The following is a 54,983-nucleotide window of genomic DNA, read 5'->3' on the forward strand; positions in this document are numbered from 1 at the left end:
TTCTTCACCGCGGCCGCGATGAACTTCGCCCGCCTGGACGCCTGGCTCACCAACACCCCGCTCGCCCCGACCCGCACCTCACCCTTCGCAGCACTCCGCCCCGCCGGATAGCTCCAGCGGGGCGGATTTACCAACAGGGTCCGGAATCCGGTGCGGGGCTCCTCGCGTGTACGGTCTTCGAGGTGAGCCCGTAGAGCGGGGCGGGGGAAGGAAAGCGACATGGCGAAGAGGGAAGGCTGGCTCGGCCGGCTCGGGAACAGGCTCAACCGGATGGAGGCGCGGCTCAACGAGCGGCGCGCCGAGGTCGAGGCCGAGGCCAGCGGCGACCTGCCGGGCTGCGGCGGGCCGGGGCGGGCGCCCGCGGGCCGCGCGGCGTCCGCCGGGGCCGCGGTGTCCGGCGCGTCCTCCGCATCCGGCACGGCGACGGCCGTTGCCGCGCCGCCCGTTGCCGTACCGGTGGCCCCCGCGCCCCACCTCGCCGCACCGGCCGCGCCCACGCGCCCCGACCCGGCGAGCGTCGTCCCCTGGGGGATGCGCGTCGCCGCCGAGGCCAGCTGGCGCCTGCTGCTGCTCGCCGGGATGCTGTGGGTGCTGATGAAGGTGATCAGTGAAGTCCGGCTGGTCGTGCTCGCCTTCGCCGCCGCCATGCTCGTCACCGCGATGCTCCAGCCCTTCGTCGTGCGGCTGCGCCGGCTGGGCCTGCCGCGCGGTCTGGCCACGGCCGTCACGGCGATCCTCGGCTTCGTGGTCATCGGCCTCGTCGGCTGGTTCGTGGTCTGGCAGGTCATGGAGAACCTCGATGACCTCTCCGACCGCGTCCGCGACGGCATCAACGAGCTCAAGCTCTGGGCGCTGGACAGTCCGTTCCACGTGACCGAGAAGCAGATCAACGACATCGCGAAGAACCTCAGCGAGACCATCGGCACCAACACCGAGCAGATCACCTCCGCCGGACTGCAGGGCGTGACGGTGCTCGTCGAGGTCCTGACGGGCATTCTGCTCGCGATGTTCTCCACGCTCTTCCTGCTCTACGACGGCAAGCGCATCTGGACCTGGGCGCTGGGCCTGGTCCCGGCCGCCGCCCGGGCCGGAGTCGCCGGTGCCGGTCCGCGCGCCTGGCGCACCCTGACCGCGTACGTGCGCGGCACGGTCATCGTCGCGCTCATCGACGCCATCTTCATCGGCCTCGGCATCTACTTCCTGGACGTGCCGATGGCGGTGCCGCTGGCCGTCTTCATCTTCCTGTTCGCCTTCATCCCGCTGGTCGGCGCGGTGGTCTCGGGAGCCCTCGCCGTGGTCGTGGCGCTCGTGACGCAGGGCGTGTTCACCGCCCTGATGGTGCTGCTGGTGGTGCTGGCGGTGCAGCAGATCGAGGGCCACGTGCTCCAGCCCTTCATCCTGGGCCGGGCGGTACGGGTGCACCCGCTCGCGGTGGTGCTGTCCGTGGCCGCCGGCGGCATGATCGCGGGCATCGGCGGAGCGGTGGTCGCCGTACCGCTGGTGGCCGTCACCAACACGGTGGTGGGTTACCTGAAGGCGTACTCGCGCGACCAGCACCATCTCGGGGCGGGCATGATCGGCCCGGCCCCGCACGGCTCGACGGCCCTGGGCGCGGTACCGGACCGCGAGAACACCACGCCATAGCCCGCCCGGGCCCGGGCGGGTGGAGGAACCCACGGAACCTGACATTCCGTCGATCAAGGCTGCGATGATCGAACGCATGCGCGCTCTGATGGCGGCGCTCGGAAACAGGAACCACGGGGGGACAGTCGTGATCACCGATCCGGAGCTCGGCGAGGAGTGGAAGACCGAGGCCATGGAACAGGCGTCGGCGCCGTCGGGGAGCGCGCGGGAGCCGACGGCGGGTGGTCCCGGCCCGCGCCCGTGGAAGTGGGCGCTGGGCGGCGCCGTGGTGGCATCGGCGGTGTGGGCCGGCGGGCTGTACGCCGTCGGGGGCCCGCCGGGCGCCCCGGAGATCTCCTACCGGGCCAGCGTCGAGGTCTCGGCCTTCACCTTCGGGGAGCGGCACGGCAGGCCCGCCACTGACGCCGACGCGGTGAAGGCGGCGATGGCCGAGGACCTGCGCGAGCTGATCGCAGCACTCAGGAAGTAGGGGCGGACGTGATCGGGGAGCCCGAGCTCGACGGGGAGCAGTGGCCGGCGGCGGACCGGGACGGGGCCCCGCAGGATGTCGTGGTGCGCGAGCCCTTACGGAGCCGGGCGCGGCCGTGGCAATGGGTGGCGGCAGCGGTGGTCGTCACCTCCGCACTGTGGGCGGGCGGGTTCTACGCCTTCGGGGACCGGCCGGCCGCACCGGAGATCCGCTACCGGGTCACGGAGAACCTGTGCGATCAGTTCACGGCCCCGGCGCTGGACGAGGAGCTGGGCGGCCTCACGAAGACCGAGCCGCGGGCGGGCGGCCGGCATCCGGCGCTGGACTGGGCGTCGTGCCACCGCGAGAACGACAGGGCGGTCTCCCTCGGGACCGTGCACACCTCGGCCACGGTCGAACTGCACAAGAAGACCGATCCGGCGGTCGAGTTCGCACTCGACGTTCCGGGCAACCGGGTGTTCTTCGCCGGTGGCGACGGTCGGTGGGAGCCCTTGCCCGGCATCGGCGAACAGGCCATGGTCACCAACCCGGTGACCGATGACAGCCTGCGGCTGCGGGTCCGTGACGGCGGCGCGGTGTTCACTGTCGACGTGATGATCTACCGGGTGACCGGCGGTGACGACCCCGACCCCACGCTGGCACCGCTGCCGCATCCCGGCCGGGAGGCGCTGCTGGCGGCGGCGGTCGAGGACACGCGGGCGCTGATGGCCGCGCTGCGCAGGAGCTGACAGTACGAGGGCCCCGCGACCGGGAACGGTCACAGGGCCCTCGTGGCGTACGGGGTGCCGTTACTCGGCGGCGAGGGCGGCCTCGGCGTCGAGGGTGACGGCGACGGCCTGGATCACGGAGGCGATCTTGAAGGCCTCCTGGATCGTCTCGCGGTCGACGCCCGCCTTGCGCAGGACCTGCTCGTGCGAGTCCAGGCACTGGCCGCAGCCGTTGATCGCGGAGACCGCGAGCGACCACAGCTCGAAGTCGACCTTCTCCACGCCGGGGTTGCCGATGACGTTCATCCGCAGGCCCGCGCGCAGGGTGCCGTACTCCGGGTCGGAGAGCAGGTGCCGGGTGCGGTAGAAGACGTTGTTCATCGCCATGATCGCGGCGGCGGACTTGGCGGCGGTGTACGCCTCCGGCGAGAGGTTCGCCTTCGCCTCGGGCTCCAGCTCACGCAGGACGAGCGGCGAACGGGCGGCGATCGCGCAGGACAGGACGGTGCCCCACAGCTGCTGCTGCGGGAGGTCGCTGTTGCCGATGACCGAACCGAGGTTCAGCTTCAGGTCCTTGGCGAAGTCCGGTATGGCCGACTTCAGGGAGTCGAGGGACATGCCTCACTCACCGGCCAGCAGCGCGCCGGCGTCGATGGTGCTGTCGCCCTTGTTCCAGTTGCACGGGCACAGCTCGTCGGTCTGCAGGGCGTCGAGGACCCGCAGGACCTCCTTGGGGTTACGGCCCACGGAACCGGCGGTCACCATCGAGAACTGGATCTCGTTGTTCTGGTCCACGATGAAGACGGCGCGCATCGGCAGGCCGTCCTCGCCCAGGATGCCCAGCTCGGTCGACAGCTCGCGCTTGATGTCGGACATCATCGGGAAGGGCAGGTCGCGCAGGTCGGCGTGGTCCTTGCGCCAGGCGTGGTGCACGTACTCGGAGTCGAGCGAGAAGCCGAGGACCTGCGCGTCACGGTCGGCGAACTCCTCGTTCAGCTTGCCGAAGGCGGCGATCTCGGTCGGGCACACGAAGGTGAAGTCCAGCGGCCAGGCGAAGATGACCTTCCACTTGCCCTCGTAGGTCTTGTGGTCGATCTGCGCGAACTCAGCTCCGGCCTCGAGCGAGACACAGGCGGTCAGGTCGAAGGCGGGGAACTTGTCACCAACAGTGAGCACGCGCTCTCCTTATACAGTGGAAAATAGCCCTTTTGGGGGTTTTCCGATGGGGTTGGACTGATCTCACATGCTGACACACCTGCATTGATTACAGAAATAGCTAGTCTTGTGTCGGGTGATCGGAGGTACCTATCAGTGGCTGTCAGTAGTAGGGGAACGAAGCAACCGACGCTCGCGCAACTGCGCGCCTTCGCGGCGGTCGCAGAGCACCTGCACTTCCGCGACGCCGCCGCGGCCATCGGCATGAGCCAGCCGGCGCTCTCCGGGGCCGTCTCCGCGCTGGAGGAGGCCCTCGGCGTGCAGCTGCTGGAGCGCACTACCCGCAAGGTGCTGCTCTCCCCGGCGGGCGAGCGGATCGCGGCGCGGGCCCAGGTGGTGCTGGACGCCATGGGCGGGCTGCTGGAGGAGGCCGAGGCCGTACGGGCCCCCTTCACCGGGGTGCTGCGGCTCGGGGTGATCCCCACGGTGGCGCCGTACCTGCTGCCGACCGTGCTCGGGCTGTTCCACCGGCGCTATCCGCGGATGGACCTCCAGGTGCACGAGGAGCAGACCGCCTCCCTGCTGGAGGGGCTGGGCGGCGGGCGCCTGGACCTGCTCCTGCTGGCGGTGCCGCTGGGCGTCCCCGGGGTCACCGAACTACCCGTCTTCGACGAGGACTTCGTCCTGCTCGCGCCCCGCGAGCACGCGCTGGCCGGACGCCGCGACATCCCGCTGGAGGAACTGCGGGGGCTGCAGCTTTTGCTGCTGGACGAAGGGCACTGCCTGCGCGACCAGGCCCTCGACATCTGCCGGGAAGCGGGACGGACGACCGGAGCGGACGTCACCACGACCGCCGCCGGGCTGTCCACGCTCGTACAACTGGTCGCCGGGGGACTGGGAGTGACGCTGTTGCCGCGGTCCGCGCTGCGGCTGGAGACCGCCCGCAACGAGTACCTGTCCACCGGCTACTTCGCCGAGCCCGCACCTTCCCGGCGGATCGCCCTGGCCATGCGCACCGGGACCGCCCGGCAGGAGGAGTTCGGGGCGATCGCCGCCGCACTGCGCGAAGCCGTACGCCCGCTCCCGGTGTGGCCCACCGACTAGGGATGGGGGGCGCCGCCGGGAACGGGCGTACGGGGCCGGGGATCACACCGCGCGCGTCACTCCGTGCGCAGGCCGTCCGGGCGCATCAGCCGCAGCAGCGGTGGCAGGCTGAGCAGGGTCACGACGACCACCACGCCCGCGCCGGCCGCCGTCATCCCGAGCACCGACGCCCAGTCGATCCGGAGCGGCTGGGCGGCCATGCTCATCAGGACGGCGCCCAGCCCCACGCCCGCCCCGGCCGCCAGCACCAGGCCCAGCACGATCGGCACGGCCGTCTGCCACAGCACCGACAGGCTCAGGGTGGAGCGCTTGGTGCCGAAGGCGACCAGGGCGGAGAGCAACCGCTTGCGCTCGCGCAGTTGCTCCAGCTGGGAAACGAGCAGGCTTCCACCGATCAGGACCAGTACGGCGATGGCGCCGAAGAACAGCCCCGTGCGGATCGAGGAGTAGCCGGCGGCCTCCTTGGTGTCCCGCAGCCTCATCGCCGTGACGAACGGGTCCGCCTTGAAGACGGCGTTGCGCGCCAGGTCCAGGGTGTTCGGACCCGACTCGTCGACCTGGACGAAGATTCGCGCATCCGGAAAACTGCCGATCTCCTTCGGCGCCGCCGACGGGGTCACCAGCAGGCCGCTGCGCAGCTGCCCGGTGGGGTCCTCCCGGCTGGGAACCGTGCGGGCGTCCGCCGGGACCTTCCACTTCGCCGGACCGGGCCGGTCGGTCGTTCCGGACGCGGACGCGGAGCCGTACCCCCGGACGTCGCCGACGAACAGCTCGTCGCCGGGCTTCGCCGTGGCCCCGTAGACGTCGTCCCGGGAGGTGGAGCCGGTCACCACGAAGGCGTCGCCCTCCTTGCAGGAGCCGAGCGTCGCGACCTCGCCGAGCGCGTCGCAGGTGCCGATGGTCACCTGGACCGTCTCCTCGTCCGCGGGCACCTGGTGGGCGGCATGCGCGGAGGTCAGCGGGACGGCGCGGGTGACGCCCGGCACGGCGGCGATCCGCTGCGCGAGGTCGTCCATGGGCGTCTGCGCATCGCGGTTCACGATGACCGCGACGGCGGCCCTGCCGGGATCCTGGCCGGTCGACTTGGTGTACTCGCCCTCGACGCCCGCGAAGAGCATCTGGAGGGCGATGGCGCCCGCGACGGCCACGGCGATGCCGTTGACGAGCCGGGCGGCGGCGCCGCTGTTGACCTGGAGCCGGCGCACGGCCAGTTGCCAGGAGACCGGGCCGCCGGACATCTTCGCGACGAAGCGTTCCAGCAGCCAGGGGATCAGCACGGTGACCCCGATCAGCAGCAGCACCACGCCTCCGGCGACCTGCCACTGGTTGAACCTGCCGTGGTCGTTGCCGCGGCCGCCCATGGGCAGGAGCAGGCCGATTCCGACCAGCGGGAGCAGCAGCCGCCACCAGATACGACGCCGGGAGGGCTTGGTCGTACGGACGACGCCCAGCGGCTCGATGACCACACCGCGCAGCGCGAACAGGGTCACGGCCACCGCCGCCGCGGGCACCGCGAGGGCGACCAGCACGGCGAGCCAGGGCGCCGGGTCCAGGTCGGCGGGGAAGACACTGCGCTGCTGGAGGCTGAAGCTGCCCACCAGGGAGCGGCCGACGGCGAAGAAGCCGGCGCCCAGTACCAGTCCGATCAGAGAGCCGGCCAGCGCCTCGCCGGCCGCGATCCGGCGCACCATCCTGCCGTCGGCGCCGACCAGCCGCAGGGCGGCGAGCCGCCGGTCGCGCCGCTCCCCGCCGAAGCGGACGGCGGTGGCGATGAACACGGCGACGGGCATCAGCAGGGCGACGAACGTCAGGACGACCATCAGCATGAGCACGGGGTCGAGGCCCTCGCGGTCCGTGTCGTGGCCGAAGCCGGTGACGCGCTGGACGCGGTAGTCCTCGGGGCCGTTCTTCCGGAGGGTGTCGCTGCCCAGGTAGAAGAGCAGTTCGCCGGGGCCGACCAGCCCCGGGGCGCCGACGATCTCACTGACGCGCGCGTCGAGCCGCTCACGCAGCAGGGCGCCGTCGGAGGACTTCAGCAACTCGTCGAGGGCGGGGGAGAGGGCCATCTCGCCCGGGCCGGGGATCCGCTTCAGACCGGGCGGCAGCGGGGCGTCCGGGCCCTCGGCCCGGATCATGTTGCCCTCGATGTCCTTGTTCCGGTACGTCTGGCCGATGCGGGCGATCAGCAGGGTGTCGGGCCCGGGGGCGTCGGCTCGCTCGGAGTTCAACGTCGACCGTGCGTCGCCGCGCTCGTACCGCTGGGCGAGGGCGCCGGGGATCGCGGTGCTGATGAGCAACAGGGCGACGCCGAGACCGACGCCGACACCGGTGAGCAGGGTGCGGGTCCATCCCTCGCGGCCGCCGCCGAAGGCGAAGCGGGTGCCCATGCCGAGATCGCGGGCCCAGACCTGGAGCCGGCTCATACGATCCGCTCCATGTCGCGGGATTTGCCGTCGCGTACGACGATCTCCCGGTCGGAATAGGCGGCCACGCGCGTCTCGTGCGTGACGAGCACGACGGCCGCGTTCGCGGACCGGGCCGCCTCCGTGAGCAGCTGCATGACGAGTTCGCCGTTGAGGGAGTCGAGGGCTCCCGTGGGCTCGTCGGCGAAGATCACCCGGGGTGCGGTGACCAGGGCGCGGGCGACGGCCACGCGCTGCCCCTGGCCGCCGGATATCTCGCCGGGCCGCTTGGCCACGAGTTCCTCCACCTGGAGCTGTTCCATCCAGTGCAGGGCGGTGCGTTCGGCCTCCTTGCGCTTGACGCCGGTCAGGCGCAGGGGGAGGGCGACGTTCTCCACGCAGGTCAACTCCGGTACGAGCTGGCCGAACTGGAAGACGAAGCCGAACTCGGTGCGGCGCAGGGCGCTGCGCTCGGCATCGTTCAGGGAGGTGAGCTCGCGGCCGGCGTAGGTGATGGAGCCGGAGTCGGGAGGAACGATGCCCGCGAGGCAGTGCAGCAGCGTCGACTTGCCGGAGCCGGAGGGGCCCATGACGGCGACGACCTCGCCGGGGTGGATGGAGAACTCGGCGCCGTCGAGGGCCTTGGTGGTTCCGAACGCCTTGCGCAGGTCCGTCGCGGCGAGGAGGGTACCGGCCGGGGTCATCATCGGCGGACCTCCCGCGCGAGCTGGTCGAGGCGGGCCGCGGTGAGCTCCAGCCACCGCAGGTCCGCCTCCAGGTGGAAGAGGGCGTGGTCGCAGACGAGCTGGTCGGCGATGTCGCCCTTGCGCTTGCGCTGGGTGAGGATGCGCATGAGGCGCAGGTGCTCGGCGCGCTGGGTGTCCAGCAGCTCGTCGGCGCGGCGGCCGGTGAGCAGGGCGAGGACGACCTTGGTGTAGAGGGTCGAGTGGAGGTAGGGCTCGGGCTTCTCGGGCTGGGAGAGCCAGGCCCCGACGTCGGTGATCCCGGCATCGGTGATGGCGTACCGCTTGCGCTCGGGGCCGCCGCCGCTCTCCACGCCGTCGACCTCGACGAGGCCGTTCTTGAGGAGCCGGGACATGGTCGAGTAGACCTGCCCGTAGGCGAGGGGCCGATCGTGGCCGAACTTTTCGTCGAAGGTCCGCTTGAGGTCGTAACCATGGCGCGGGCCGGCCTCTAGGAGGCCCAGGAGCGTGTGACCGATGGACATGTCCGCGACTCTACACTGCGTGTATACGCTGAGTGTATAGATGGCGGGGCGGATGCCCTCCGGCGATTGCGGCATGAGTACGCCCCGGTGGGGCCGGGGCGGCGGCCCCACCGGGGCGTACGGGTCACTCCGTGGGCTTGGGGGGCCGTCCCCGGCGCGGGATGGGGCCGGGGGCCGAGGGGAGGCGGCCGGCCTCGGCGAGGGCCCGGCGGAGCAGGAACTCGATCTGCGCGTTGGCGCTGCGCAGTTCCTCGCCCGCCCAGCGGGCCAGCGCGTCGTACACCTGCGGGTCGAGCCGCAGCAGCACCTGCTTGCGCGCCTGCCGGCCCGCCGGTTTCTCCTCGCCGCCGGGGGTCACTGGTAGAGGGTTCCCGTGTTGACCACCGGCTGGGCCGCGCGGTCGCCGCAGAGGACGACCATCAGGTTCGAGACCATGGCCGCCTTGCGCTCCGGGTCCAGGTCCACGATGTCCTGCTCCGCCAGCCGGGTCAGTGCCAGCTCGACCATGCCCACCGCACCCTCCACGATCTGCGTCCGGGCCGCCACGACCGCGCCCGCCTGCTGGCGCTGGAGCATCGCGGAGGCGATCTCCGGAGCGTACGCGAGGTGCGTGAAGCGGGACTCGATGATGTGGACCCCGGCCGCCTCCACACGGGCGTGCAGTTCGACCGCCAGCTTCTCGGTGATCTCCTCGGCGTTGCCGCGCAGCGACAGCCCGCCCTCCTCGTGCGCGTCGTAGGGGTACTCGATGGCGATGTGCCGGACGGCCGCCTCGGTCTGGGTCTCGACGAACTCGGTGAAGTCCTCGACCTCGAAGGAGGCGCGCGCGGTGTCCTCGACCCGCCACACCACGACCGCCGCCAGCTCTATCGGGTTGCCGTAGGCGTCGTTGACCTTCAGGACGGCCGTCTCGTGGTTGCGCACCCGGGTGGAGATCTTCTCGCGGGAGGTCAGCGGGTTGACCCAGCGCAGGCCGTCGGCGCGGATGGTGCCCCGGTAGCGGCCGAAGAGCTGGACGACGCGGGCCTCGCCCGGCGCCACCGTGTTCAGCCCGCACATCGCGATCACGGAGACGAGGCTCAGCAGCACGCCGGCCGCGATCAGGAGCGCCTTGGCCAGGGTGGCCGTGGCCACCGAGCCGACCGCGATCACGCCCGCGCCCGCCAGTAGACCCACCAGGCCGAGCAGCAGTGCCGGGCCGCCGCCGACGCTGTGCGCGGTGAACTCCCTTACTCCGCTTGGGTTGGCGTTTTGGTTCGTCATGGTTTGCCCCGTTTCTCAGCTGACGGCCGGTCGGACCGCCTAGCAAAGTGATATCACTTTTTTGCGCTTCGGCAACCCTTCGGCTTAGGTGAGCGTCGGTTCCAGTGATGTGGGTGCTGATTCTCACGTCCGAAATGACCGGAATTAGTCACGGTTGGCCAACTTTTGACACAGCCTGCGGTGTTAGCTTTCTGAGCTGACGTCGGGGGGGCAATCGAGCGGAGCGGGAACGATGGGCCGAGCAGAAGTGCGTAAGGCGCAGCAGCGGCGCGGTGCGCGGCGTGCGCCGAGCGGACGGGCGAAGGGCGCCGAGGGAAGCGGAAGTACCGGCAAACGCACCGGCATACGCCGCTTCTTCACCTGGAAGAAGGTCTTGGGCACGTTCTTCGGGCTGGCCCTGCTCGGCATGGGCGCGCTGGTCGCCCTGTACTTCTACGTGGAAGAGCCGGACCCCAACAAGCAGGCCCTCCAGCAGAGCAACGTCTACAAGTACGCAGACGGCACGATCATGGCCAGCAAGGGCAAGGTCAACCGCGAGATCCTGCCGATCGACAAGATCCCGATGGACGTCCAGGAGGCGTTCATCGCGATCGAGAACAAGTCGTTCCGCAAGGACCAGGGTGTGGACTTCAAGGGTCTGGCCCGCGGTCTGTGGAACACGGCCACCGGCCGGGGCAAGGCCGGCGGCTCCACGATCACCCAGCAGTACGTCAAGAACTACTACTTGACCCAGGATCAGACGGCGACCCGCAAGCTCAAGGAGCTGGTGATCTCCCTCAAGGTCGACCAGCGCATGAAGAAGCCCGAGATCCTGGCGGGTTACCTCAACACGAGCTACTTCGGGCGCGGCGCCTACGGCATCCAGGCCGCGGCCCAGGCCTACTACGGCGTCGACGCCGGGCAGCTGACGCTGGAACAGGGCGCCTACCTCGCCACCCTCGTACAGGCGCCCAGCCAGTACGACTGGTCGACCGCCAGCGCCGAGACGCAGAAGCGGATCAAGATCCGCTACGACGCGACCCTCGTGAACATGGTCGACATGAAGAAGCTGGACGAGGCCAAGCGCCAGACGCTCAAGTTCCCGGAGCCGCAGCCGCCGCAGCCGCCGATGGGCATGGACGGCCAGAAGGGCTACCTGGTCCAGGCGGCCGAGGCCGAGCTCAACGCCCAGGGCGTCGAGCGGAAGCTGATCGACGCCGGCGGCTGGACGTTCACGCTGAACATCGACCCGAAGAAGCAGGCCGCGCTGGAGACGGCCGTCCAGGAAGAGCTGGAATCCAAGCTGGAGCGCACGAACGTCGAAAAGCGCCCCATCGACCAGCGCGTGCAGGCAGGCGCCACCTCCGTGGACCCGAAGACCGGCCACATCGTCGCCATGTACGGCGGTACGAGCCTGAAGGACCACTGGTCGAGCAACGCCCTGCGCAAGGACTACCAGCCGGGCTCCACCTTCAAGCCGGTCGTGCTGGCCTCCGCCCTGGAGAACGGGTCGAAGACCCAGGACGGCAAGCCGATCACGCCGAACGCGCTCTACGACGGCACCAGCAAGCGCGCGGTCGTCGGCAGCGACATCCCGTTCGCCCCGCAGAACCAGGAGGACCACAGCTACGGCACTCCGATGATGACGGTCCAGGAAGCCACCAACTTCTCGGTGAACTCCGTCTACGCGCAGATGATCGTGGACGTGGAACCGCCGAACGTGAAGAAGACGGCCCTGGCCCTCGGCATGAAGGACCGCGACGGCTGGCCCGAGGACAAGCCGGCCATGTCGCTCGGCACCATGAGTGCCAACACCGTGGAGATGGCGGCCGTCTACGCCACCCTCGACAACCACGGCAAGAAGGTCACGCCGACCATCATCAAGAAGGCCGAGCACAAGGACCGCGTGGTCGAGCCGGTCCAGCCCATCGGTGCCCAGGCCATCAGCCGCAAGACCGCCGACACCGTCACCAAGGTGCTCACGGGCGTCGTCAACGACGAGGGCGGCTCCGGCAACAAGGTCCGCAGCAGCGCCTACGAGGCCGCGGGCAAGACCGGTACCACCGAGTCCAACGTCTCCGGCTGGTTCTCCGGCTACACCCCGGAGCTGGTCACCGTCGTCGCGATCTTCGGTGAGGAGCCCGGCACCGCCAAGCAGGTCACCCTGACCGGCACGGCCGGCCTCGGCCGGCTCGGCGGCTCCAGCTTCCCCGCCACGATCTGGAAGGCGTACACCCTCGCCGCCCTCAAGGGCGCGGACACGGGCAAGTTCCAGCTGAGCGAGGCGGACATGGGCGCCGTCCAGACGCCGTCCCGCAGCGCCTCGCCGACGCCGTCGCCGAGCCCGTCCTCCAGCGCGCCGGCCGCCAGCAGCAGCCCGTCGCCGTCCCCGTCGACGTCCCCGTCGCCCACCGCCACCAAGTCGGGTACGACGCCGTCCCCGTCGACGTCCCCGTCGCCCACGGCGACCAAGAGCGGCGGTCCCAAGCCGCCGGACCCGCCGCTGATCCCCGAGCACTAGGGACACGGACAGACCGCCGCCCCGCAGCCTTCCTCGAAGGCTGCGGGGCGGCGGTCTTGTGCCGGTCGCGGTCGGTTTCGCGGTCAGCGGCGCTCGGGCGTCCCCGGCAGCGACAGCTCGAACCAGACGACCTTTCCGCTGCTGAGCCGTGTCGCGCCCCAGCGGCGGGCCATCCGGTTGACCAGGAACAGGCCGCGGCCCCCCTCGTCGGTGTCCCGCGCCCGGCGCTGGCGGGGCAGCTGGGGCGAGTCGTCGCCGACCTCGCAGCGCAGGACGTCCGTACGCAGCAGGCGCAGCGTCACGGGCCGCTCCGCGTACCGCACGGCATTGGTGACCACCTCGCTGACCAGCAGCTCCAGCGAGTCGCTCAGCTCCTCCAGGCCCCAGCGGGTCAGGGCGCGGCGGGCGAACCGGCGGGCCCGGCCCGGGGCGGTCTCCTCCGGGTCCAGGAACCAGTACGCGACGTCACTGGGCGCGATCCCGTCGAACCGGGCCGCCAGGAGCGCGATGTCGTCGTCCCGGTCGCCGGGGCCGAGCATGTCCAGGACGTCGTCGCAGAGCGCCTCCAGCGGCGGCGGATGGTCCAGGCCCGTCAGCTGGGCGGTCGTGGCCAGGCGCTCGCGGAGCTGCTCGATGCCGGTCCACACGTCCCGCAGACGCGACTCCACCAGGCCGTCGGTGTAGAGCAGCAGGGTGCCCCCGGCGGGCGCGTCCAGCTCCACGGCCTCGAAGTCCACGCCGCCGACCCCGATGGGGGCGCCGGGCGGTACGCGGAGCACCTCGGCGCGGCCGCCCAGGTGCAGCAGGACCGGCGGCGGGTGGCCCGCGTTGGCGATGGTGATTCGGTGCGCGACGGGATCGTAGACGGCGTACAGGCAGGTGGCCATGCGGTCGGAGCCCAGGCGCTGCGCCTGCTCGTCCAGGTGGTGCAGGACCTCGGCGGGCGGCAGGTCCAGCTGCGCGAGCGTCTGCGCGGTCGTGCGCAGCTGACCCATGATCGCGGCGGAGGTCATGGAGTGGCCCATGACGTCGCCGACGACGAGCGCGACCCGGCTGCCGGGCAGCGGTATGGCGTCGTACCAGTCGCCGCCGACCCGGGCCGTCTCGGCGGCGGGCAGGTAGCGGGAGGCCAGCCGGACCCCGGTGGGCTGCGGGAGGCTGTCGGGCAGCATGGTGCGCTGCAACTCGTCGGCGATGTACGCCTCACGGCCGTACAGGACCGCCTTGTCGATGCCGAGCGCGGTGTGGGTGGCCAGCTGGGCGGCGACCAGCAGGTCGTTCTGCTCGAAGGCGGGACGCTCGGGACTGCGCAGGAAGACGGCCGCGCCGATCACCCGGCGGCGGCCGCGCAGCGGAGCGAGGACGGCCCGGTTGCCGCGCGGCAGCGGGTGGTCGACGCCGAGCAGCTCGGGCAGCGCCGCCCGGGCGGCGGCGGAGGAGCCGAAGACGGGCCGTACGCCGCGCAGCACCTCGGCGAGCGCGCCGCCGGGCCGGATCTCGCACAGCTCGGCCGCGGGCAGGTCACCCTGCGGCCCGACCAGCGGCAACTGGCTGAAGTCGAGCTCGCCGGTGGCCCCCGCGGCCCCGGCGAGGTCCATCCCCGCGCCGATGGTGCTGCTGATGTCCGTCAGGTCGTCGATCGGCCGGAGCCGGTCGGTGCGCCGGAGCCTTAAAACGACCGGGCCGACGGGCCGCTCGTCGCCGACGGGCAGCGGGTCGCGCAGGTAGACGAGGATCGCGTCCGAGAAGGTCGGCACGGTGGCCCGGCACAGTCCCAGCACGATCTCGTCGAGGTCGATGCCGCGGGCGATCCGCCGGGTGGCGGCGCCGACGAACCGCAGCCGGTCCCCTTCGCGGCGCGCGGCGGTCGCCTCTCCGGAACCCCCGGCCGGTACGGCGCTCCCGCCACCCCCGTGGTGCCCGGCTCCGCCGTCACCGCTCGCGATCGTGCCGGCCGCGGGGCCGTTGCCGTCGTCGGTCATGTCCTCGCTCCCGCCGCGCGGGCGCGGGGCCTCGGCGGGAGCACCGAGCCCGGCCGCGCCGATCGACGCGTCGCTGCCGCTCGCACCGGGCCGGGGGCGGGCCGCGCCCTCGCCGGGCTCCGCCGCGGCCGGTACCTCGCCGGGGGCGGCCGCATTGCGGCGGGGCCGGGGGAGCCCGGCGCTGCCGCCCGCGCCCGCCGCGGAGCGGGCCGCGCGCGCGTCGGAGGCAGCCGCGGCGGCCGCGGCGCCCGGCTCGGCCGCCGGGCCGACACCGGCGCCCGCGGCATGCGTGCGTACGGCCTCGGCGGCGGCGATGGGCGCCTTGCCGTGGCCGGCCTCGTCCGTACCTCCGCCGGAGGCGACGGGCTGCGGGCCCTCCTGGGAGGTGGGGTACTCCGTCACGCGTGGATTTCCGTCCGTTTGCGCTCGATGTGCGCTGCACTCAACTCGGTCAGTCGCGGTATACCCGCTCAGCGGCCCGGGCACCATCGCCCCGAGGTTCCTCGCCCAAACTTCTCCCCCAACCCGCGGCCGGGAGGTGCCCCTGGCGGACCCTCGCCCCCTCGTCGCCTCTCGTCGTGCGTCGACCTCCGGTCAAGTCCCGCGTGCGGCACACCACTTGCAAAGCGGCGCATCCACCGCGCCGCCCCGCGCGCGTGACCTCGTGGAGGACGATCCTACGTTTGAACCCCGGGGGCGCATCAAGGGTCTCATGAGGTCATATGCGTCGGGGTGTGGTCCCAGTCCTCCGGCAGGGCCGGAATCCTCCAGGCCGGATCCGGCCTCCAGTCCTCCCAGTCGGCCGAGAACGGCGCTCCCCATTCCTTGATCACCTCGACCGCGGCGCGGCCCGCCTCCCGTACCCGGGCGGCCTGCTCACGGTCCATCAGACCGGACCGCTGCGCCTGCGCGAACTCGTCCGCGTCCAGCCACTTCCAACTGCGGTCCGGGTAGACGGCGATGTCCAGGAAGTGGTCCACGGAATCCACCCCGCCGGCCCATCGCGAGTGCGGCTCCTCCAGGTTCACGTACCAGTTCTTGAACTGCCAGCCGGGGCCCCAGAACAGCCACACCGACCACGGGTCCCCCGGCCTGGCCAGTTTCAGGACACCGGCGCCGAACCACCGCGACCGTACGGTGGTCCGCGCCGCCGTGTAGCGGGTGGCGAGCGGTTCCTCGTGGACGGGGGTGCCGTCGGCGAGCACCGGCTTGACGCATTCGGTGCCGGGGGCCATCCACACCGCCAGCAGCTCTTCGGTGTCCTGGACCACGGTCACCGGGCGGCAGATGTGGACCGGGCCCTTCAGCCCCGGGGCGTGGTCGCGGTAGCGCCACAGGACCTGCTCCCCGGGCGCCCAGCGCGGGCCCTGCGCGGGGCTGCCCGGCGCGCTCCGCGCCGGGCCGCTCCCGGGCTTGAAAGTACCTGTCATGCGCAGATCTTAGGGCGGGGGTCCCGGTGCCCGCTGCGGCGCAGGTCACCGGCGGGTTCGACGACGAGAAACGACCGAATCCGGCCCCCGCCCGGAGGTGCGGCCGGACGGTTCAGGGGTGCGTCATGCGCAGCACGTCCAGGGCCTCGTCGAGCTGCTCCAGGGTGAGGGCGCCGCGCTCCACGTAGCCGGCCTCCAGGACCACCTCCCTGATCGTCTTCCGCTCGGCGAGGGACCGCTTGGCGACCTTGGCGGCCTCCTCGTAGCCGATGTAGCGGTTGAGCGGGGTGACCACGGAGGGCGAGGACTCTGCGTATTCCCTGGCCCGCGCCTCGTTGGCGGTGATTCCGTCGATCGTGCGGTCGGCCAGCAGGCGGCTCGCGCTGCCGAGCAGCCGGATCGATTCGAGGAGGTTCCTGGCCATCACCGGGAGCATCACATTGAGCTCGAAGTTGCCGGCCGCGCCCGCCACGGCCACGGTGGCGTCGTTCCCCATGACCTGTGCGGCGACCATCAGGACGGCTTCCGGGACCACCGGATTGACCTTCCCGGGCATGATCGAGGAGCCCGGCTGGAGATCCGGGAGATTGATTTCGGCCAAACCGGTGCGCGGTCCGGAAGCCATCCAGCGCAGGTCGTTGGAGATTTTGGTGAGGGAGACGGCGACCGTGCGGAGCATTCCGGAGGTTTCCACGAGTGCGTCCCGCGCCCCCTGGGCCTCGAAGTGGTCGCGGGCCTCGGTCAGCGGCAGTCCGGTCGCCGTGGCCACCTCCGCGATCACCGCGGCGGAGAACCCGGGCGGGGTGTTGATGCCGGTGCCCACCGCGGTGCCGCCCAGCGGCAGCTCGGCCAGTCGTGGCAGGGCGGCCCGCAGCCGCTCGACGCCGTAGCGGACCTGGGCCGCGTAGCCGCCGAACTCCTGGCCGAGGGTGACCGGGGTGGCGTCCATCAGGTGGGTCCGGCCGGCCTTGACGACCTGCGCGAAGGCGGTGGCCTTGCGCTCCAGCGCGGCGGCCAGGTGCTCCAGGGCCGGAATCAGCTCGCCGGTGACGGCGGCGGTGGCGGCGATGTGGATGGACGACGGGAAGACGTCGTTGGAGCTCTGCGAGGCGTTCACGTGGTCGTTGGGGTGGACCTCCCGGCCCAGGCGCTCGGTGGCCAGGGTGGCGATCACCTCGTTGGTGTTCATGTTGGACGAGGTGCCGGAGCCGGTCTGGAAGACGTCCACGGGGAAGTGGTCGTCCCAGCGGCCGTCCGCGACCTCGGCGGCGGCGGACCGGATCGCTTCGGCGACGTCCTGGTCCACCACGCCGAGCTTCGCGTTCACCGCGGCGGCGGCGGCCTTGATCCGGGCGAGGGCCTCGATGTGGGCGCGCTCCAACCGCTGCCCGGAGACGGGGAAGTTCTCCACCGCGCGCTGGGTCTGGGCGCGCCATTTGGCGTGCCGGGGCACCCGTACGTCGCCCATGGAGTCGTGCTCGATCCGGAACGCATCGGCCTGCTGCTCGTCTGTCATTTTCCTGACCTCCTCGAAAAGTTGAGCGATTGTCTTGTTCGAAGTGTTCCCAACTCCCCTACCGGCCAGTAAATACCGGGGGTAACACCGACATCCGGGGAGGCCCTTCATGGCACGTGCCCGTACGAGACCCATGCTCAGATCTACCTTCGCCGCCGTCGCGGCGATCGCGGCCGCCCTGGGGGGTGTCACCGCCATCACCCCCATGGCCCAGGCGGCGACCGCCTCCGGGGCCGTGGCGCCCCTGTCGCCCGAGCTGGAGGCCGTCCGGGCCGCGGAGGCCACCGAGATCTACGGCGATCCGGCCGTGCGTCCGCTGAACGAGCGTAAAACAGGCCTGATCTCGCTGGGCGACAGCGAGATTTCGGGCGAAGGAGTCGGCAACTACGACCCCGCGACCAACACGCCGAACAACCAGTGCCACCGCTCGCCGGACTCGGCGATCCACCGCACCGGCATCCCGGCCGACCTGACCTTCAACGTCGCCTGCTCCGGCGGATACACCGGGAACATCCGGATCGGCGGCAGCAAGCAGTACGCCGACGAGCTGGTGCAGAGCGACAACCTGGCGGTCAAGGCGCGCAACACGAGGATCAAGATGGTCCTGCTGGTCGCCGGGGCCAACGACGACCTGCAGTTCGGCCCCGTCATGACCGACTGCGTCACCCGCTGGGTGCTCAGCCAGGGCACCTGCGAGCCCAAGTACGGGCCCGGCTGGCAGGCGCGCGTCGACGGCCTGAAGCCCAAGGTCGAGGCCACGGTCGCCGACCTGAAGACCATCATGCGCGAGGCCGGTTACGCCGACTCCGACTACAGGCTGGTCGTGATGGGCTACCCCAGCCCCATCGGGCCCGACTTCCACGACAACCCGAACTTCCCCGGCAAGCTGCCCGGCGGCTGCGCCGGCTACGACTCCGACGCCACCTGGGGCCGCAACCACGCGGTACCCACCTTCGAGAAGGGCATGCGCGCGGCGGCCCTCGCCTCCGGCGCGATCTACCTGGACAACTCGCGGCTCTTCCACGGCCACGAGGTCTGCATGGAGGACACCTGGGCCCGCGGCCTCTACCTGGACCTCGGGGACCACTTCCCGTGGGACGAGAACACCGCACGCCAGTCCTTCCACCCCAACTACCGGGGCCACGGCGCCTTCGCCTCCTGCCTCACCCAGCTCTACAACGCGGGCCTGCGCGAAGCCTCCTGCGCCGACCCCGCGAGCACCGGGACCCCTGTCCTGCAGGCCGGTGCCTGGGACGACCGGTTCAAGCCGCTGAAGAACGAAGCGACCGGCAACTGCCTCGACTCCTTCGGCGGTTCCAGTGCCAACGAGACCCGGATCGTCGGATGGGACTGCCACGGCGGCCGCAACCAGGGCTGGTGGTACGACAGCGCCCGTAAGTCCGTCCACATCGAACTGACCCAGGACCGCTGCCTCGACGCCCCCGGCGCCGACTACGGCTCCGGCACCGGCCTGGTCATCTGGAACTGCCACGGCGGCGCGAACCAGCAGTTCGTCCGCGACGGCGCGACCCTCCGCCCCGCCGCCGCCCCGGGCATGTGCCTGACGGTGGCCGCGGCGCACGAGCCGCTGCGCCTGCAGACCTGCAACGGCTCCGCGAACCAGCGCTTCGTATAACCGCCCCGCACCACGGAGCGCCGCACTACGAGACCCCGCACCACCAGACCCCCCACGCCCGGCCGGCGCACCCCGGCCGGGTGTTTCCGTACCGGTCACAGGGAGTGCAGGTACTCCCGCACCTCGCGGGGCCGGTTGGTGATCAGGGTGTCCACGCCGAGCCGCAGGCACAGCTCCACGTCCTCGGGCTCGTCGACCGTCCACACCCGCACCCGCAGCCCCTTGGCCCGCAGCCGGGCCACCAGCCCCGGATCCTTGCGCACCAGGTCGATGCCCGGCCCGGCGTGCCCCGCGAACGGCGGCCGGACCGGCCGCAGCCGCCGCTCGATCAGGTAGACGGCGGGCAGCCCGGGCGCGAGCCGGTTCAGCCTGGTCAGGGCGTTGCGGGAGAAGCTCATCACCTCGACCAGGCCGGCCGAGCCGTCGGCCAGCCCGTGGTCCTTCAGGACCCGTACGAGCTCGGCCTCCAGCCGGCCGCCGGCGCGGGTGGGGTGCTTGGTCTCGACGGCCAGCCCGACGGGCCGGTCGGCGGCCAGCGCCTCCTTGAGCAGGTCCTCGAAGAGCAGCACGGGTGCCCCCCGGTGCTGCTCGCCCCTCCAGCCGCCGAAGTCGAGCGCGGACAGCTCCTCGTAGGTCATCGCGGAGACCACCCCGCGCCCGTCCGAGGTCCGCTCCACCCGCCGGTCGTGCACGCAGACCAGCTGGTGGTCGGCAGTGAGCCGCACATCGCATTCGAGCGCGTCGGCCCCGTCGGCGATGGCCTGCCGGTAGGCGGCGAGGGTGTGCTCGGGGTGCTCGTGGGAGGCCCCGCGATGCGCGATGACGCGCACGTCGCGGGCGGTGAGGGGCTGCATCTGCGTCATGCCCCAGACGTTATCCGGATGCGCGGGACGCCCCGTTACCGCATCCTGCCCGGATGGCCGAACAGCAGATGTACGCGGTCCTGCACTGCGAGCCGTGCGAGGAGTGCGTCCAGGAGGACTGGCAGTTCATCGAGGGCGGCGAGCTGCGCTGGAGGGGGTACGAGCACTGTCCGCGGTACGAGGTCTACGCCTGCGACGACGGCCGGGGCGTACCGCCGCCGTGGGTGCGGGAGCGCATCGTGGCCTCGGACGGCACCGTCCACCTGCCGGTCGGCGGGCCCGACGGGGTGCCCGTCGCGCTCCTGCGCCGGGTGTACGGGCTCACCATCGCCGAGGTGGTGGCCGCCCGTACCGCGGGGTGGTGGGCCACCCCCGTCGAGGCCCGGTACCTGCTGTCTCCGACGTCGTGACTACGACTTCGGTTGCGGGGCCAGCGGGGCCGGCGTGATCTTGTAGCCGCCCTTGGTGACCTCCGTGAAGGGGGCCGGGGCCATGCAGGTGCCCACCGTGCCCTGGGCGACCGTGCCGTCCGGCTTCACGTCGACGTTGGCGACGGCCCAGGAGAACCCGACGCGGTCCGGCTCGCCGTGCTGGCCGTCCTGGACGCTGATGCCGATCCGCTTGCCGTCCCAGCCGACGTTCGAGGTCTTGACCACGGCGGTGAGGCTGGCGGTCTTGCCGCCCGTGACCAGGCAGTCCACCTCCGCCTCGGCGGTGGCGGTGAAGCCGGACTCCGTGAAGTAGTGGGAGATGGTCACCCGGCCCCGGGCGTCCGTCGGCAGGCCCTTCTCGGCCCCCGGGAACGGCTTGGTCCACGGGGTCGACACGGCGTCGACCGTGAAGCGGATGTCGTCGTCGGCAGAGTAGGGGAAGAAGATCGTGCCGCCCCCGTGCACGGAGGCGGGCTTCGGCGCGGCCTGCGCAGCCGGGGTGGCCGGGGCGGCAGGGGCGGGGGCCGCCGCGATGAGGGTGGCCGCGAGCGCGGCGGCGGTTCCGGCGAGGATGAGGGCGCTTTTGCGGTTCTTCATGGCGAACTCCCGTGTTCCAAAGGCTGTTTGGTTACGGGAAAAGCCTCGCCGGGAGCCCGCCGTCCTGCCATCTGCCGATGGGCGGACATGCGCGAGGGCTCCTCCCCCGTTCGGGGGAGGAGCCCTCGGTCACGCGCGCTACAGGCCCGGTCCGCGGACCGGAATGTGGGTGAACGTCGGCTCCGGGGCCGGGTTCTGGAAGAAGTCGTTGCCCTTGTCGTCGACCACGATGAAGGCCGGGAAGTCCTCGACCTCGATCTTCCAGACCGCCTCCATGCCGAGCTCCTCGTACTCCAGGACCTCGACCTTCTTGATGCAGTCCTGGGCGAGGCGCGCCGCCGGGCCGCCGATCGAGCCCAGGTAGAAGCCGCCGTGCGCACCGCACGCGTCCGTCACCTGCTGGGAGCGGTTGCCCTTGGCCAGCATGACCTTGGAGCCGCCCGCCGCCTGGAACTGCTCGACGTAGGAGTCCATGCGGCCGGCCGTGGTCGGGCCGAAGGAGCCCGAGGCGTAGCCCTCGGGGGTCTTCGCGGGGCCGGCGTAGTAGACCGGGTGGTCCTTCAGGTACTGCGGCATCTCCGCGCCCGAGTCCAGCAGTTCCTTGATCTTGGCGTGCGCGATGTCGCGCGCCACGACCAGCGGGCCGGTCAGCGACAGCCGGGTCTTCACCGGGTGCTTGGTGAGCGTCGCCAGGATGTCGTCCATCGGCTGGTTCAGGTCGATGGAGACGACGTCCGAGGCCTCGCTGAGGTGCTCGTCCGTGGTGTCCGGCAGGAAGCGCGCCGGGTCCGTCTCCAGCTGCTCCAGGAAGACGCCCTCGGCGGTGATCTTCGCGGTCGCCTGGCGGTCCGCCGAGCAGGACACGGCGATCGCGACCGGGAGGGACGCGCCGTGGCGGGGCAGGCGCACGACGCGGACGTCGTGGCAGAAGTACTTGCCGCCGAACTGCGCGCCGATGCCGATCTTCTGCGTCAGCTCGAAGACCTGCTGCTCCAGGGCCTCGTCGCGGAAGCCGTGGCCCAGCGGGGAGCCCTCGCGGGGCAGCTCGTCCAGGTAGTGCGCCGAGGCGTACTTGGCGGTCTTCAGCGCGTGCTCGGCGGAGGTGCCGCCGACCACGATCGCCAGGTGGTAGGGCGGGCAGGCCGCCGTACCGAGGGAGCGGATCTTCTCCTCCAGGAACTTCATCATGGAGGCCTCGTTGAGGACCGCCTTGGTCTCCTGGTAGAGGAACGACTTGTTGGCCGAGCCGCCGCCCTTGGCCATGAAGAGGAACTTGTACGCGCCGCCGTCGGTCGCGTACAGCTCGATCTGCGCGGGCAGGTTCGAGCCGGTGTTCTTCTCCTCCCACATGGTGATCGGCGCCATCTGCGAGTAGCGCAGGTTCAGCCGCGTGTAGGCGTCGTAGATGCCGCGCGACAGCGCCGCCTCGTCCCCGCCCTCGGTCAGCACGTTCTGGCCGCGCTTGCCCATGACGATCGCCGTGCCCGTGTCCTGGCACATCGGCAGGACGCCGGCCGCCGCGATGTTCGCGTTCTTCAGCAGGTCCAGGGCCACGAACTTGTCGTTCGAGGAGGCCTCGGGGTCGTCGATGATCCGGCGCAGCTGCGCGAGGTGCGCGGGGCGCAGGAAGTGCTGGATGTCGTGGATCGCCTCTTCGGCGAGCTTGCGCAGCGCCTCGGGCTCGACCTTGAGGAACGTACGGCCGTCGGCCTCGAAGGTCGAGACGCCCTCCGAGGTCACCAGCCGGTACGGGGTGGTGTCCTCGCCCAGGGGCAGCAGGTCGGTGTACGCAAACTCTGGCATGACGGCAGTCATTCCTCACTCGGCAGACGGCGCTGGCGACCAATTGGCAGCGCGGTCAACCAGCGTAGGACCTCTCGCGGGAGCTGCGTCTGTGAGGTAAGGCTCACCCAGCAGTATCGCGATCTATCGTGTCTGGCTATGCTGGGCGTCGTGGACCTGGAAAAGCACCCTGCCGCCGCCCCCGTACCCGCGCCCGCCGAGCTGCGCGCCTCCGACGCAGACCGGGACCGGATCGCACAGATCCTCGGCGACGCCGTCGCCGAAGGCCGGCTGACGGCCGAGGAGCATTCCGACCGGCTGGACACGCTGTACGCGGTGAAGACCGTCGGCGAGCTGGAACTGCTCGTACGGGATCTGCCCGCGCCCGGCGGCGTCCATGCCTCGCCCGCGTACGCCTCGCCCGCCACCGCCCCGGCCGGTCCCGCCGAGACCATAGTGGCCGTCTGCAGCAGCTCCGCCCGCAAGGGCCGCTGGCGGCCTGGACCGCACACCCGCGCGGTCTCGGTCATGGGCGACATCAACATCGACCTCACCGAGGCGGTCTTCGAGCAGCAGGTCACCGAGATCAACGTGACCTGCGTGCTCGGCAACGTCGAGGTCCTGGTCCCGGAGAATGTCACCCTGCGCGGATACGGCAGCGGCGTCCTCGGCAACTTCGAGGTGCGCGGCGAGGGCCGCGGCGAGACCGATCCGCAGGCCCCCGTGGTGATCGTCCGGGGCTTCGCCCTGCTCGGCAACATCGAGGCGCGGCCCAAGGTGGGCGCCCGCCTGGTGGATCTGGCCCGCAAGCTGCGCAAGCGCCTGGAGGGCTGAAACCGGCCGGGACCGGGAAGGGCCGGTTCCGGGACCGGGAAGGCCGGCACCGGCCGACCCCGCGGTTCCCGACACGCGGTGGATCCGGCGAAAACCGGCCGCGGACCGGCACGGCACGACCTAGGGTCCGCGTCATGACCATGACCAAGTGGGAATTGCTCGACGAGGCGTACGCGACGCTGCGCGCCTCCGTGGCCGGGGTGCCGGCCGACGGCTGGGACCGCCCGACCCCCTGCGCGCAGTGGAACGTCACCCAGGTCCTCCAGCACGCCGCGGGCGACCAGCTCGCGTACGCCGCCCGGCTGACCGGTGGGCCCGGTCCCACGGAGGACCCCTTCGCGCCCTCCGGCGTCCTGGCCGGCCCGCCGACGGGCCTGCTGGACCCGGCGCTCGCCGCCGCGGCCGAGGCCTTCTCGGCGGTCGCCCCCGGCGATCACGACGTGGCCGTGCCGCTGCCGCCCTTCGCCGTACCGGCCGAGACGGCCGTCGGCGCCGCCGCCCTCGACGCGGCCGTGCACGCGTGGGACATCGCCGTCGCCACGGGCCGGCCGCCCGCCCTGACCGACGCTCTGGCCACCGCCCTGCGCCCGGCCGCCGACGTCCTCGCCGAGCCCCTGCGCGGCTTCGACTACGGCCCGGTGTTCTCCCTCGCGCCCGGCGCGGACCACGGCGCCGCGGCGCAGCTGCTGGCCTTCCTCGGACGGGATCCCGCGTGGGCCGCGCCCGTGGCGTGACGGCCCGCCCGGCGGGGTCTCGTTTCGGACGAACCGCATCCGCCCCGTGGCACGGGGTGCATAGGGGCGCGTGCAGCGGGTAGGGACAGGTGCGTCGTCTCTCGCTCACGTATACGTCGTCAGGAGTAGACCGTGCCGCATCCGCCGCATCAGTCCTTGCAGGTAGCCGCCGTCCAGAGTTTTCCCGGGCGCGCGGCGGCCGTGCCGAAGCCGCGGGTTCCGGCGAGGGCGGAAGACGGCCCATGGCACGCGGAGGCGGTGTGCCGCCGTGACGAGGCGGGGCTCTTCTTCGCGCCGTCCAAGGAGCCGACCGCGGCCCGGCTCTCCCGTGAGGAGGCCGCCAAGCGCGTCTGTGCCCGCTGCCCGGTGATGGTCGCCTGCCGCGAGCACGCACTGCTCCAGCCCGAGCCGTACGGGGTGTGGGGCGGCCTCACGGCGGCCGAGCGCCGGGTGGTGCTCGCGCGCATGCGGCGCCGGGCCGCCGAACTGCGCCAGGCCCCCGGGGCCGGGCCGATCGCCGCGGCGGGCTGAGCCGGTCGCGGGCGCCGGATGCCGCAGCGGATGCACGAGAGGGGCGGTCCCCGCCGCACGCGGTGGACCGCCCCTCTCGTTTCCCGCCGTGCCTAGTGGGCGCGGTCGAAGTCGATCGCGCTGTACGCGCGCAGCTTCGACAGGCGGTGCGTGGAGTCGATCTGCCGGATGGTGCCCGACTTCGAGCGCATGACCAGCGAGGACGTCGTCGCGGTCTCCGAGCGGTAGTGGACGCCGCGCAGCAGCTCGCCGTCGGTGATGCCCGTGGCGACGAAGAAGACGTTCTCGCCCGACACCAGGTCGTTCGTGGTCAGGACGCGGTCCAGGTCGTGGCCGGCGTCGAGCGCGCGCTGGCGCTCGGCCTCGTCCTTCGGCCAGAGCTTGCCCTGGATGGTGCCGCCGAGGCACTTTATGGCGCACGCCGAGATGATGCCCTCGGGGGTGCCGCCGATGCCGAGGAGCAGGTCGACGCCGGTGCCCTCGCGCACGGCCATGACCGAGCCCGCGACGTCGCCGTCGGAGATGAACTTGATGCGGGCGCCGGTCTCGCGGATCTCCTTGACGATGCCCTCGTGACGGGGGCGGTCCAGGATGACCACGGTGACGTCCTCGACGGCCATGTTCTTGGCCTTGGCGACCCGGCGGATGTTCACCGAGACGGGGGCGTTGATGTCGACGAAGTCGGCGGCCTCGGGGCCGGTGACCAGCTTCTCCATGTAGAACACCGCGGACGGGTCGAACATGGTGCCGCGGTCGGCGGCGGCCAGGACGGCGATGGCGTTCGGCATGCCCTTGGCGTTCAGGGTGGTGCCGTCGATCGGGTCCACTGCGATGTCGACCTCGGCGCCCGTGCCGTCACCGACGCGCTCGCCGTTGAAGAGCATGGGGGCCTCGTCCTTCTCCCCCTCGCCGATGACGACGACGCCGTTCATCGAGACGGTGGAGATCAGGGTGCGCATCGCGTTGACCGCGGCACCGTCCGCGCCGATCTTGTCGCCGCGCCCGACCCATCGGCCCGCGGCCATGGCGGCGGCCTCGGTGACCCGTACGAGTTCGAGTGCGAGGTTGCGGTCAGGGGCCTCCGGGGAGACTTCGAGCTGGGGCGGCAGGTTGTGCTCGGTCATCGGAGCGCACCTTTCTGTACGGCGACGGCCGGGTAGTGAGGGTGCTGGAACTCTATCGGTACGTCGACATATTGAGCAGGGCGGGTCACGTATGAGCGGCATATCGGTCAGCCGATTGTCCTGAGCGGACGTCTTGCGGCACTCCGGGGCTCCCCGGGAGTCCGGTGGGGTCCGGCAGTCCCCGGTCGTCCCCGGCAGCACCCGGGGCGGTCCGGGAGTCTCCAGGGTCCGCCGACACGCGCCGCACCGCGACCCCGGCGGTGATCGCCGTCCCGCGATGCGGGACGATGGGTCGCGTGGCAGGTATGAAAGGCAAGCAGACGGTCTGGGACATGGTCCGGTCGCTGGGGGTGATCGGCATCGTCGTCGCCGGGATCTACCTCTTCGTCCCGCATGACGAGAAGGCCGATCCGACGCGCACGGTCGACTACCGGGTGGAGACCCTGACGGCCCGGCGCGCGGCCCCGTATCCGGTGGCCGCCCCCGTGGGGCTCCAGGAGCAGTGGCGGGCGACCTCGGTGACGTACGAGCGCAAGAACGCCAACGCCTGGCACCTGGGCTTCCTCGACCCGGAGCAGCAGTACGCGGCGGTGGAGCAGTCCACGGACACCTCGGCCAAGTACCTCGCCAAGGTCACCCAGCACGCGACGGCCACCGGGCAGACGCAGCAGGTCGGCGACCTGACCTGGGAGCGCTGGGACGGCGAGAAGTACGACGCCCTCGTGCGGCAGGAGCAGGGCTACGTCACGGTGGTGACCGGGACGGCCTCCTTCGAGCAGCTCGGCGCGCTCGCGGCGACGTTGGAGTTCAAGCAGGGCAAGTAGCGCGTGGAGCACCGACGGCGGCGGCCTGCTGCCGGATCGTGAGGCGGCCGCCGCCGCTGTGCAGGAAGGGCCGTGGCCCCGGGGATCCGGGGGCCACGGCCCTTCTCGCGTGCTGCGGCCGACGGCCCGCGGCTTCGCTCAGACGGTCGTGATGACCTCGTCGAAGGCCAGGCGCGGGGAGCGGTCGAACCACGCGCCCTCGGTGGCCGGCTTGCCGATGTTGATGACCATGATCGGGGTGTGGTCGTCGTCCAGGAATTCCTTCTGGATGCCGGCGAAGTCGGCACCGGTCATCGGGCCCGCGGCCAGACCGGCGGCGCGGATGCCGATGATGAAGTACGCGGCCTGCAGCGCGGAGTTCAGCAGGGCGGAGCGCTCGCGGACCGGGCGCTCGGAGAAGAATGCGTCCTTGGCCTGCGGGAAGTGCGGGAGCAGCTGCGGGAGCTCCTCGTGGAACTCGTTGTCCGCCGAGAGGATCGCCACCAGCGGGGCGGTGGCGGTCTTGGCGTCGTTGCCCTTGGCCATGTGCTGCACGAGGCGCTCGCGGGCCTCGGGGGAGCGGACCAGGGTGATGCGCAGGGGGGTCTGGTTGAAGGCGGTGGGGCCGAACTTCACCAGGTCGTATATCGCCTGGACCTGCTCCTCGGTGACCGGCTCGTCGGAGAACGCGTTGGCCGTGCGGGCCTCGCGGAACAGCAGGTCCTGAGCGGCGGAGTCAAGAACGAGAGACATCGGGAAAGCCTTCTTCCATGCGGAGGTGAAGCGATGTCCCCGACTCTACGGCGGAAGTAGATGAATTTTCAACTAAATCTGCCTGCCGGTGATCGGGATCACTCGGGGCGCTCCCGCCCGGACGCCCGCCCCCGGTCACCTGCCCCCGGTCACTCCTCCTCGGCCGGCTCGCGCGCCGCCAGCGCCGAGTCCAGCCGGGCCCGGGCCCCCTCCAGCCAGTGCCGGCAGACCTTCGCCAGCTCCTCGCCGCGCTCCCAGAGCGCGAGGGAGTCCTCCAGCGAGGTCCCGCCGGCCTCCAGCTTGCGGACGACCTCGATGAGCTCGTCGCGGGCCTGCTCGTACCCCAGCGCCGTTCCGGCCTCTGTCATTCCCGTATCCATCCTCTGTGTGTCGTGCGACCACGTGATTGCAGACGTGTGTCGCTAGGTCGAAGCGACCGTTGCGTCCGAGGTGCCCGAGGTGCCCGAGGTGCCCGAGGTGCCCGTCGCGTCCGTCGGGGAGACCTCCACGGAGAAGGTGCCCTCCGCCACCCGCGCGCGCAGCACCTCGTGCGGCGCCACCTCCTGCGGCGAGCGCACCACGTGGCCGTCGGCCCGCTGCAGTACGGCGTACCCGCGCTCCAGGGTCGCGGCCGGCGACAGCGCCACCACCCGGGCGAGCGTGTGCGCCAGTTCCGAGTCGGCCCGGTCCAGCAGGTGCCCCAGCGTGCGCCGGGACCGGGCCAGCAGCGCGTCCAGCTCGTCCTCGCGGATCTCCACCATCCGCTGGGGGTGGACGAAGACCGGCCGGGCCAGGGCGTGCGCGAGGCCCCGTTCCTCCCGGTCGAGCAGCCCCGTGACCGCACGCAGACCCCGCGCCTGCAGCTGGCGTACGCGCTCCAGCTCCTCGCCGACGTCGGGGACCACCTTCTTCGCCGCGTCGGTGGGCGTGGAGGCCCGGACGTCCGCGACCAGGTCCAGCAGCGGGGAGTCCGGCTCGTGGCCGATCGCCGAGACCACCGGCGTACGGGCCGCCGCGACCGTCCGGACGACCTCCTCGTCGGAGAAGGGCAGCAGGTCCTCCACGCTGCCGCCGCCGCGCGCCACGATGATCACGTCGACCTCGTCGATGGCGTCGAGCTCCTGGACCGCCCGGACCACCTGGGGCACCGCGTGCACCCCCTGGACGGCGACGTTGCGCACCTCGAAGCGGACCGCCGGCCAGCGGCGCCGGGCGTTCTCCAGGACGTCGCGCTCGGCCGCCGAGGCCCGCCCGACCACCAGCCCGATCAGCTGCGGCAGGAAGGGCAGCGGTTTCTTGCGGTCCAGCGCGAAGAGCCCCTCGGAGGCCAGGGACCGCTTCAGCCGCTCCAGCCGGGCGAGCAGCTCCCCGATGCCGACCGGCCGTATCTCCGTGGCCCGCAGGGACAGCTGCCCGCGCGGGGCGTACCACTCGGGCTTGGCCAGCAGGACCACCCGGGCGCCCTCGGAGACCACGTCCGCGACCTCGTCGTAGACCTGGCGGAAGCAGGTCACGCTGACCGAGATGTCGTGCGAGGGATCGCGCAGCGTCAGGAAGACCACCCCCGCTCCCGGCCGCCGCGAGAGCTGCGTGATCTGCCCCTCCACCCACACCTGGCCGAGGCGCTCGATCCAGCCCCCGATGAGCCGGGACACCTGGCCTACCGGCAGCGGCGCCTCGGCCGACGTATTCAGACCCATGCAGGCAGGCTATCCGGCGTCACCGACACTGCGTCAGGCCCCGCCCCCGGTGTCGCCGGGCAGGTCCTGGCGTCCGCGCTGCACGAGCAGCACGGCCAGGCCCACCGCCAGCCACACCGCCCCCACCACTCGGGCCGTCCAGGAGGCCTCGACGATCACCGCGACGGTGACCGCCGCGCCCAGCACCGGCATCACCAGGTGCTTCCACCAGTTCGGCGGACCCTCCCGCCGCTTGACCACGAACCAGCCCACCACCGAGGCGTGCAGCAGGGTGAAGGCCACCAGCGCCCCGACGTCCACGACCGACACCAGGTGGTCGAGCCCGTCGTCGCGCCGGGCCGCCCACACGGCCGCGACCAGCGTGATGGCGGCCGCCACCAGCAGGGCCGGCCGCGGGGTGCCGTGCGAGGTCCGGGCGAGCACCCGGGGCAGCCGCCGCTCCCGGGCCATCGCGAACACCAGCCGCCCGGCCGCCGCCTGCCCCGCCAGCGCTGCGAAGGCCGCCCCGATCGCCTTGCTGACCGCCACCAGATCGTGCAGCCAGGAGCCGACCGCGGACTGCACCGCGTTGTAGAAGGCCGGTCCCTGCTGCGCCGGGTCCGCGGCCAGCTCCGCCGCGGACACCGGCATGAGCAGCGCCGCCAGATAGCTCTGGGCGATGAACAGCACGCCGGCCAGCGCCAGGCAGCACAGCACCGCCCGCGCCACGCGCTGCGATCCCCCCGTCACCTCCTCGGCGAAGGAGGCGATGGCGTCGAAGCCGAGGTAGGACAGGACCGCCACCGACACCGCGCCCAGCACGGCCGCCGTACTGAAGCCGAGCGAGCCGTCGCCGGTCAGCGGGGACAGCCAGCCGCGCCGCGCCCCGCCCTGGACCAGCACGGTCACCGCGGCGACCACGAAGACGAGCAGGACCACGATCTCCATGGCCAGTACGGCGAAACCCACGCGCGCGGCCGCCCGTACGCCCCACAGGTTCAGCAGGGTGGTGATCACGACGGCCAGGGCCGTCCACACCCAGCGCGAGACCTCCGGGACCAGCGCGTTCATCGCGATCCCCGAGAAGAGGTACGCGACTGCCGGGATCAGCAGGTAGTCGAGCAGCGCCATCCACCCGGCGATCAGCCCCGGGCCCTCGCCGAGACCCTTTCGGGCGTATGTGAAGACCGACCCGGCCTGCGGGGCGACCCGCACCATCTGCGCGTAGCTGAAGGCCGTGAAGGCGATCGCGACGGTCGCGCAGAGGTAGACGAGGGCGACGGCGCCGTGCGACGCGGCGTCGAGCGTGCCGAAGACCCCGACGGGCGCCATCGGGGCGATGAACAGCAGGCCGTAGACGACCAGATCCCGGAAGCCGAGGCTCCGCCGCAGGGCCGCGGGCGCCGCCGCCGCACTGGAATCCGTAACGGAAGCCATCCGTCCTCCGAGGTATAGGCGGGTACCGGCAGGTCCGGGCAGGTCCGGGCGGTACGGGCTTTCGGGCAAGTGTGTGCCGTACGGGGGACGCCCGGCCTCCTGGAGACCCCCGTACGATGGAGCACATGACTGCTCCCGCCCCCGCTCCTGCTTCCCGCCGTGTCCTGCTCGCCGCGCCCCGCGGCTACTGCGCGGGCGTGGACCGAGCCGTGATCGCCGTCGAGAAAGCCCTTGAGCAGTACGGTGCGCCGGTCTACGTCCGCCACGAGATCGTGCACAACAAGTACGTCGTCCAGACGCTGGAGAAGAAGGGCGCCATCTTCGTCGAGCGGACGGAGGAGGTCCCCGAGGGCTCCATCGTGATGTTCTCCGCGCACGGTGTGGCGCCGGTGGTGCACGAGGAGGCGGCGCGCGGCAAGCTCGCGACCATCGACGCGACCTGCCCGCTGGTCACCAAGGTGCACAAGGAAGCCGTCCGGTACGCGAACGAGGACTTCGACATCCTCCTCATCGGCCACGAGGGCCACGAGGAAGTCATCGGCACCTCCGGCGAGGCCCCGGACCACATCACGATCGTCGACGGCCCGCACGACGTGGAGAAGGTCACCGTCCGTGACGAGTCCAAGGTGGTCTGGCTCTCCCAGACCACCCTCTCGGTCGACGAGACGATGGAGACGGTCGACGCGCTGAAGACGAAGTTCCCGCTGCTGGTCTCGCCGCCGAGCGACGACATCTGCTACGCCACCTCGAACCGTCAGGCGGCGGTCAAGGTGATGGGCGCCGACTCCGACCTGGTCATCGTGGTGGGTTCGAAGAACTCCTCGAACTCGATCCGGCTCGTCGAGGTCGCGCTCGACGCGGGCGCGGGCGCCGCGTACCTCGTCGACTTCGCGAGCGAGATCGACGAGGCCTGGCTGGAGGGCGTCACCACGGTCGGTCTCACCTCGGGCGCCTCGGTGCCGGAGGTCCTGGTCGAAGAGGTCCTGGAGTGGCTGACGGTGCGCGGCTACGCGGACGTGGAGATCGTCAAGACCGCCGAGGAGTCGATCGTCTTCTCGCTGCCGAAGGAACTCCGTCGCGACCTGCGGGCCGAGGCTGCCGAACTGGTCGCCGACAAGTAACTCGTTTCGTACGGTATGTCCATGCAGATCTTCGGCGTGGACATCGGCGGGTCAGGGATCAAGGGCGCTCCCGTGGACCTGGAACGTGGCGACCTGGCGCACGAGCGCCACAAAGTACTGACACCGCAGCCGGCCACCCCCGAGGGGGTGGCCGGCTGCGTCGTCGAGGTGGTGCGCAACTTCCACTGGGACGGACCGGTCGGGGTCACCTTCCCCGGCGTGGTCACCGGCGGCGTGACCCGCACGGCGGCCAACATGGACAAGTCCTGGATCGGCGTCGACTCGGCGGCGCTGCTCTCGCGCGAGCTCGGCGGCCTGCCCGTCACGGTCCTGAACGACGCGGACGCGGCGGGGATCGCGGAGATGACGTACGGGGCCGGACGCGGGCGGGAGGGCACCGTCCTGCTGCTCACCCTGGGGACGGGGATCGGCAGCGCCCTGTTCACGGACGGGCAGCTGGTCCCGAACTCGGAGCTCGGTCACCTGGAGCTGAGGGGCCACGACGCGGAGACGCGGGCGTCGGTGAAGGCCAAGGAGGACCACGACCTCACGTGGGAGCGCTGGGCGCACCGCGTGCAGCGCTACCTCCAGCACGTGGAGATGCTGTTCTCCCCGGACCTCTTCATCATCGGCGGTGGCGTCAGCCGCAAGCCGGAGAAGTTCCTGCCGCTGATCGAGGGCGTGCGGGCCGAGATCGTCCCGGCGAAGCTCCAGAACAACGCGGGCATCGTGGGAGCGGCGATGGCGGCGAAGGCTGTGAAGGCGGAGAAGCACTAGGGCGACGGTTCACTGGGTGAGGCGGCGGGGCATCCGCCGCCTGCCGATGAGCACGGCCTTGCGGACGACGGCGATCAGCGCGGCGACGAGCGTCCCGGCGTAGAGCCAGCCCGCGTGCAGCGACAGCGCGGACACCAGCCCCATCAGCTGACCGCCGAGGCCGCCGGAGCCGCCCGAGATGGGCCACACTCCGGCGGCGAAGGCGATGGGGACGCCGATCGGCGCGGTGATCAGGTCGGCGGGCCGCACCCAGAGGGCGGTGGCGGCCGCGACGGGCAGGAAGAGCAGCCCGTAGACGAAGAGCGAGGAGCCGAAGAGCAGCCAGCAGATCCCGGCCACCAGCACCATGGCGGCGCACGCGAACAGCCCGCCGCCGAGCCCGGTCAACCGCGGTCGGGGCATCCGCCGCCCGAGCGGGGACCGCCGTGGGCCGCCGGCGCCGCCCTGGGCGGGCACGGCGGTGGGCCGCGGCGCCCCGCGCTGGGCCGGGGGTCGCTGGGGGTGAGGGGCCGATCGCGTCCTGTGTTGCTCCACGTGACCAAGCTAGGCGGGGCGAGCGCGGTATCGGTGTGGGGACACGCGTACAACGAGTGCCACTCATCGGAAAGTAAACTGTCCGGTGGCCCACTCCCGGGCCGCCGCCCCCTCCAGCTACGGGAAGTCGCCAACGTGTCGCTCACGATCGGAATCGTCGGCCTGCCGAATGTCGGCAAGTCGACCCTGTTCAACGCCCTGACCAAGAACGACGTGCTGGCGGCCAACTACCCGTTCGCCACGATCGAGCCGAACGTCGGCGTCGTCGGCGTCCCGGATCCGCGCCTGGCCGTCCTCGCGGGCATCTTCGGATCGCAGCGGGTCCTCCCGGCGACCGTCGACTTCGTCGACATCGCGGGCATCGTGCGCGGCGCCTCGGAGGGCGAGGGCCTCGGCAACAAGTTCCTCGCGAACATCCGCGAGTCGGACGCCATCTGCCAGGTCATCCGCGCCTTCAAGGACGAGAACGTCGTCCACGTCGACGGCAAGGTCTCGCCGAAGGACGACATCGAGACGATCAACACCGAGCTGATCCTCGCCGACCTCCAGTCGATCGAGAAGGCCGAACCGCGCCTGACGAAGGAGTCCCGCCTCCAGAAGGAGAAGGTCGCGGTCCTCGCGGCCGTCGTCGAGGCCAAGAAGATCCTCGAAGCGGGCGACACCCTCTTCTCCAAGGGCATCACCAAGGGAACGGAGCTGGGCGACCTCCTCCACGAGCTCCACCTGCTCACCACGAAGCCCTTCCTCTACGTCTTCAACGTGGACGAGGACGAGCTGACGGACGACGCCTTCAAGGCCGAGCAGAGCGCGCTCGTCGCCCCGGCCGAGGCGATCTTCCTCAACGCCAAGCTGGAGCAGGACCTCTCCGAGCTGGACGACGAGGAGGCCCTCGAACTCCTCCAGTCGGTCGGCCAGGACGAGCCCGGCCTCGCCACCCTCGGCCGCGTCGGCTTCGCCACCCTGGGCCTGCAGACCTACCTGACGGCCGGCCCGAAGGAAACCCGCGCCTGGACGATCAAGCAGGGCGCGACGGCCCCCGAGGCGGCCGGCGTGATCCACACCGACTTCCAGCGCGGCTTCATCAAGGCCGAGGTCATCTCGTTCGCGGACCTGGTCGCCTGCGGCTCGGTCGCCGAGGCCCGCTCCAAGGGCAAGGCCCGCATGGAGGGCAAGGACTACGTCATGCAGGACGGCGACGTGGTGGAGTTCCGCTTCAACGTCTAAGTGTGCGAAATAGCACCACGTTGCCCGCGGGGCAATCATGCAGTTCAGAAGGGCCCACCTCCTGGGAGGTGGGCCCTTGGCATTTTCCCGTGCTGGGATGGTGCTGGGATGGCTGACCCCTCGTCACCTGCCATCACCCCCGATCGCCCTTCCCGTGCTGCGGCTGCGCTGCGCGTGGGTGAGCTGCACGCGTTGGCCAGGTGTGCGTCCCGACTCTTCGGGCCGCAGGGCCCGACCGGGGCGTTGCGGTATGGGACGACGAGGCCGGTTGATTAGGTCCTGTCATTCAGCACGGTCACGTCCTCGCAGACCGTGGCAAGGCCGGAGTACCGCCAGGCCTTCGCGCCCGCGGTGGCGCCGGCGACGGCCGGGCCGCGGCGATCACGAGTCTCGTGCCGGCGTCGATGATGCCCTGCACGTTCACCGAGAACCGATAGTTGCGCGAGGGCGCCCGGACCTTCCGATCGAGGACCGGAACCAGAGCACCGTCCACGATCCACGGCCGTTCGTACGCGTGCTGATCAATCTGGCAGATGAAGCCGTGTCAGGTCCGGCCTATGCGCATGTCATCGGCCATTGCCCAGGTGAGGGCCGGGGGGGCCGGGCTAGGCTTGACCAGCGTGGACATCAGAGCTGAATGAGCGTCACCGGGGAGAGGGATGAGCGGGGCGGGGCAGAAGCCTGTGAAGACGACGCCGCTGGAGCTGTATCAGATGCGGGCGGCGCTGACTCAGGCTTACCGAGGGATCATCGACGAGAGCGATCTGCAGCGAAACTCCGAGGCCGAACGGGAAAGGGCCTTTCTGTCCCGAGCCGTGGCGGCCACGGCGATCCGGCGGGTGACAGGTTGGGAGCATAAGGCGTGCGCTGAGGCCGTGATCGACGGTAGCGACGACAACGGAATCGACGCCGTTGCCGTAGTGGACGGTACCCAGGTGTGGCTGGTTCAAGCCAAGTGGAGCGACAAGGGGACGGCTGGATTCCACACAGATGCGGCTCGCGGCTTCGTGGACGGACTGCGGTTGTTGGAGCAGCGGCAGTTCGACGCCTTCAACGACAAGCTCCAGCCGTTCGCCCCTCTTCTCGCTTCGGCCATGGGGGATACCAACCTCAAGATCAACCTTGTCATCGCGGCCGTCGGGAACGATCCGCTCAGCTCGCACACCGTGAACATCCTCGACCGTGCTGTCGAGGATCATCACGGGCACGGGCCGATGCTGAGCTACCAGCTCATGGGGACTGGGGAGCTGCTGCGGCAGCTGCGTGAGGACCGCACTCCAGATCCCGTGAACGTCAAGGTGAAGATGCCGAAGTGGATCCACCGTGACATCCCCTTCCCTGCCTACCAGGGCAGCGTGGCGGCCGGGGAGATCGCCGGGTGGTACGAGGACCACGGTGCCCGTCTCTTCTCACAGAACATCCGCCAGTCGCTCGGGCTGACCCGCATCAACTCCGGCATCGAGAAGACCCTGACGGACGAGCCGGAGAACTTCTGGTACTTCAACAACGGCATCACGATCCTGTGCGACAGGATCGAGCCGTACTATCCGGACAGGCGTCACCCTGCCTATCCGGTGGAACTCCGGCTCACCCATGTCAGCGTGGTCAACGGGGCCCAGACCGTCACCTCCATCCACAAGGCGATGCAGGTGACGCCGGATACCGTCGAGGATGCCGATGTGATGGTCCGCGTGATCTCCCTGGGTGACGAGCGCGCCGACTACGCATCGAAGATCACCGAGACCACGAACACCCAGAACGACGTCTCTCGACGGGACTTTATCGCTCTGGACGAAACCCAGGCCCTGATCAGGGAGGACTTCGATCTCACTCTGGACAAGACCTACGTGTACAAACGGGGCGAGGCCGATCCGGCACCGGATTCTGGCTGCTCGGTGGTACACGCGGCCATAGCCCTCGCATGCGCCCGCCGTACGCCTGAACTGGCCGTACGGGCCAAGCGGGACACCGATCTGCTCTGGGAGAGGGGAGACGGAGGGGCGTATCCGCGGCTCTTCGGTGAGGTTCCGAGCGCCTTCCGGGTCTGGAGATGCGTCCAGATCCAGCGAGAGGTCGGCAAGGCGCTCGACGCCCTACGCAAGCGCCTTCAGGGACGCGCCCAGGACACGGCTCAGCGCGGCGACCTGCTGATCACCCATCTGGTCTTCCAACTGCTCGACTTGGCGGACATCGATGAGCCGGGCTACCCGCTGGATTCCGTGCTGGAGTCCGTCCCGAAGCTGACCGAATCCGTGCTGTCGTGGCTGATCTACCGAGTGGACGAGACCTACGGCACTACCTCGTTCTTGGGGAGCACCTTCACCAACGAGACGCGCTGCCGGGAGCTGTCCCGGGTCGTGCCGCAGGACGTGCGGGGTGGGGCCCCGGTGCCGCAGCTGCCGGACAACTACCAGCCGCCCGCCCAGCAGAAGCGCCGTCGCCGCCGCCCCAACGTCGTTCCGACTCTTGTCAGCGCCGGGATCATCCCGGACGGGACGCCGCTGGTGTACGTCCCGTACAACGCTCCGGAAACAAGGGCGACGAAGGAGTGGCTCAAGGCGGACGAGAGCCGTGCGCAGGTCCGCTGGCAGAACGATCGGACTAAACCGCTCATCTGGTCCTACGACGGTGCGGCTTACTCGGCCAGCGGGCTCGTGACCCGTATCTGGGAGCTCGCAGGCTGGGAGGAGGCTCCCATCGCGGTGCAAGGACCTGCGCGCTGGGTACTTGATGGCAGGCGCAATCTGTGGCAGGTAGCCAAGGAGTGGCTGGATGCCCAGGAGGAAGAGGGCTGATGCGGTCCGTTCGGTCACCTGTCATCACCTCTCATATCCGTACCGTGCTGGACGTCTCTTCGGCACGCTGGCGCGCAGTGGGACTGTGTCCCTGTGCGACGGTCGACTGACGTAGTCGGCGGATTGTCAGTGCTGACTTCTAGGATCGTCTCGAATGTTGCATTGGCGAGCAGGCACAGCAGTGGAGGGGCGGAATGGGGTCATCTCAGGGCTCCGGGCGCGTCACAGCGCCCGAGCCGACGATTGCGCCGATCGCGACGCTCGCGCACCGCGTGCTGTCCGGAGAGATCGTTCTGCCGAAGTACCAGCGGGCGTTCGTCTGGGAGCCGGAACAGGTGCTGTATCTGCTGGACTCGGTCCGCCGGAACTATCCCATCGGCAGTCTGCTGATGTGGCGTACGTCCGACCGGAGGCTGGCCAGCGGTCACGAGATTGCTGGACTGACCACTGTCCCGCAGGTGTCCGGGGCTCCGGTGCAGTACGTCATCGATGGGCAGCAGCGGCTGGCGAGCCTCGTGGGCGCGATGCACGGCGAGGGGGCACGATGGAGGATCGGATTCGACCTGGCCCGTGAGGAGTTCCTGTACCTCACGGAGGAAACCCCGGCCGGTGCGCATGTCATTCCCGTGCGCGACCTGGACTCGGCGGGCTCGATGATGGCGTGGGTTTTGAGGGACAAACCGACGGACGAGCACGTGCGGCGCGCTCAGGCACTGAGCGATCAGTTCCGCGGGTACCAGGTACCAGTTGTGACCATGCTTGAGGTCACCGAGGAGGACTCGGCCCGCATCTTCGAGCGGATCAACAGCACGGGCACAAGGATGGACATCGTCGATCTTGTGCGCGCCGGGACCTGGTCGAACGACTTCGACCTCAAGGAGGAGATCGAACAGCTGCTGCAGGTTCTCGACCGAAAGCGGTACGGCCGGGTCGATACCAAGACCATGCTCCGCACGATCTCCGCAGCCGCCGGCTTGGGGTTCTCCACGAAGTCCATCCAGGACCTGCGGCGTCTCGACCGCGCGGAGTTGCAGGACGCGGTGAGCGAGGCCGGCAAGGCGGCCGCTCGAGCGGTCGACTTCCTCTTCACTCAGATCCGGACCCCTCGCGCCGAGGCTCTGCCGTACTACAACCAGTTCGCGGTCCTGGTGGAGCTGTTCCGGCAACTCCCCAAACCGTCCGCCGATCAGTACGCGGCGATCGGCAGGTGGTTCTGGCTGACGGCGAGCAGCGAGTACTTCAAGGGCTGGCGCGAGTCACAGATGACGGCTGACCTCGACGCGGTGAGCGCCTTCGTCACCGGCCAGGCGACGGAGATCGAGACCGGGGCGGGGCTGCCGCGCGACGTGCTTTGGCAGCGCACGCAGTTCTCACGCGCCAACGCGCCAACCAAGCTGCACGTCCTGCTGATGTCGTACGAGAAGCCGGTGGACCTCAACACCGGTCAGTCCATCGACACCGACAAGGCGCTGGCCGGGCAGAACGACAAGCAGTTCCATCATTTCTTCCCGCGCGCCTTTCTGAAACGACGCGGAGTGAGCGCGGCTCGGGCGAACGTGTGCGGAAACCTGATCATGTTGAGTGCGATCACCAACAACGCCATCTCCGACTCTCCGCCCTCCGTGTATCTCAAGGACTTGATCGACTGGCACGGCGAGGACACTCTGCGAGCTCGGCTGCGGACCTGTCTCATCGAGGAGGACGCCTACCAGGCTGCTCTGCGGGATGACTACGAGGGCTTCCTGAAGGCTCGCTCGCGGACCCTGCACGCGCGTCTGATTGACCTGATCGGATCGGCGGCCGAGGGCGGCGCCGACTCGAGGCCGGAGATCACGTCGATCGACGCCGAGGAGGCCGTGGAGCCAGACCCCGTACCGGACGACGCGGAGCCGTTCGACCGCGACTCGGTCGACTAAGCCGGGCCTGATCGTCATGCGCATGAGGGAGGTCCCGGCGCGGGATCGGCCGAGAGAGCGACTGCTCGACCGGGGTACGGAGGCGCTGTCCGACCGGGAGCTTCTCGGACTGCTGCTGGGGGCGGGCCTGGCCGGCCAGGACGCCGTGGAGCTGGCGGGACGGTTGATCGCCCGGCACGGTGGGCTGCACGCGCTCTCGCGCGTCCCTGCCCATGAGCTTGCTGTCGGTCTGCCGGGTGTGGGCCCGGCGAAGGCGGCGCGGGTCGCGGCGGCATTCGAGTTGGGACGGCGGGTGGCGGTCCAGCAGGCTCCCGGCCTGCGGCGAATTTCCGGCTCCGCCGACTTGGCAGCCGTCGCGAGCCCTCTCCTCCGTGGCTTGCGCCATGAACGTGCGGTTCTGGTGACCTGCGACGGGGCGGGCGTGGTCCTCCGCACCTCCGTCCTCACCGACGGCGCGTCCGACCGCACTCTCGTCCCGGTCCGCGACACCCTTGCCCGCGTTCTCGCCCTCGGCGGCACGGCGTTCGGTGTCGCCCACAACCACCCCACAGGCCGTCTGACGCCGAGCGACGCCGACCGCCTCGCGACATCCCGCCTTACGGCGGGGGCGGAGGCGGTCGGTCTGCGGTTCCTCGACCATGTGGTGGTGACGGACGAGGGGTGGCGGAGGATCCCCCCAGGTTGACCTGTCTACAGCCGCCCGGAAAAGGCGGCGTCGAGCAGCGAAGGGGGCAGCGCCTGCAGCGTAGGCAAAGAGTGCGCTGCACTCAGGCGTTCGTTCAGCCCGTCGAGGGTGGACGCCACTCGGTCCTGCGTGTCACGCGGCGGTAGATCGAACCGAATATTTTCGAATCTCTTCATGCCGAGAGTGCGATTTCTGTCCGCGGCGCCGGGTGAACACGCCGAGATCTGACTCAGCCCTTTTCGCGCCAGGAGATAGTGGCGCAGATAGCTGATATTAACGCGTCCATCCTTCGGCACGTAGAAAAGGAAGCGGTTTGAGGCAACGAATTCCTCTTCATTTTCACTTGTCATGCCGATCGCTCCCTCCCAGGCCTTGATATTGCTCAGAACCAGTGCCGAATTGGGGAACCTATAGAAGCGCAATTTTCCCAGCTGGCTTCCAGGGGTCGAGTCATAGCGAATCATCCCGCGACCGAAACCGCGCATGCCGATCGGCCGGTAAATCGCCTCAGGGAGCACGTTGATTTCGTCGCGCTTCAGGGTCACAATGTCGCCCATGCGAACAGTTTCGGTGGAGTGTTCTAGGGCTTCGTGAATCATGGATTCTTGCAGACTCACTCGCACGGAAGAAGCGTGTGAACGCAACGTTTGTACGGTCATGCACTTCTCCATCGCCGCGTCCAGCTTGTCGGCGATGCGTCGCTGTTCATCCACGTGCGGCAGGGGTACTCGGAGTGCGAGCAAACGTTCTGCACTGACCCGCTCTCGACGGGCTCCGATTCCCTTAGATTCGCCTTTCAGCATATCCCAGAAGGCTGGCCAGCCGAACAAGTGCTTCACGTAACGACTTTCCCCAACTCCCTCCCTCAGTGAGAAGGTAGGGAATTCCGGGGAAGCGAAGTATCCGTCGAACTCGTCCGGCACTAGCGCGATTGCCCCCTCGAACGCTTTGAGGCGGCTCATGACGAACTGTCCGCCGGTCATTCGGTGAAGCGTCTTATAGCTGGTCTGCCCACCTGTAATCTGCTCACGCGCGAACACTCCATTGCCGAATCCGCGAACTCCAGCGATGCGATAGGTCTTTTCTGAGGTCACGGCGTGGGCATCGATATTCATGCGAAGGGCGTCACCCAGCGGACGAACGTCAGGCGCTTTCATCGCTCTCCGCCCAGCCCTTCGCGCAACTCCGTCAGCAACCGGAGGATCTCCTCTTCCGTCTTCACTAGCTCGTCCACCAGCTCCTCCGGAGTGCGATGAGCCAGCTCATCCCCGATGTGCGGGTTGGAGCGATCGAGGTTGTAGCCGTCCGCGATGATCTCCGTGGCCGGGACGGACCACGCGCGCTCCCCCGCTTCGCGGCCTTCGCGCGTCTTGCCGCCCCACCAGGCCACGCAGTCGTCGTACTCCTCCAGCCGCTGCGGCTTCGTCTTGGTGTAGCCGCGGCGGCCCTCAGGGAGCGGGATCTCGTAGAACCAGACGTCCTGCGTGGGCCCGCTCTTCTCGAAGAAGAGGATGTTGGACGGGATCTGGGTGTAGGGCGCGAAGACGCCCTGAGGGAGGCGGACGACGGTGTGCAGGTTGCACTCCTTCATCAGCTTCTTCTTGATCTTCGCGCCGATCGAGTTCTCGCCGGAGGCGAAGAGTGAACCGTTCGGCAGGACGATGGCGCACCGGCCGCCCAGCTTCAGCTGGTCCAGGATCGAGTACAGGAACAGCCAGGCCGTCTCCTGCGTCTGGAAGGCGGAAGGGAAGGCCGTCACGACCGACGACTCCTCCTCCCCGCCGAACGGCGGGTTGGTGAGGACCACGTCGACCTTGTCCGCCGCCTGCGAGTTCCGCATGGTGAGCAGTGCGTTCTCCCGGCGGAGCCGGGGGGCGTGCACGCCGTGGAGGAGCAGGTTCATCGAGGCCAGCAGATACGGCAGCGGCTTCTTCTCGATGCCCTTGAGGTTTGCGTGGAGCTCGCGTTGCTGCGTCTCGGTCTTCACCCTCCCCTCCAGTTCCTCGTGCGCCTGCACCAGGAATCCGCCGGTTCCGCACGCCGGGTCGAGGATCGTCTCGCCGAGTTCGAGGAACGACTGCCGCACCATGAAGCGGTTGACGGGACGCGGGGTGTAGAACTCGCCGGAGTCGCCGGCCGCGTCGCGCATCTCTCGGAGGATCGACTCGTAGACGAACGCCATGGTGTGGATGTCGTCGTGCGAGATGAAGTGAATCTTGTTGACGATGTTCACGAGGTCACGCAGCAGTGTTCCCGACTGCATGCGGTTGACGACGTCCTTGAAGATCAGCGAGATGACGTTGCGTGGGTCCTCCGCCCCCCTGTCGGCCTCCCTGTCCAGGCCTGCCAGGTAGGGGATGAGCTCGTCGTTGACGAAAGTCTTCAGCTCGTTGCCGCTGAGGTCCTCGTCCGTCGCCCAGTCCGTCCAGCGGTAGGGCTTCTCGATCGCCCGGCGGTATCCGCCCGGGTCCAGCGCCTCGCCCTCCTCCTCGACGCGCTCCTGGAACGCCTTAAGGAACAGGAGCCAGGACAGCTGCGGCAACCGGTCCAGGTCGCCGTTCATGCCGGCGTCCTTGCGCATGGTGTCGCGCGCGGACTTGATCAGGGACGCGAGGCGGGCCTGAGTGGTGACGGGTGCCTTCTCCGCCGCTTTCCTTCTGGTCGCTGCCATGTCAGTTCAGTCGGTCTTTCTGCTCGTTCCGTCCCGGAAATGCGGTGTCTCCGTCGCCCTTCCCCGCGTCCTCGGTGAGCGTCCGGGCCCACAGCTCGCGGACCAAGGCCATCGCGGCGGGGAGAGTCGGTGGAATGCCGGTTGCCAACTCCCCGGCGATCTCCGGATAGTCGTCCTGCCACCGCGGCGGCGGGTCAGGAAGGATGAGGGGAACCTCGTGCGTGGCCCGTACCGCGAACACGTGTCGCACGGCCTTCAAGAGGTCCATGTCTCCGGAGAGCCCGCTCTCGATCAGGAGCACGAGGTCCACCAGGTCCTTGACCCGGGTGTTGGGCCGATCGCCGTAGTCGCGGGTGAGCGCGTGGAGTTTCTCCGCGAAGTGCTGACGCCGGTCGACTGCCTCGATCGTACGCGCCGGCGCTCCGGCGAATTCCAGTGTGTTGGGGAGAGGCAGGCGCTCGGTCAGTGTGATCTCCTCGCCACGGTCGACCGCGTCCACCCTGACACCGGCGAAGATCTTCCCCGCTAGGTGCGCCTCGACGGAGAAGCGCCACCCACCCCGCCCGGCGACGTCCGCCTTCAGGGTCACCGGCGCGGCGACACGGAACCGGAATCCGTCGGCGTCGAGGTCGCGGTCCAGAGCCTCGATGAGCAGGTCGCGGACCGCATCCCCGTCAGGACCTCCGCCGGCCGGTGCAGGCCGTACGGCCAGGTCGAGGTCCTTGGTGGTGCGCGCGCGCCCGGTGAAGCGGAACTCCATGACGGCACCGCCTTTCAGTACCCAGCCGCCGGCGCGGTCCTCGGCCAGCCGCGCCGCGAGGCGGTCGAAGACGACCAGCCGCCGACGTCGAGCCAGGTCCGCACCGGTCTCGGCGGCCTCCTGCTTGAGTCGCGCCTCCAGCGCCCTCCTCAGATCCGCCGCATCCCGGTACCGCCCGGTCACGACAGAGCTCCAAGCGCACGCTCGATTCCCAGCTCGGACCGTGGTCCGCAGAGCTGGGCTGCGTGCAGCAGCTTCCGACGGGTGATCATTCCGCGCTCAAGGGCCTCGGACACCGCGGATTCGAGCACGTCCTGGTCCTCCCCGTTGGCGGCACTCTCCGCCAGCGCCCTCAGCGGCGTCGTTACCTGGTATCCGTTACGCCCCTCACTGTCTCCGTCGGCGAGATCGGCATGGTGCAGGATCACCGCGTCCGTGGTCTGTCGGAAGGTGCGCGGCACGGTGAGATGGATGCGGGAGGGGTTGGCCACCCCCAGATCATGGGCCGCCAGTGCGCTGGCGTGGGAGATCACCGCGCGGCCCCTGCTCCAGAGCGACCAGCGAACGAACTGCTCGTCGCCTTCGCTTGGAAGGTCAGCGAACTCGCGGAAGCGGTAGATGGCCCGATCGACCGCGAGCCAGTTGCCGTGCTGCGCGTGATAGCGCTGGGCCTGGTACGAGTACCCCGCCTCCCGGGCTTGAGCGGCGGTGAAGTACCCCCGCTGTCCGGCGGCGATCCGCCAGAGTGTAGCCCGGGTGTCCGTACGATCTCTGAGCACCTCCCCAGCGTAGCAGCACTAAAAACACAAAGCTGGCTTTACTTCGATGTGCAATATCAACATCAAAGTAAAGCCAGCTTATACTCCTACGCCTCGCTGCACGTCAGACCGCAGTGAGTAGCCGGGCCGCCAGATCGTCGATGGCCTGATGTGCCTTACCCGGCTCTCCGAACCGGCTGGTCAGCTCCGCCACCCGTCCCATCTCGGTGAACGGCGGCACCCTGAGCGTCTCCACCTTCAGCTGCGGCGACCCCGACTCCTCGAACTTGAGGAGCATCGCTTCGAGCACCTCCTTGGCTCGAGGCCCGAAGGATTCCAGGAACTCCGCGTGCTCCCGGCGGAACCACGTCAGCCGTTCGTCCCGGCTCACCACGGCAAGCCCTTCCCAGGCTACGGACACCAGCAGGTCCACGGGGTCCACCTCGCGCATGCCCAACTCCTCGGGCAGACGCTCGACGTCGATCTGTGCCGACTTCAGCGCTGCCATGAGAACGGCACGGCTCTTCGCCTGCGCCCACTGAGTGCGCAACTGGGCGGGATCGAGATCGAGTTCCAGAACCCGGTCGTGCACCCACTGCTGCACGGTCACCAGTTGGAGTCGTTTTCCGTCGTCCTTGAGGATGTACCGCAGCTCACCCACCTTGTAGACGTCGACACCCTTGACCGTGAACCGGTTCCTGGAGCGGGAAAGAATCCTGTCGATCTCCTCGTCGTCGGTGATGTCGCCGTCCTGCGCTCCGGCCACGGAGTCTCCGTCAGCGTCGAAGACTCCGCCGTCCTGCTGGGTGTAGTCCGCCTGAGGCTCGGCGGCGGACTCGACGTCCGCGTCCGGCCCGGACTCAGGTGCAGGGGTCAGATCCTCCGAGTCCACCACCTCACCCTGATCATCGGTCCAGTCCCGGACCACCTTGAGCGGCGGTCCATCGAAGGCCGGATCGTCGAAGAGCCGCGACGCCTCGACGAAGTCGATGATGTCGAATGACTCCTTGCCGATCTCCGGGCAGAGTCGAGTGCCCCTGCCGATGACCTGCTTGAACTCCGGCATGGAGGCCATGCGCCGGAACAGCACCACGTTCCGCACGGGTGGCATGTCCACTCCCGTCGACAGCAGCTTCGACGTCACCGCGATGACCGGCTCGTTGCTGTCCGCCTTGCGGAACTCCTCCAGCGCCTCGCCGCCGTGCGAACCGTCGTCTCCGACGATGCGCCGCACGAAGTCCGGGAGCGCGGCGACCTCCTCGGGGGCGGAGTTGAACAACGCGGTCCGCATACGGGCCGCGTGGTCGTTGTTCTCGCAGAAGACGAGGGTCTTGCCGAGCCGCCCCTCCTCGGCCGTGGCGCGCAGATGGTCGAGGAGGTACCGCGCCGCCAACTCGGTCCGCTCGAGGATTACCATGACCCGTTCGTAGTCCTTGGGGCCGTAGAGATCCTCAGGGATCTCCCGGCCGTAGATGTCCTTCTCACCCGGCTGAGGCCGGTAGCCCTCCACGTCCACGTTCAGCCGGACCCTGCGCAGTCGGTACGGCGAGAGGAATCCGTCCTCGATACCGTCCTTGAGCGAGTACGTGAAGACGGGGTTGCCGAAGTACTCGTACGTGTCGGTCTTCCGCCTGTCATCGGCGACCGGCGTGGCTGTGAGGCCGATCTGCACAGCCGGCGAGAAGTGCTGGAGGATCCTCCGCCAGCGGCCGTCACTGGCGGCGCTCCCCCGGTGGCACTCGTCCACGATGACGATGTCGAAGTAGTCCTCCGGGTACTGCCGGTACAGCTCCTCTCCCGGTGCGCCCTGCTCCAGGGTCTGGTAGAGGGCGAAGTAGACCTTCCGACCGCGCTTGGCCTCGCCTCCCGTGATCTTGTGGACGTCGTCTTTCCCGAACACCTCTTGGAAGTAGCGGTCTTTGGGATCGTCAACGAGCATGTTGCGGTCCGCGAGGTACAGCACGCGTGGCTTCCGGCCGCCGAAGGCCTCGGGCGCGTTCATCAGCCGCGCCACCAGCTGGAGCGCGAGCATGGTCTTGCCTGTGCCCGTCGCCAGAACTAGCAGGATGCGCCGCTCGTCGCGGGCCAAAGCGGCCAAGGCCCTTGTTACGGCAACCCGCTGGTAGTAGCGCGGTCGCTGGGATGTGCTGTCGGAGTTGCGCAGCGTGTAGTCGTACGGGGTCGAGAGAAGTTGCTCGCCGAGCGGTGTGTCACTCACACCCTGTTCCTGAAGGAACCGCCCCCAGAGCTCCTGCGGGGAGGGGAAGTCCTGGATGTCCCGGATCACCGGCCGCTTCAGGTCGCTGAAGTCGATCTCCACGATCTCACGGCCGTTGGTGGCGTAGGCGAATCTCAGCCCCAACTTGCGCGCGTACCGTCGCGCCTGCTCGACCCCGTTCTCCACGCTGAGCCGGTATCGCTTGGCCTCCACCACGGCGATCGGAACGTCCGCGACGTACTCCAGGACGTAGTCGGCTACCAGTGGCCTTCCCTTGCGGTGACGCCTCTTGGTCGGCACGAGTTGCCCGTTGTTGATCCCGTACTGAGATCTGATCTGCCGGGCGGCCCACCCGGAGGCGGCGAGCGCCGGAAGGACGAAGCGCTTGCACGTCTCGTCCTCGCTCATCTGATACGAACCGAAGGTCATGGACCAGATGTACTGCATGTCTCTGACAATTGGGCCCGGGAGAGTGGAATCAGTCACCACTCCGGCCGGTTCGTCCCTTGAAAATGCCAGTTCAGTTGCATCGCAGGGGCCTGTCCGGGCTGACCGGCGGTGGTCATCCGCGCTTGTAGTTTGCATCGCGGACCGCCTCGAGGTCAGTCTGGGGCACCTTCTCTGCCCCGGGTCAGCCTGGCGCCGAGGTGATACCGTCCATCGCGTCCTACGGCTACCAGTTCGAGGAAGCACGCATCCTGGCCAGCCTGGTCGAGCTGGATGGCAAGGCCAAATACACGCCTCGTAGCCTGCAGCTCTTCTTCGCCTCCACCGCTCTGGCAAACGGTGTGCCGATCCACGAGGTGTCGCGCTGGCTGGGGCACTGTTCGGTCAAGACGGCGGCCGATATCCACGGGCATCTGCTGCCCGGCGCGTGCGAGCGCTGCCTGGAAGTCTTACAGCGCTCCATTCGGCCCGCGCCCCCGGACGTGATGTCCCTGCCGTCAGAGGAGGCGAGCTCGAGCGCCGGCAACCGAGCTGTGTAGGCGTACAAGGGCTGGCTGGCCTGCGTGGTGCTGGGATAGAACGCCCGTGCTGGGATGGCGCTGGGATGCCAACTGTAGAACCCACGTTTCCCCAGGTAGGAGCCCTGCACTACAGGTTCCGCTTCAACGTCTGATCCCGCGCCCAGAGGCGGCCTGACCTGCGAGGACGCGGGTCAGGCCGCTCTGCTGTCCGCAACAGTCCGCAGAACCGGGAGCAGCTACGTGTCGTAGACCGTGGAGCGGTGTCCGACGTGTACGACCCACACCACCAGCTCCCCGTTGTCGATCGTGTAGACGACACGGTAGTCGCCGACCCGTAGGCGGCGGCGCTCAGGCTGGGATACGAGTGCCGTGGTGTTGAAGCCGAAGGGGTCGCTCTCCAGCTCTGTCAGTTTGACCAGGATGCGAAGCGCCATGTCACGCGGGATCTTGCCCAGCTCGGCCTGGGCCTCGGGCCGGAACACCGTGCGATAGTCACTCACTGCGTGCCAGCGTCTCCCTCATCACGTCCTCGATCGGGACGCCGACGGCCGGGCTCGCCATGCGCTCGTCGATGATGCGGTTGATCTCGCGCTCTTCCCACTCCTGGTATTTGCGCAGCACCTCGATCGAGACCACGGCGGCGACCTGCTTTCCGCGACGGGTGATGACAGTGGGCACGTCGTCGCGGTCGGCCCGTTCGACGACTTCGGCCAAGTGAGCGCGTACGTCGCGGATGGACTCTATGGGCAGCGGCTGGGTCATGCCCTCAAGGGTACCGAGTGTGCCATGTGTACACAATCGGGGTTGCATGCACTCGTTGGGATGAGCCGCCGATTGGGAGGCTGATTCCGGGGACAGAGATCCCGCGGCTCTGCGGCGTGCAGGGCCCCCGCGTGCGAGCCACTCCCCCGGCCGATGGACTAATTTCGCAAGCATGCAGGTCGGAAGGGGTCGGACTCGTTGAGTTCGACCCATTCTGACATGCTCATGCTGACTTGTGCTGACTCGCGATCGCGGAAGCGGAGACAGGGTCAGGCGTGGGGTACCGCCGTGGCGAGGACCACCTCGAATTCCTCGAGGCTGCGGGTGGTTGCGCGAGCCTTCGCCGCGGCCTCTCCGCGGACCGCCGCGACGGCGCCACGGGATGCCACGAGTGCGTCGCGGTCGGCGTAGAGCGCGCCGGCAGCGGCTCTGCCCCCGTCGCGATCGATGAGCAGGGAGATGCCGGCCAGTCCGGGGACCTTCTGGACCTTGGGCAGTGAGGTGTCGCGGAACGTGTCCACCAGCAGGTCGATGTCGGCCGGCTCGACGTCCATGTGGACCAGCCGGAACCCCGCGTCCGGCCCGAGTTCCTCTGCGCGCCGGGCGACCGCCGCTTCCCAGTTGTCGACCGTCACGGTCTGCGCGAACGGCGCCATCATCTCGGCCCGCCGCTTGCTCAGGTTCTCGTAGCTGGCCTGCCGGGAGGCCTCGTCCTCCCACCACGATCCCACCAGGAGCTTGCCGAGCTCGCGGTCGGCGAACAGCCCCATCCCGCGAAAGCCCCGTTGCGCCGACAGCAGCGCCCGCCCGTCGGTCCGTAGCGCCTCGGCGACCCCGTCGAGCTCGGCCGGATCACCCGTTGCATAGATGCTGCGAACGTACATAGCGCCCTTTCCTGCCTTCCGGTGACCCCGCGCGGGCTCGTTTTCCCACTCCATGCGATGACCGGGGCGGATGGGGGGCAACGCGGCAGGGGCATTCAGGTGAAGAGGTGAGCCGTTGGCCCCTGCTGTTTCCCGTGCTGGGATGGTGCTGGGCATCTGATCACCCATCAGCCGTTCGGCTCGCCTGAAGGGCGCCGGTGCGCGGTCCAGCGGGGCGAGGAGACCGTGACGCTTCACGGTGCCGAGCCTGGCGCGCTACGGTCGAGTCCCTGGAGAGGGCTCTGAGGAAGACATTCCCGAGCCCACGTTGCGCGGTGGCTCAGGGACTCCTTCGTGCCTGCACCGCACCTCGTCTGGTTCGCGAGCGGCCTCGCCGTGGCGAACGGCGAGCAGGACCCGTGGCCGCTGCCGGCCGAGGGTGGGGACGAAGACATCGCGGCCGAGCTGCGCAGGCACCTCGACTCCGTCGAGACCTCGTAGCCAGTCCGCAGGCAGTCCGCCCTTCTGCATTCCCGTGCTGACTTGGTGCTGACTTTTCAGCTGCTTCGGGGCGGCGTGAGCTTGTCGAGGTCCAGGCTGACTTCGAAGGGCACGGGGCGCTGGAGGGTGCCGCGGAAGATGCCGGCGGGGGCGTATGCGCCGGTGGGTACGTCGAGCTCATAGACGTGGACGACGGGTGCGCCGTCCTCGTCCTCGATGCACCAGTAGTGCGGGATGCCGGCCTCCGCGTACTTGCGGAGCTTTACTGTGCGATCGCGATGGGCGGACTCGGGTGACACCGCTTCCACGACGAGCTTCACGTCTTCCGGGGCGTACCAGGTGCGGTCGGGGTCGTACGGCAGGTCTGTCAGTAGGAGGTCCGGCTCGGGGCGGTTGCGGGCATCCAGGCGGATCGTCATTTCGCGCTCGACCTCGAAGCCGGCCGGCGCCTGCGCCATGAGCGTGGTGGTCAGGGCGGTGACGAGGCGGCCGTGCCAGGACCGCTGGGGCGACATCACGAAGACGAGGGCTCCATCGATCAGCTCGGTGTGGCGGGGTGCCTCGGGGAGGCGGTCGAGGTCCTCCGCGAACCAGCCTTCGGCGCGCGGCGGGCGCATCCAGTCGGGCAGTGCGGTCATGGCTTCACGGTAGCGGCCCGCAGCTCAGGCTGGAGGGCCAACGATCTCGGCCGGATGATTTTCGGCAACTTTCGGCGCTGCAACCAGCCGCATCTCCATGGAGCCGCTGGGTGATGGCGGTGCTCTCACGTGATGGGTGACGTAATCCCGTGCTGATTCCGTGCTGACTTGGCCTGCTCAGAAGCATGTTTTCGCAGGTGAGAGCCCTGCACTGAACGTTCCGCTTCAACGTCTGAGCATGTGAATCAGCACCACGCAGCCCACCGGGCAAACGTGCAGCTCAGGCGGGCCCTCGGCTCTTTCTCGTGCTGGGACGGCGCTGGGACACCTGACCATCCATCAGCCGCTCCCCCTCCTGAAAGACGCCGGGAGTGGTACGTTATTAGGTACCACTTGATGGAAGAGGTCGGGACATGTCCATAACCGCGAGCGAAGCCCGCAGGGAACTCTTTCCGCTGATCAAGAAGGTCAACGAGAACCACGAGGCCATTGAGATCGTCTCCAAGCACGGCAATGCCGTGCTCGTCTCGGCCGAGGATTACGCTGCGCTGCGCGAGGGCTCGTACCTGCTGCGATCCCCGGCGAACGCTCGTCGGCTGCTCAAGGCCTACGAGAACGCCCTGGCCAACATCAACGTGTCGGAGCGCGAGCTGATCGATCCGGAGTCGGCGGGCGCTGGTACGGGTGCCGCGTGAGGCTTGTCTTCGAGGATCAGGGCTGGGAGGACTACACGTCCTGGCTCAAGAGCGACCGCAAGATGCTCGCCCGGATCAACAAGCTCATCGAGGACGTCAGGCGTGACCCGTTCTCAGGGATCGGCAAGCCCGAACCTTTGAAGTACCACCTGCCCGGGGTGTGGTCGCGGCGGATCGACGACGAGCATCGCCTCGTCTATCTGGTGACGGACAAGGGGATCGTCATCCTCGCTGCCCGGTATCACTACTGATCGCTGAGTGCTCGGTGTGTGCCGGGATGCCCTCCCGTGCTGAAACTCGGTGCTGACTTTTCAGCTGCTTCGGGGCGGCGTGAGCGGGTGGCGGCCAGGTGTTCGGTCCGATCTCGGGGAGCGTTCCGCCCGCCCGCCGTCAGCAGACGGTGGACGAGTTCGCGGCCGCGCCGGGCCATGCGGTGCTGGTGGCACAGATCGAGGCGGCCGGAGTGGGGCTCAACATGCAGGCCGCATCGGTCGTGATCATCTGTGAGCCCCGGGTCAAGCCGACCATCGAGAACCAGGCGGTGGCACGGGCCCGCCGGATCGTCGAGGAGGAGCAGGCGCGCCCGGGAACGGTCGACCGGCAGGACGACGCCGTGCCGTCGTGAGTCGTCCAATTACCTTGCGGTGCAAGGTAGTCGGCAACTATCTTGTACCACATGACAAAGGAGCCGACCGCGACCGGTGACCAGCGGCGCAGTCAGCTCCTGCGCGGAGTGCTCGACCTCTGTCTGCTGTCCCTCATCGCCGAACGGCCCCGCTACGGGTTCGAGTTCGCGCAGGCGCTCGCCGACGGCGGGCTCGACCTCGTCAGTGACGGCAGCATCTATCCGCTGCTCGCACGGATGGAGCGGGCGGGGCTCATCTCCTCGTACCGTGCCCCGTCGCCCAGCGGTGGCGCCCCGCGCAAGTACTACCGCCTGACCGAGGCGGGCCACGCCGAGCTGGACGGGGGCCGGGCCGACTGGCGGGCCTTCGTCGGGCCGGTGGGTCGGATCCTGGACGCCGGTACGCACTCCACGGGGGAACGCACACCATGACCAACGAGCAGATACTCGCCGCCTGCCGCAGCAACTGGGAGTATCGCGGGGTCGGCGACGCGGCGATGCGGGAGATGCTCGACGAGCTCTCCGCGCACCTGGAGGACGCGCAGGCCGCCGGGCGCACCGGGCACGACGTCGTCGGCCCGGACGTCCGGGCCTTCGCCGCGGCCTGGGCGCGCGAGCGCGCCCCGTTCGCCCGGCGGGCGCTGCGCACGCTGGCCATGGCCTGTTACGTGCTCGGCTGGCTGTTGCTCTTCGCCTACCTGGTGCGGTGGACCACCCGCGTGGACGTGACCCCCGACCGCATCGCCTTCTGGGTGACCCTCGGCGCGGCGACCGTCGCCTTCGAGCTGCGGCGGGGCAGCCTGCGCCTGTACCAGCGGTGGCTGCTCTCCCTCGTCGTCGGCCTGCCCGTGTTGTTCCTCGTCCGGTGGCTGGGCGGCGACGCGGTGGTGTTCACCCTCCCGCTGTGGGCCGCGCCGATCCTGCTGCTGCCGATGGTGCCCTACGCGGTCACCGACACCCGGGCCCGTCGGGTCACAGGCCGCGGACCGCGGCGACCGTGAAGGTGGTGGGGGTGCCCGAGTCGGGGGACATGGGGCCGCCCTTGTCGAACTGGGAGCGGACCACCAGTGTGCGGCCGGGGGTGTGCGCCAGGGTGGTGGGGATCTGCAGGGACGGGTCCGTGATCGTACGGGTCAGCCGCGCGCGGGTGCCGTTCGCGCCGAGCTGCCAGCGCGTCAGCGTGTTGGTGGTGTTGTGCGCCACGCGCAGGGTGCCGTCGGGGGACAGGTCGAGGCCGTCGGCGGCCTTCAGGTCGCCGCCGGTGAGGGCGACGCGGCGGACCGCGCCGGTGCGCAGGTCGACGCGGTAGAGGTCGCCCATCGGCATGTCCACGGTGAGGAGATAGCGGCCCGCCGGGTCGGAGACGATGCCGTTCAGGCTGAAGCCGCCCGCCGGCCGGGGACGCAGGGCCGGGGAGAGGTCGTAGGCCTCGGTCAGGACGCCGCTGCCGGTGGCCAGCTGCTGCGGGGTCACGCGGTAGATCACGCCGCGGACGCTGTCCGTGAGGTACGCGGTCCCGTCCGGGGCGATCGTCAGGTCGTTGATGAAGTGGGCCGGAGCTCCGGGGCCCTGCGCCACCTCGAAGTGGGCCAGGCGGGACCCGCCGGCGGTGTCGTAGACCGCCACACCGGCGGTGGAGTCGGTAACCCACAGGCGGCCGCGGGCATCGACCCGCAGGCCGTTCGCCGTGTGGCGGCCGTCGGTCCCGGAGGGCAGGAACACCTCCGCCTCGGGGCGGCCGGGACGGGCTCGGTAGACGGTGCCGTCCGCGTACGAGCCGACGTAGACCGTGTGCGTGCGGGGATCGGTGGCGATGCCCTCCGGGTAGACCTTCGCGCCGGGTATCGAGAAGGCCGTGGATATCCGGGGGCCACCGCCCGCCGGGTGCGGATCCTGCGCCTGTGCCGGGGCCGCTCCGAGGGTGAGGGCCGCGGCCAGGGTCAGGACGGCAGGCAGGAACGACTTCGTCTTCATCGGTGTCCTCTACTGAGTAGGTGAAGGCGAATGTATGTTAGAGCTCTAATGCATGCAAGGGTGGCCGTAGGATGCGGGCATGACCTCCATGGCCCCCGAGGAGCGCATCGGCTCTCACCTCAAGCGTGCTGAGCAGGCACTTCTCGCGGCGAAGAACGCGGCGTGCAAGCCGGCCGCAGTAACGGTTCCGCAGTACGCCGCGCTGCTCTGGCTCGCCGAGAAGCCCGGCATCTCGGCCGCCGCGCTCGCGCGCCTGTGCGGGGTGACGCCGCCGACCATGAACACCGTGCTGAAGAACCTCCAGGAGCGCGGGCTCATCGAGCGGACCCCGCACGAATGGCACCGCAACGTCCTGGAGACCCGGCTCACGGACGAGGGCCGTACGGTGATGGAGCTGGCGGACTCGGGCGCGGTGCGGGTGGAGCGGGCGCTCGCCGCCGCGTTCACCGGCGAGGAGCGGGAGTTGCTCATCGAACTGCTCGGGCGGTGTGCGGAGGTGCTCGACGCCCAGCGCTGAGACCGGCGGGCCCGCCGGGTTCCCTGGCATGATTTTGCTCTGTTTTGGAACTGTGCGGGGGTTTCGCACATCAGAACTAGGGGATGCCCAGCCGTTCTGCCCTTGGGGGGCAGTCATGACCGTTCGGAGCGAAGTCCGTGCACCAGTACCCGCAGCGCCCGCGGCCCGATGACCAGCCGTCGTACCCGGAGTACCCGCCCCCCGGGCAGGAGCACGGCCAGGGCCGTTATCAGGGCCCCTACCGAGGCCAACCCCAGGGCCAACCCCAGGGCCACCCTGAGGACTTCCCCGGATATCCGGGCCCGCCGCAGCAGCAGCCGCCGCACCAGTACCAGTACCAGCAGTCGGAGTCCGGTCCGGAGCCGGGGCGCGAGCCGCAGCCGCCGCGGCGCTCGCGGCGCCGAATATGGATCAGCGCGACGGTGGCCCTCGCGCTCCTGCTCGGCGGCGGCGGGTTCGCCGCCTGGAAGCTCGAATGGTTCTCCGGCAACGGCGAGGCCGTGAGCTTCGGGAAGAACGCCCCGCCCCCGGCCGCGGACAAGGCGGACCCGAGCGCACCCGCGACCGCCGCCAAGCCCAGCGGCGACCCGGACGTGCTCATGCCGACCGGCCCGAAGTCCGACTTCAAGCAGACCGCCAAGCTCGAAGACGGCACGATCATCGCCAAGACCCGCCTCACGGGCGCGAAGTCCGGCTTCGAGGGCAACGTCTGGGTGTGGGCGCCCAAGGAGTACGACGACCCGAAGTACGCCAAGAGCGCCTTCCCGGTCCTCATCTCGCTCCCCGGCGGCAATGGCTTCCCCGACAACTACTGGGCCGACCGCAGCCTCGGCCTCCAGAAGGCCATCACCGACGGCGCCAAGGCCGGCACCAGCCTGCCGTTCGTCGTGATCATGCCGCAGCTCAATCCGGACGCCAAGTACTACTACGACGGCTCCGACATCCCCGGCCAGGCCAAGATGGGCACGTGGATCGCCGAGGACATTCCGGACTTCGCCAAGGCCAACTTCCGTACGTACAAGTCCCGTGACGGCTGGGCCTTCATGGGCTCCTCCTCCGGCGCCTTCGTCGGCATGAAGACCGTCCTGCAGCACCCGGACCGGTTCAAGGCCGTGATCGCCAGCGGCGGCGAGATCGTCCCCGACTCCCCGCTGTGGAAGGGCCACCAGGCGGAGATGGACGCGAACAACCCGGAGAAGCTCGCCCAGAAGCTGATCGACACCAAGGGGCCCGAGGTCTACATCAACTTCCAGGTCGGCACCAAGGAGAGCGGGAAGGAGCGGATGACGAAGTTCCAGCAGCAGTACGGCAAGGGACCCGTCAAGACGACCATCCGCGACATCCAGAACGGTGAGCACAACGGCTGGCACTACGTCC

The 54,983-nt window shown here is 69.7% G+C and carries 54 protein-coding genes and 2 pseudogenes (1 of these 56 running past the window's edge); 26 read left to right on the forward strand and 30 right to left on the reverse strand.

Translation table 11 applies throughout. From position 1 onward, the window contains the following. Positions 1–219: 219 nt before the first annotated feature. The 3 genes from IE257_RS24675 to IE257_RS24685 all read left to right on the forward strand — a co-directional run bounded on the left by IE257_RS24675 (position 220) and on the right by IE257_RS24685 (position 2,841). Positions 220–1,644: an AI-2E family transporter gene (locus IE257_RS24675; RefSeq protein WP_189972130.1), complete on the forward strand. Its 1,425-nt coding sequence runs from the start codon at positions 220–222 to the stop codon at positions 1,642–1,644. A gap of 76 nt (positions 1,645–1,720) precedes the next feature. Continuing rightward, positions 1,721–2,113 (forward strand): hypothetical protein, encoded by a 393-nt coding sequence (locus IE257_RS24680; RefSeq protein WP_189972131.1) that lies wholly within the window; start codon positions 1,721–1,723, stop codon positions 2,111–2,113. 8 nt (positions 2,114–2,121) lie between these two features. After that, a complete protein-coding gene (locus IE257_RS24685) occupies positions 2,122–2,841 on the forward strand; it encodes a hypothetical protein (RefSeq protein ID WP_189972132.1) in 720 nt (239 codons plus the stop codon). 60 nt (positions 2,842–2,901) lie between these two features. Here IE257_RS24685 and IE257_RS24690 read toward each other — a convergent pair whose 3' ends face one another. Together IE257_RS24690 and IE257_RS24695 are read right to left on the reverse strand one after the other, a co-directional pair. Further along, complete coding sequence (locus IE257_RS24690; protein WP_189972133.1) at positions 2,902–3,438, reverse strand: alkyl hydroperoxide reductase; 537 nt, start codon at positions 3,436–3,438, stop codon at positions 2,902–2,904. Between the two features lie 3 nt (positions 3,439–3,441). Beyond that, positions 3,442–3,996, reverse strand: coding sequence for a peroxiredoxin (locus IE257_RS24695; protein WP_189972134.1), 555 nt, complete (start codon positions 3,994–3,996; stop codon positions 3,442–3,444). Positions 3,997–4,131: 135 nt separating this feature from the next. On the opposite strand from IE257_RS24695, the gene IE257_RS24700 reads away from it, so the two are divergent. Beyond that, positions 4,132–5,079: a hydrogen peroxide-inducible genes activator gene (locus IE257_RS24700; RefSeq protein WP_189972135.1), complete on the forward strand. Its 948-nt coding sequence runs from the start codon at positions 4,132–4,134 to the stop codon at positions 5,077–5,079. A gap of 56 nt (positions 5,080–5,135) precedes the next feature. Here IE257_RS24700 and IE257_RS24705 read toward each other — a convergent pair whose 3' ends face one another. The 5 genes from IE257_RS24705 to IE257_RS24725 form a co-directional block, all read right to left on the reverse strand. Continuing rightward, positions 5,136–7,502 carry an FtsX-like permease family protein gene (locus tag IE257_RS24705; RefSeq protein WP_189972136.1) on the reverse strand — a complete coding sequence of 789 codons (2,367 nt, stop codon included), beginning with the start codon at positions 7,500–7,502 and terminating at the stop codon, positions 5,136–5,138. Next, positions 7,499–8,185: an ABC transporter ATP-binding protein gene (locus tag IE257_RS24710; protein ID WP_189972355.1), complete on the reverse strand. Its 687-nt coding sequence runs from the start codon at positions 8,183–8,185 to the stop codon at positions 7,499–7,501. Before IE257_RS24710 ends, IE257_RS24705 begins: the two co-directional genes overlap by 4 nt. After that, on the reverse strand, positions 8,185–8,709 hold the full coding sequence (locus IE257_RS24715; protein ID WP_189972137.1) for a PadR family transcriptional regulator: 525 nt from the start codon (positions 8,707–8,709) through the stop codon (positions 8,185–8,187). The genes IE257_RS24710 and IE257_RS24715 overlap by 1 nt, the downstream gene beginning before the upstream one ends. 124 nt (positions 8,710–8,833) lie before the next feature. Beyond that, the gene (locus IE257_RS24720; protein ID WP_245385683.1) at positions 8,834–9,118 is read right to left on the reverse strand and encodes a type II toxin-antitoxin system antitoxin; all 285 of its coding nucleotides are present in this window, start codon (positions 9,116–9,118) and stop codon (positions 8,834–8,836) included. After that, a complete protein-coding gene (locus tag IE257_RS24725) occupies positions 9,064–9,972 on the reverse strand; it encodes an SPFH domain-containing protein (RefSeq protein ID WP_189972138.1) in 909 nt (302 codons plus the stop codon). The genes IE257_RS24720 and IE257_RS24725 overlap by 55 nt, the downstream gene beginning before the upstream one ends. A gap of 232 nt (positions 9,973–10,204) precedes the next feature. Here IE257_RS24725 and IE257_RS24730 point away from each other — a divergent pair, with 232 nt between their 5' ends. Beyond that, positions 10,205–12,472: a transglycosylase domain-containing protein gene (locus IE257_RS24730; RefSeq protein WP_189972139.1), complete on the forward strand. Its 2,268-nt coding sequence runs from the start codon at positions 10,205–10,207 to the stop codon at positions 12,470–12,472. Positions 12,473–12,555: 83 nt separating this feature from the next. On the opposite strand, the gene IE257_RS24735 is transcribed toward IE257_RS24730, so the two are convergent. From IE257_RS24735 to IE257_RS24745, 3 genes are all read right to left on the reverse strand, one after another. Continuing rightward, positions 12,556–14,856, reverse strand: coding sequence for a SpoIIE family protein phosphatase (locus tag IE257_RS24735; RefSeq protein WP_189972140.1), 2,301 nt, complete (start codon positions 14,854–14,856; stop codon positions 12,556–12,558). Positions 14,857–15,164: 308 nt separating this feature from the next. After that, complete coding sequence (gene fomD / locus IE257_RS24740; RefSeq protein ID WP_189972141.1) at positions 15,165–15,884, reverse strand: cytidylyl-2-hydroxypropylphosphonate hydrolase; 720 nt, start codon at positions 15,882–15,884, stop codon at positions 15,165–15,167. Between the two features lie 112 nt (positions 15,885–15,996). Continuing rightward, positions 15,997–17,400 carry a class II fumarate hydratase gene (locus IE257_RS24745; protein WP_189972142.1) on the reverse strand — a complete coding sequence of 468 codons (1,404 nt, stop codon included), beginning with the start codon at positions 17,398–17,400 and terminating at the stop codon, positions 15,997–15,999. A gap of 109 nt (positions 17,401–17,509) precedes the next feature. Between IE257_RS24745 and IE257_RS24750 the strand changes: the two genes are divergently transcribed. Continuing rightward, complete coding sequence (locus IE257_RS24750) at positions 17,510–19,036, forward strand: ricin-type beta-trefoil lectin domain protein (RefSeq protein WP_189972143.1); 1,527 nt, start codon at positions 17,510–17,512, stop codon at positions 19,034–19,036. A 95-nt stretch (positions 19,037–19,131) separates the two neighbouring features. On the opposite strand, the gene IE257_RS24755 is transcribed toward IE257_RS24750, so the two are convergent. Continuing rightward, positions 19,132–19,899 carry a glycerophosphodiester phosphodiesterase gene (locus IE257_RS24755; RefSeq protein WP_189972144.1) on the reverse strand — a complete coding sequence of 256 codons (768 nt, stop codon included), beginning with the start codon at positions 19,897–19,899 and terminating at the stop codon, positions 19,132–19,134. Positions 19,900–19,952: 53 nt separating this feature from the next. On the opposite strand from IE257_RS24755, the gene IE257_RS24760 reads away from it, so the two are divergent. Then, positions 19,953–20,309, forward strand: a complete 357-nt coding sequence (locus IE257_RS24760) for a hypothetical protein (protein ID WP_189972145.1) — start codon at positions 19,953–19,955, stop codon at positions 20,307–20,309. Here IE257_RS24760 and IE257_RS24765 read toward each other — a convergent pair whose 3' ends face one another. Continuing rightward, a complete protein-coding gene (locus IE257_RS24765) occupies positions 20,310–20,927 on the reverse strand; it encodes a hypothetical protein (protein WP_189972146.1) in 618 nt (205 codons plus the stop codon). It lies immediately after the preceding gene. Positions 20,928–21,065: 138 nt separating this feature from the next. Then, a complete protein-coding gene (locus IE257_RS24770) occupies positions 21,066–22,730 on the reverse strand; it encodes a fumarate hydratase (protein ID WP_189972147.1) in 1,665 nt (554 codons plus the stop codon). A 150-nt stretch (positions 22,731–22,880) separates the two neighbouring features. Here IE257_RS24770 and IE257_RS24775 point away from each other — a divergent pair, with 150 nt between their 5' ends. From IE257_RS24775 to IE257_RS24785, 3 genes are all read left to right on the forward strand, one after another. After that, the gene (locus tag IE257_RS24775; RefSeq protein ID WP_229920640.1) at positions 22,881–23,543 is read left to right on the forward strand and encodes a DUF1707 SHOCT-like domain-containing protein; all 663 of its coding nucleotides are present in this window, start codon (positions 22,881–22,883) and stop codon (positions 23,541–23,543) included. Between the two features lie 134 nt (positions 23,544–23,677). Further along, on the forward strand, positions 23,678–24,277 hold the full coding sequence (locus IE257_RS24780; RefSeq protein WP_189972149.1) for a TIGR03086 family metal-binding protein: 600 nt from the start codon (positions 23,678–23,680) through the stop codon (positions 24,275–24,277). 132 nt (positions 24,278–24,409) lie between these two features. Further along, a complete protein-coding gene (locus tag IE257_RS24785) occupies positions 24,410–24,808 on the forward strand; it encodes a WhiB family transcriptional regulator (protein ID WP_371588376.1) in 399 nt (132 codons plus the stop codon). A 92-nt stretch (positions 24,809–24,900) separates the two neighbouring features. Here IE257_RS24785 and glpX read toward each other — a convergent pair whose 3' ends face one another. Further along, entirely contained in the window at positions 24,901–25,932 is a 1,032-nt protein-coding gene (gene glpX, locus IE257_RS24790; protein WP_030712049.1) for a class II fructose-bisphosphatase, read from the reverse strand. Between the two features lie 305 nt (positions 25,933–26,237). Between glpX and IE257_RS24795 the strand changes: the two genes are divergently transcribed. After that, positions 26,238–26,756, forward strand: coding sequence for a DUF4245 domain-containing protein (locus IE257_RS24795; RefSeq protein WP_189972356.1), 519 nt, complete (start codon positions 26,238–26,240; stop codon positions 26,754–26,756). 138 nt (positions 26,757–26,894) lie between these two features. Here the strand turns inward: IE257_RS24795 and IE257_RS24800 are convergent, their stop codons facing one another. The 4 genes from IE257_RS24800 to IE257_RS24815 all read right to left on the reverse strand — a co-directional run bounded on the left by IE257_RS24800 (position 26,895) and on the right by IE257_RS24815 (position 30,604). Further along, positions 26,895–27,488, reverse strand: a complete 594-nt coding sequence (locus IE257_RS24800) for a malonic semialdehyde reductase (protein ID WP_189972150.1) — start codon at positions 27,486–27,488, stop codon at positions 26,895–26,897. Positions 27,489–27,637: 149 nt separating this feature from the next. Continuing rightward, positions 27,638–27,856: an exodeoxyribonuclease VII small subunit gene (locus tag IE257_RS24805; RefSeq protein ID WP_030385819.1), complete on the reverse strand. Its 219-nt coding sequence runs from the start codon at positions 27,854–27,856 to the stop codon at positions 27,638–27,640. A gap of 54 nt (positions 27,857–27,910) precedes the next feature. Beyond that, positions 27,911–29,188 (reverse strand): exodeoxyribonuclease VII large subunit, encoded by a 1,278-nt coding sequence (gene xseA / locus IE257_RS24810; RefSeq protein ID WP_229920641.1) that lies wholly within the window; start codon positions 29,186–29,188, stop codon positions 27,911–27,913. A 33-nt stretch (positions 29,189–29,221) separates the two neighbouring features. Beyond that, positions 29,222–30,604 (reverse strand): APC family permease, encoded by a 1,383-nt coding sequence (locus IE257_RS24815; protein WP_189972151.1) that lies wholly within the window; start codon positions 30,602–30,604, stop codon positions 29,222–29,224. A 116-nt stretch (positions 30,605–30,720) separates the two neighbouring features. Between IE257_RS24815 and IE257_RS24820 the strand changes: the two genes are divergently transcribed. Both IE257_RS24820 and ppgK read left to right on the forward strand, forming a co-directional pair. Then, positions 30,721–31,725 carry a 4-hydroxy-3-methylbut-2-enyl diphosphate reductase gene (locus IE257_RS24820; RefSeq protein WP_372453133.1) on the forward strand — a complete coding sequence of 335 codons (1,005 nt, stop codon included), beginning with the start codon at positions 30,721–30,723 and terminating at the stop codon, positions 31,723–31,725. A 21-nt stretch (positions 31,726–31,746) separates the two neighbouring features. Continuing rightward, positions 31,747–32,502, forward strand: a complete 756-nt coding sequence (ppgK, locus tag IE257_RS24825) for a polyphosphate--glucose phosphotransferase (protein WP_189972153.1) — start codon at positions 31,747–31,749, stop codon at positions 32,500–32,502. 9 nt (positions 32,503–32,511) lie between these two features. Here the strand turns inward: ppgK and IE257_RS24830 are convergent, their stop codons facing one another. Further along, a complete protein-coding gene (locus tag IE257_RS24830; RefSeq protein ID WP_373301859.1) occupies positions 32,512–32,889 on the reverse strand; it encodes a DUF6542 domain-containing protein in 378 nt (125 codons plus the stop codon). Positions 32,890–33,171: 282 nt separating this feature from the next. Between IE257_RS24830 and ychF the strand changes: the two genes are divergently transcribed. Continuing rightward, the gene (gene ychF, locus IE257_RS24835) at positions 33,172–34,260 is read left to right on the forward strand and encodes a redox-regulated ATPase YchF (RefSeq protein ID WP_189972155.1); all 1,089 of its coding nucleotides are present in this window, start codon (positions 33,172–33,174) and stop codon (positions 34,258–34,260) included. Between the two features lie 281 nt (positions 34,261–34,541). Here ychF and IE257_RS39510 read toward each other — a convergent pair. Next, positions 34,542–34,768: pseudogene (locus IE257_RS39510) on the reverse strand (IS5/IS1182 family transposase); the annotation flags it as partial. Between the two features lie 175 nt (positions 34,769–34,943). Between IE257_RS39510 and IE257_RS24840 the strand changes: the two are divergent. The 3 genes from IE257_RS24840 (at position 34,944) to IE257_RS24850 (ending at position 39,656) form a co-directional block, all read left to right on the forward strand. After that, positions 34,944–37,055, forward strand: a complete 2,112-nt coding sequence (locus IE257_RS24840; protein WP_229920643.1) for an AIPR family protein — start codon at positions 34,944–34,946, stop codon at positions 37,053–37,055. 194 nt (positions 37,056–37,249) lie between these two features. Beyond that, a complete protein-coding gene (locus IE257_RS24845; protein WP_189972157.1) occupies positions 37,250–38,971 on the forward strand; it encodes a GmrSD restriction endonuclease domain-containing protein in 1,722 nt (573 codons plus the stop codon). 22 nt (positions 38,972–38,993) lie between these two features. Further along, positions 38,994–39,656 carry a JAB domain-containing protein gene (locus tag IE257_RS24850; protein ID WP_209468436.1) on the forward strand — a complete coding sequence of 221 codons (663 nt, stop codon included), beginning with the start codon at positions 38,994–38,996 and terminating at the stop codon, positions 39,654–39,656. A gap of 5 nt (positions 39,657–39,661) precedes the next feature. Here IE257_RS24850 and IE257_RS24855 read toward each other — a convergent pair whose 3' ends face one another. From IE257_RS24855 to hsdR, 5 genes are all read right to left on the reverse strand, one after another. Next, positions 39,662–40,771: a restriction endonuclease subunit S gene (locus IE257_RS24855; protein WP_189972159.1), complete on the reverse strand. Its 1,110-nt coding sequence runs from the start codon at positions 40,769–40,771 to the stop codon at positions 39,662–39,664. Positions 40,772–40,809: 38 nt separating this feature from the next. Next, entirely contained in the window at positions 40,810–42,327 is a 1,518-nt protein-coding gene (locus IE257_RS24860) for a class I SAM-dependent DNA methyltransferase (protein WP_189972160.1), read from the reverse strand. 1 nt (position 42,328) lies between these two features. Next, entirely contained in the window at positions 42,329–43,270 is a 942-nt protein-coding gene (locus tag IE257_RS24865) for a nucleotidyl transferase AbiEii/AbiGii toxin family protein (RefSeq protein WP_189972161.1), read from the reverse strand. Then, entirely contained in the window at positions 43,267–43,866 is a 600-nt protein-coding gene (locus IE257_RS24870) for a type IV toxin-antitoxin system AbiEi family antitoxin domain-containing protein (protein ID WP_189972162.1), read from the reverse strand. Before IE257_RS24870 ends, IE257_RS24865 begins: the two co-directional genes overlap by 4 nt. 103 nt (positions 43,867–43,969) lie before the next feature. Next, positions 43,970–46,510, reverse strand: a complete 2,541-nt coding sequence (gene hsdR / locus IE257_RS24875) for an EcoAI/FtnUII family type I restriction enzme subunit R (protein WP_209468435.1) — start codon at positions 46,508–46,510, stop codon at positions 43,970–43,972. A gap of 200 nt (positions 46,511–46,710) precedes the next feature. On the opposite strand from hsdR, the gene IE257_RS24880 reads away from it, so the two are divergent. Next, positions 46,711–47,049 (forward strand): site-specific integrase, encoded by a 339-nt coding sequence (locus IE257_RS24880; protein ID WP_189972164.1) that lies wholly within the window; start codon positions 46,711–46,713, stop codon positions 47,047–47,049. A 218-nt stretch (positions 47,050–47,267) separates the two neighbouring features. Here IE257_RS24880 and IE257_RS24885 read toward each other — a convergent pair whose 3' ends face one another. From IE257_RS24885 to IE257_RS24895, 3 genes are all read right to left on the reverse strand, one after another. Next, the gene (locus IE257_RS24885; protein ID WP_189972165.1) at positions 47,268–47,531 is read right to left on the reverse strand and encodes a type II toxin-antitoxin system RelE family toxin; all 264 of its coding nucleotides are present in this window, start codon (positions 47,529–47,531) and stop codon (positions 47,268–47,270) included. Then, positions 47,524–47,793: a type II toxin-antitoxin system Phd/YefM family antitoxin gene (locus IE257_RS24890; RefSeq protein ID WP_030774626.1), complete on the reverse strand. Its 270-nt coding sequence runs from the start codon at positions 47,791–47,793 to the stop codon at positions 47,524–47,526. The genes IE257_RS24885 and IE257_RS24890 overlap by 8 nt, the downstream gene beginning before the upstream one ends. Positions 47,794–48,062: 269 nt before the next feature. Then, a complete protein-coding gene (locus IE257_RS24895; RefSeq protein ID WP_189972166.1) occupies positions 48,063–48,677 on the reverse strand; it encodes an antibiotic biosynthesis monooxygenase in 615 nt (204 codons plus the stop codon). A 333-nt stretch (positions 48,678–49,010) separates the two neighbouring features. Here IE257_RS24895 and IE257_RS24900 point away from each other — a divergent pair, with 333 nt between their 5' ends. Beyond that, a complete protein-coding gene (locus tag IE257_RS24900) occupies positions 49,011–49,157 on the forward strand; it encodes a hypothetical protein (RefSeq protein WP_189972167.1) in 147 nt (48 codons plus the stop codon). A 56-nt stretch (positions 49,158–49,213) separates the two neighbouring features. Here the strand turns inward: IE257_RS24900 and IE257_RS24905 are convergent, their stop codons facing one another. Beyond that, positions 49,214–49,795, reverse strand: coding sequence for a Uma2 family endonuclease (locus IE257_RS24905; RefSeq protein ID WP_189972168.1), 582 nt, complete (start codon positions 49,793–49,795; stop codon positions 49,214–49,216). Between the two features lie 413 nt (positions 49,796–50,208). On the opposite strand from IE257_RS24905, the gene IE257_RS24910 reads away from it, so the two are divergent. The 5 genes and pseudogenes from IE257_RS24910 (at position 50,209) to IE257_RS24930 (ending at position 52,116) form a co-directional block, all read left to right on the forward strand. Next, positions 50,209–50,490 carry a type II toxin-antitoxin system Phd/YefM family antitoxin gene (locus tag IE257_RS24910; RefSeq protein ID WP_189972169.1) on the forward strand — a complete coding sequence of 94 codons (282 nt, stop codon included), beginning with the start codon at positions 50,209–50,211 and terminating at the stop codon, positions 50,488–50,490. Beyond that, complete coding sequence (locus IE257_RS24915; RefSeq protein ID WP_189972170.1) at positions 50,487–50,741, forward strand: Txe/YoeB family addiction module toxin; 255 nt, start codon at positions 50,487–50,489, stop codon at positions 50,739–50,741. The genes IE257_RS24910 and IE257_RS24915 overlap by 4 nt, the downstream gene beginning before the upstream one ends. Before the next feature lie 86 nt (positions 50,742–50,827). Beyond that, positions 50,828–51,091 (forward strand): annotated as a pseudogene (locus tag IE257_RS24920) (C-terminal helicase domain-containing protein); the annotation flags it as partial. 75 nt (positions 51,092–51,166) lie between these two features. Next, on the forward strand, positions 51,167–51,547 hold the full coding sequence (locus IE257_RS24925; RefSeq protein ID WP_189972171.1) for a PadR family transcriptional regulator: 381 nt from the start codon (positions 51,167–51,169) through the stop codon (positions 51,545–51,547). Further along, positions 51,544–52,116, forward strand: coding sequence for a hypothetical protein (locus IE257_RS24930; protein WP_189972172.1), 573 nt, complete (start codon positions 51,544–51,546; stop codon positions 52,114–52,116). The genes IE257_RS24925 and IE257_RS24930 overlap by 4 nt, the downstream gene beginning before the upstream one ends. Here IE257_RS24930 and IE257_RS24935 read toward each other — a convergent pair. Further along, positions 52,088–53,089, reverse strand: a complete 1,002-nt coding sequence (locus tag IE257_RS24935) for an SMP-30/gluconolactonase/LRE family protein (protein WP_189972173.1) — start codon at positions 53,087–53,089, stop codon at positions 52,088–52,090. The genes IE257_RS24930 and IE257_RS24935 overlap by 29 nt on opposite strands. Positions 53,090–53,168: 79 nt before the next feature. Here IE257_RS24935 and IE257_RS24940 point away from each other — a divergent pair, with 79 nt between their 5' ends. Then, complete coding sequence (locus IE257_RS24940) at positions 53,169–53,606, forward strand: MarR family winged helix-turn-helix transcriptional regulator (protein WP_030385831.1); 438 nt, start codon at positions 53,169–53,171, stop codon at positions 53,604–53,606. 137 nt (positions 53,607–53,743) lie between these two features. Continuing rightward, positions 53,744–54,983, forward strand: the 5' portion of a protein-coding gene (locus IE257_RS24945) for an alpha/beta hydrolase (protein WP_308279489.1). 71 nt of this gene lie beyond the right edge of the window; only the first 1,240 of its 1,311 coding nucleotides appear in the window; it begins with the start codon at positions 53,744–53,746; the stop codon falls past the right edge of the window.

The sequence above is a fragment of the Streptomyces avidinii genome, from assembly GCF_014650695.1.
Taxonomy (GTDB): Bacteria; Actinomycetota; Actinomycetes; order Streptomycetales; family Streptomycetaceae; genus Streptomyces; species Streptomyces avidinii.

What these genes read in the sequence shown, in the direction of transcription:
- IE257_RS24675 (WP_189972130.1), top strand. Translation starts at nt 220, where the DNA reads ATGGCGAAGAGGGAAGGCTGGCTCGGCCGGCTCGGGAACAGGCTCAAC.
- IE257_RS24850 (WP_209468436.1), top strand. Translation starts at nt 38,994, where the DNA reads ATGAGGGAGGTCCCGGCGCGGGATCGGCCGAGAGAGCGACTGCTCGAC.
- glpX (WP_030712049.1), bottom strand. Translation starts at nt 25,932, where the DNA reads ATGACCGAGCACAACCTGCCGCCCCAGCTCGAAGTCTCCCCGGAGGCC.
- IE257_RS24800 (WP_189972150.1), bottom strand. Translation starts at nt 27,488, where the DNA reads ATGTCTCTCGTTCTTGACTCCGCCGCTCAGGACCTGCTGTTCCGCGAG.
- IE257_RS24770 (WP_189972147.1), bottom strand. Translation starts at nt 22,730, where the DNA reads ATGCCAGAGTTTGCGTACACCGACCTGCTGCCCCTGGGCGAGGACACC.
- IE257_RS24930 (WP_189972172.1), top strand. Translation starts at nt 51,544, where the DNA reads ATGACCAACGAGCAGATACTCGCCGCCTGCCGCAGCAACTGGGAGTAT.
- IE257_RS24780 (WP_189972149.1), top strand. Translation starts at nt 23,678, where the DNA reads ATGACCATGACCAAGTGGGAATTGCTCGACGAGGCGTACGCGACGCTG.
- IE257_RS24805 (WP_030385819.1), bottom strand. Translation starts at nt 27,856, where the DNA reads ATGACAGAGGCCGGAACGGCGCTGGGGTACGAGCAGGCCCGCGACGAG.
- IE257_RS24760 (WP_189972145.1), top strand. Translation starts at nt 19,953, where the DNA reads ATGGCCGAACAGCAGATGTACGCGGTCCTGCACTGCGAGCCGTGCGAG.
- IE257_RS24895 (WP_189972166.1), bottom strand. Translation starts at nt 48,677, where the DNA reads ATGTACGTTCGCAGCATCTATGCAACGGGTGATCCGGCCGAGCTCGAC.
- IE257_RS24745 (WP_189972142.1), bottom strand. Translation starts at nt 17,400, where the DNA reads ATGACAGACGAGCAGCAGGCCGATGCGTTCCGGATCGAGCACGACTCC.
- IE257_RS24935 (WP_189972173.1), bottom strand. Translation starts at nt 53,089, where the DNA reads ATGAAGACGAAGTCGTTCCTGCCTGCCGTCCTGACCCTGGCCGCGGCC.
- IE257_RS24750 (WP_189972143.1), top strand. Translation starts at nt 17,510, where the DNA reads ATGGCACGTGCCCGTACGAGACCCATGCTCAGATCTACCTTCGCCGCC.
- IE257_RS24730 (WP_189972139.1), top strand. Translation starts at nt 10,205, where the DNA reads ATGGGCCGAGCAGAAGTGCGTAAGGCGCAGCAGCGGCGCGGTGCGCGG.
- IE257_RS24765 (WP_189972146.1), bottom strand. Translation starts at nt 20,927, where the DNA reads ATGAAGAACCGCAAAAGCGCCCTCATCCTCGCCGGAACCGCCGCCGCG.
- IE257_RS24710 (WP_189972355.1), bottom strand. Translation starts at nt 8,185, where the DNA reads ATGACCCCGGCCGGTACCCTCCTCGCCGCGACGGACCTGCGCAAGGCG.
- IE257_RS24795 (WP_189972356.1), top strand. Translation starts at nt 26,238, where the DNA reads ATGAAAGGCAAGCAGACGGTCTGGGACATGGTCCGGTCGCTGGGGGTG.
- IE257_RS24910 (WP_189972169.1), top strand. Translation starts at nt 50,209, where the DNA reads ATGTCCATAACCGCGAGCGAAGCCCGCAGGGAACTCTTTCCGCTGATC.
- IE257_RS24705 (WP_189972136.1), bottom strand. Translation starts at nt 7,502, where the DNA reads ATGAGCCGGCTCCAGGTCTGGGCCCGCGATCTCGGCATGGGCACCCGC.
- xseA (WP_229920641.1), bottom strand. Translation starts at nt 29,188, where the DNA reads ATGGGTCTGAATACGTCGGCCGAGGCGCCGCTGCCGGTAGGCCAGGTG.
- IE257_RS24755 (WP_189972144.1), bottom strand. Translation starts at nt 19,899, where the DNA reads ATGACGCAGATGCAGCCCCTCACCGCCCGCGACGTGCGCGTCATCGCG.
- IE257_RS24820 (WP_372453133.1), top strand. Translation starts at nt 30,721, where the DNA reads ATGGAGCACATGACTGCTCCCGCCCCCGCTCCTGCTTCCCGCCGTGTC.
- ppgK (WP_189972153.1), top strand. Translation starts at nt 31,747, where the DNA reads ATGCAGATCTTCGGCGTGGACATCGGCGGGTCAGGGATCAAGGGCGCT.
- IE257_RS24905 (WP_189972168.1), bottom strand. Translation starts at nt 49,795, where the DNA reads ATGACCGCACTGCCCGACTGGATGCGCCCGCCGCGCGCCGAAGGCTGG.
- fomD (WP_189972141.1), bottom strand. Translation starts at nt 15,884, where the DNA reads ATGACAGGTACTTTCAAGCCCGGGAGCGGCCCGGCGCGGAGCGCGCCG.
- IE257_RS24890 (WP_030774626.1), bottom strand. Translation starts at nt 47,793, where the DNA reads ATGACCCAGCCGCTGCCCATAGAGTCCATCCGCGACGTACGCGCTCAC.
- IE257_RS24940 (WP_030385831.1), top strand. Translation starts at nt 53,169, where the DNA reads ATGACCTCCATGGCCCCCGAGGAGCGCATCGGCTCTCACCTCAAGCGT.
- IE257_RS24860 (WP_189972160.1), bottom strand. Translation starts at nt 42,327, where the DNA reads ATGGCAGCGACCAGAAGGAAAGCGGCGGAGAAGGCACCCGTCACCACT.
- IE257_RS24845 (WP_189972157.1), top strand. Translation starts at nt 37,250, where the DNA reads ATGGGGTCATCTCAGGGCTCCGGGCGCGTCACAGCGCCCGAGCCGACG.
- hsdR (WP_209468435.1), bottom strand. Translation starts at nt 46,510, where the DNA reads ATGCAGTACATCTGGTCCATGACCTTCGGTTCGTATCAGATGAGCGAG.
- IE257_RS24680 (WP_189972131.1), top strand. Translation starts at nt 1,721, where the DNA reads ATGCGCGCTCTGATGGCGGCGCTCGGAAACAGGAACCACGGGGGGACA.
- IE257_RS24925 (WP_189972171.1), top strand. Translation starts at nt 51,167, where the DNA reads ATGACAAAGGAGCCGACCGCGACCGGTGACCAGCGGCGCAGTCAGCTC.
- IE257_RS24725 (WP_189972138.1), bottom strand. Translation starts at nt 9,972, where the DNA reads ATGACGAACCAAAACGCCAACCCAAGCGGAGTAAGGGAGTTCACCGCG.
- IE257_RS24715 (WP_189972137.1), bottom strand. Translation starts at nt 8,709, where the DNA reads ATGTCCATCGGTCACACGCTCCTGGGCCTCCTAGAGGCCGGCCCGCGC.
- IE257_RS24815 (WP_189972151.1), bottom strand. Translation starts at nt 30,604, where the DNA reads ATGGCTTCCGTTACGGATTCCAGTGCGGCGGCGGCGCCCGCGGCCCTG.
- IE257_RS24690 (WP_189972133.1), bottom strand. Translation starts at nt 3,438, where the DNA reads ATGTCCCTCGACTCCCTGAAGTCGGCCATACCGGACTTCGCCAAGGAC.
- IE257_RS24855 (WP_189972159.1), bottom strand. Translation starts at nt 40,771, where the DNA reads ATGAATATCGATGCCCACGCCGTGACCTCAGAAAAGACCTATCGCATC.